53 protein-coding genes and 1 pseudogene (2 of these 54 running past the window's edge) are annotated in these 55,852 nt (G+C 61.6%); 22 read left to right on the top strand and 32 right to left on the bottom strand.

Annotation, left to right across the window (positions count from 1 at the left end):
• The 5 genes in view from Q1W70_RS09765 to Q1W70_RS09745 are tightly spaced (at most 10 nt apart) and all read left to right on the top strand, a layout consistent with a single transcriptional unit that may run on beyond the window.
• Positions 1 to 226, top strand: partial view of an SURF1 family protein gene (locus Q1W70_RS09765; protein WP_166588940.1) — the 3' portion only. Its footprint begins 515 nt before the window's first position; 226 of the gene's 741 nt are visible here — the last part of the coding sequence; its start codon lies off the left edge, out of view; its stop codon occupies positions 224 to 226.
• On the top strand, positions 192 to 785 hold the full coding sequence (locus tag Q1W70_RS09760; protein WP_166588941.1) for a PA_0111/PP_0108 family redox-active disulfide protein: 594 nt from the start codon (positions 192 to 194) through the stop codon (positions 783 to 785). Before Q1W70_RS09765 ends, Q1W70_RS09760 begins: the two co-directional genes overlap by 35 nt.
• Before the next feature lie 10 nt (positions 786 to 795).
• Complete coding sequence (locus tag Q1W70_RS09755) at positions 796 to 1,875, top strand: COX15/CtaA family protein (protein WP_166588942.1); 1,080 nt, start codon at positions 796 to 798, stop codon at positions 1,873 to 1,875.
• Positions 1,863 to 2,762 carry a heme o synthase gene (gene cyoE / locus Q1W70_RS09750; protein ID WP_166588943.1) on the top strand — a complete coding sequence of 300 codons (900 nt, stop codon included), beginning with the start codon at positions 1,863 to 1,865 and terminating at the stop codon, positions 2,760 to 2,762. The genes Q1W70_RS09755 and cyoE overlap by 13 nt, the downstream gene beginning before the upstream one ends.
• Positions 2,759 to 3,394: an SCO family protein gene (locus tag Q1W70_RS09745; RefSeq protein WP_166588944.1), complete on the top strand. Its 636-nt coding sequence runs from the start codon at positions 2,759 to 2,761 to the stop codon at positions 3,392 to 3,394. Before cyoE ends, Q1W70_RS09745 begins: the two co-directional genes overlap by 4 nt.
• An 84-nt stretch (positions 3,395 to 3,478) precedes the next feature.
• Here Q1W70_RS09745 and Q1W70_RS09740 read toward each other — a convergent pair whose 3' ends face one another.
• The 3 genes from Q1W70_RS09740 to Q1W70_RS09730 all read right to left on the bottom strand — a co-directional run bounded on the left by Q1W70_RS09740 (position 3,479) and on the right by Q1W70_RS09730 (position 5,996).
• Positions 3,479 to 4,252: a MetQ/NlpA family ABC transporter substrate-binding protein gene (locus tag Q1W70_RS09740; protein ID WP_166588945.1), complete on the bottom strand. Its 774-nt coding sequence runs from the start codon at positions 4,250 to 4,252 to the stop codon at positions 3,479 to 3,481.
• A 62-nt stretch (positions 4,253 to 4,314) separates the two neighbouring features.
• Positions 4,315 to 4,989: a methionine ABC transporter permease gene (locus Q1W70_RS09735; protein ID WP_095165135.1), complete on the bottom strand. Its 675-nt coding sequence runs from the start codon at positions 4,987 to 4,989 to the stop codon at positions 4,315 to 4,317.
• Positions 4,989 to 5,996, bottom strand: a complete 1,008-nt coding sequence (locus Q1W70_RS09730; protein ID WP_166588946.1) for a methionine ABC transporter ATP-binding protein — start codon at positions 5,994 to 5,996, stop codon at positions 4,989 to 4,991. Before Q1W70_RS09730 ends, Q1W70_RS09735 begins: the two co-directional genes overlap by 1 nt.
• 264 nt (positions 5,997 to 6,260) lie before the next feature.
• Between Q1W70_RS09730 and katE the strand changes: the two are divergent.
• Positions 6,261 to 8,400 (top strand): annotated as a pseudogene (katE, locus tag Q1W70_RS09725) (catalase HPII).
• 57 nt (positions 8,401 to 8,457) lie between these two features.
• Here the strand turns inward: katE and Q1W70_RS09720 are convergent.
• From Q1W70_RS09720 to zur, 4 genes are read right to left on the bottom strand one after another with little or no spacing between them, the layout of a single operon-like run.
• A complete protein-coding gene (locus Q1W70_RS09720; protein ID WP_166588948.1) occupies positions 8,458 to 9,168 on the bottom strand; it encodes a PA5502 family lipoprotein in 711 nt (236 codons plus the stop codon).
• 37 nt (positions 9,169 to 9,205) lie between these two features.
• On the bottom strand, positions 9,206 to 9,994 hold the full coding sequence (znuB, locus tag Q1W70_RS09715; RefSeq protein ID WP_166588949.1) for a zinc ABC transporter permease subunit ZnuB: 789 nt from the start codon (positions 9,992 to 9,994) through the stop codon (positions 9,206 to 9,208).
• On the bottom strand, positions 9,987 to 10,772 hold the full coding sequence (gene znuC, locus Q1W70_RS09710; RefSeq protein WP_159992987.1) for a zinc ABC transporter ATP-binding protein ZnuC: 786 nt from the start codon (positions 10,770 to 10,772) through the stop codon (positions 9,987 to 9,989). The genes znuB and znuC overlap by 8 nt, the downstream gene beginning before the upstream one ends.
• Complete coding sequence (gene zur, locus Q1W70_RS09705) at positions 10,772 to 11,254, bottom strand: zinc uptake transcriptional repressor Zur (protein WP_166588950.1); 483 nt, start codon at positions 11,252 to 11,254, stop codon at positions 10,772 to 10,774. Before zur ends, znuC begins: the two co-directional genes overlap by 1 nt.
• 57 nt (positions 11,255 to 11,311) lie before the next feature.
• Between zur and Q1W70_RS09700 the strand changes: the two genes are divergently transcribed.
• Complete coding sequence (locus Q1W70_RS09700; RefSeq protein ID WP_371927765.1) at positions 11,312 to 12,241, top strand: zinc ABC transporter substrate-binding protein; 930 nt, start codon at positions 11,312 to 11,314, stop codon at positions 12,239 to 12,241.
• A gap of 96 nt (positions 12,242 to 12,337) precedes the next feature.
• Here Q1W70_RS09700 and Q1W70_RS09695 read toward each other — a convergent pair whose 3' ends face one another.
• A complete protein-coding gene (locus tag Q1W70_RS09695; RefSeq protein ID WP_166588952.1) occupies positions 12,338 to 13,288 on the bottom strand; it encodes a homoserine kinase in 951 nt (316 codons plus the stop codon).
• A gap of 60 nt (positions 13,289 to 13,348) precedes the next feature.
• Positions 13,349 to 13,639, bottom strand: coding sequence for a DUF2782 domain-containing protein (locus tag Q1W70_RS09690; protein WP_166588953.1), 291 nt, complete (start codon positions 13,637 to 13,639; stop codon positions 13,349 to 13,351).
• A gap of 74 nt (positions 13,640 to 13,713) precedes the next feature.
• On the opposite strand from Q1W70_RS09690, the gene polA reads away from it, so the two are divergent.
• Positions 13,714 to 16,527 carry a DNA polymerase I gene (gene polA / locus Q1W70_RS09685; protein ID WP_166588954.1) on the top strand — a complete coding sequence of 938 codons (2,814 nt, stop codon included), beginning with the start codon at positions 13,714 to 13,716 and terminating at the stop codon, positions 16,525 to 16,527.
• A gap of 299 nt (positions 16,528 to 16,826) precedes the next feature.
• Here polA and yihA read toward each other — a convergent pair whose 3' ends face one another.
• Positions 16,827 to 17,468, bottom strand: coding sequence for a ribosome biogenesis GTP-binding protein YihA/YsxC (yihA, locus tag Q1W70_RS09680; protein WP_166588955.1), 642 nt, complete (start codon positions 17,466 to 17,468; stop codon positions 16,827 to 16,829).
• Positions 17,469 to 17,659: 191 nt separating this feature from the next.
• Here yihA and Q1W70_RS09675 point away from each other — a divergent pair, with 191 nt between their 5' ends.
• From Q1W70_RS09675 to Q1W70_RS09645, 7 genes are all read left to right on the top strand, one after another.
• Positions 17,660 to 17,950, top strand: a complete 291-nt coding sequence (locus tag Q1W70_RS09675; RefSeq protein ID WP_166588956.1) for a c-type cytochrome — start codon at positions 17,660 to 17,662, stop codon at positions 17,948 to 17,950.
• A 46-nt stretch (positions 17,951 to 17,996) separates the two neighbouring features.
• Positions 17,997 to 18,599 carry a c-type cytochrome gene (locus tag Q1W70_RS09670; RefSeq protein WP_166588957.1) on the top strand — a complete coding sequence of 201 codons (603 nt, stop codon included), beginning with the start codon at positions 17,997 to 17,999 and terminating at the stop codon, positions 18,597 to 18,599.
• Between the two features lie 199 nt (positions 18,600 to 18,798).
• Positions 18,799 to 19,428, top strand: a complete 630-nt coding sequence (locus Q1W70_RS09665) for a thiol:disulfide interchange protein DsbA/DsbL (RefSeq protein ID WP_166588958.1) — start codon at positions 18,799 to 18,801, stop codon at positions 19,426 to 19,428.
• 12 nt (positions 19,429 to 19,440) lie between these two features.
• Positions 19,441 to 20,319: an endonuclease/exonuclease/phosphatase family protein gene (locus tag Q1W70_RS09660; protein WP_166588959.1), complete on the top strand. Its 879-nt coding sequence runs from the start codon at positions 19,441 to 19,443 to the stop codon at positions 20,317 to 20,319.
• Complete coding sequence (locus tag Q1W70_RS09655) at positions 20,316 to 22,244, top strand: GGDEF domain-containing protein (protein WP_166588960.1); 1,929 nt, start codon at positions 20,316 to 20,318, stop codon at positions 22,242 to 22,244. Before Q1W70_RS09660 ends, Q1W70_RS09655 begins: the two co-directional genes overlap by 4 nt.
• A 103-nt stretch (positions 22,245 to 22,347) precedes the next feature.
• Positions 22,348 to 23,127, top strand: coding sequence for an N-acetylmuramoyl-L-alanine amidase (locus Q1W70_RS09650; RefSeq protein ID WP_166588961.1), 780 nt, complete (start codon positions 22,348 to 22,350; stop codon positions 23,125 to 23,127).
• 73 nt (positions 23,128 to 23,200) lie between these two features.
• A complete protein-coding gene (locus tag Q1W70_RS09645; protein WP_166588962.1) occupies positions 23,201 to 24,817 on the top strand; it encodes an EAL domain-containing protein in 1,617 nt (538 codons plus the stop codon).
• A gap of 7 nt (positions 24,818 to 24,824) precedes the next feature.
• On the opposite strand, the gene Q1W70_RS09640 is transcribed toward Q1W70_RS09645, so the two are convergent.
• Together Q1W70_RS09640 and algB are read right to left on the bottom strand one after the other, a co-directional pair.
• Positions 24,825 to 26,615, bottom strand: coding sequence for an ATP-binding protein (locus tag Q1W70_RS09640; RefSeq protein ID WP_166588963.1), 1,791 nt, complete (start codon positions 26,613 to 26,615; stop codon positions 24,825 to 24,827).
• A gap of 10 nt (positions 26,616 to 26,625) precedes the next feature.
• Positions 26,626 to 27,972 carry a sigma-54-dependent response regulator transcription factor AlgB gene (gene algB / locus Q1W70_RS09635; protein WP_166588964.1) on the bottom strand — a complete coding sequence of 449 codons (1,347 nt, stop codon included), beginning with the start codon at positions 27,970 to 27,972 and terminating at the stop codon, positions 26,626 to 26,628.
• A gap of 445 nt (positions 27,973 to 28,417) precedes the next feature.
• Between algB and Q1W70_RS09630 the strand changes: the two genes are divergently transcribed.
• From Q1W70_RS09630 to Q1W70_RS09615, 4 genes are all read left to right on the top strand, one after another.
• Positions 28,418 to 28,705, top strand: a complete 288-nt coding sequence (locus Q1W70_RS09630; protein WP_166588965.1) for a hypothetical protein — start codon at positions 28,418 to 28,420, stop codon at positions 28,703 to 28,705.
• A 72-nt stretch (positions 28,706 to 28,777) separates the two neighbouring features.
• Positions 28,778 to 28,942, top strand: coding sequence for a DUF1328 domain-containing protein (locus tag Q1W70_RS09625; protein ID WP_002555679.1), 165 nt, complete (start codon positions 28,778 to 28,780; stop codon positions 28,940 to 28,942).
• Positions 28,943 to 29,727: 785 nt separating this feature from the next.
• Positions 29,728 to 31,059 (top strand): glutamate/aspartate:proton symporter GltP, encoded by a 1,332-nt coding sequence (gene gltP, locus Q1W70_RS09620; protein ID WP_166588966.1) that lies wholly within the window; start codon positions 29,728 to 29,730, stop codon positions 31,057 to 31,059.
• 138 nt (positions 31,060 to 31,197) lie between these two features.
• Positions 31,198 to 32,427, top strand: a complete 1,230-nt coding sequence (locus tag Q1W70_RS09615) for a nucleoside recognition domain-containing protein (RefSeq protein WP_166588967.1) — start codon at positions 31,198 to 31,200, stop codon at positions 32,425 to 32,427.
• Positions 32,428 to 32,558: 131 nt separating this feature from the next.
• Here the strand turns inward: Q1W70_RS09615 and Q1W70_RS09610 are convergent, their stop codons facing one another.
• The 9 genes from Q1W70_RS09610 to Q1W70_RS09570 form a co-directional block, all read right to left on the bottom strand.
• A complete protein-coding gene (locus Q1W70_RS09610) occupies positions 32,559 to 33,209 on the bottom strand; it encodes an ABC-type transport auxiliary lipoprotein family protein (protein ID WP_166588968.1) in 651 nt (216 codons plus the stop codon).
• Positions 33,206 to 34,144, bottom strand: a complete 939-nt coding sequence (locus tag Q1W70_RS09605) for an MlaD family protein (RefSeq protein ID WP_166588969.1) — start codon at positions 34,142 to 34,144, stop codon at positions 33,206 to 33,208. The genes Q1W70_RS09610 and Q1W70_RS09605 overlap by 4 nt, the downstream gene beginning before the upstream one ends.
• Before the next feature lies 1 nt (position 34,145).
• Entirely contained in the window at positions 34,146 to 34,949 is an 804-nt protein-coding gene (locus tag Q1W70_RS09600; RefSeq protein ID WP_166588970.1) for an ABC transporter ATP-binding protein, read from the bottom strand.
• Complete coding sequence (locus Q1W70_RS09595; RefSeq protein ID WP_166588971.1) at positions 34,946 to 36,091, bottom strand: ABC transporter permease; 1,146 nt, start codon at positions 36,089 to 36,091, stop codon at positions 34,946 to 34,948. Before Q1W70_RS09595 ends, Q1W70_RS09600 begins: the two co-directional genes overlap by 4 nt.
• Before the next feature lie 54 nt (positions 36,092 to 36,145).
• The gene (locus Q1W70_RS09590) at positions 36,146 to 37,189 is read right to left on the bottom strand and encodes a DUF5924 family protein (RefSeq protein ID WP_166588972.1); all 1,044 of its coding nucleotides are present in this window, start codon (positions 37,187 to 37,189) and stop codon (positions 36,146 to 36,148) included.
• A 79-nt stretch (positions 37,190 to 37,268) separates the two neighbouring features.
• Positions 37,269 to 38,645 (bottom strand): M16 family metallopeptidase, encoded by a 1,377-nt coding sequence (locus Q1W70_RS09585; protein WP_166588973.1) that lies wholly within the window; start codon positions 38,643 to 38,645, stop codon positions 37,269 to 37,271.
• Between the two features lie 80 nt (positions 38,646 to 38,725).
• Positions 38,726 to 40,384, bottom strand: coding sequence for a Na/Pi cotransporter family protein (locus Q1W70_RS09580; RefSeq protein ID WP_166588974.1), 1,659 nt, complete (start codon positions 40,382 to 40,384; stop codon positions 38,726 to 38,728).
• A gap of 216 nt (positions 40,385 to 40,600) precedes the next feature.
• A complete protein-coding gene (locus Q1W70_RS09575) occupies positions 40,601 to 41,368 on the bottom strand; it encodes a TerC family protein (RefSeq protein ID WP_166588975.1) in 768 nt (255 codons plus the stop codon).
• A gap of 86 nt (positions 41,369 to 41,454) precedes the next feature.
• A complete protein-coding gene (locus tag Q1W70_RS09570) occupies positions 41,455 to 42,762 on the bottom strand; it encodes a CitMHS family transporter (protein ID WP_095165169.1) in 1,308 nt (435 codons plus the stop codon).
• A 344-nt stretch (positions 42,763 to 43,106) separates the two neighbouring features.
• Between Q1W70_RS09570 and Q1W70_RS09565 the strand changes: the two genes are divergently transcribed.
• Positions 43,107 to 43,508, top strand: coding sequence for a GFA family protein (locus Q1W70_RS09565; RefSeq protein WP_166588976.1), 402 nt, complete (start codon positions 43,107 to 43,109; stop codon positions 43,506 to 43,508).
• Positions 43,509 to 43,529: 21 nt separating this feature from the next.
• Here Q1W70_RS09565 and Q1W70_RS09560 read toward each other — a convergent pair whose 3' ends face one another.
• From Q1W70_RS09560 to Q1W70_RS09510, 11 genes are all read right to left on the bottom strand, one after another.
• A complete protein-coding gene (locus tag Q1W70_RS09560; protein WP_166588977.1) occupies positions 43,530 to 45,491 on the bottom strand; it encodes a DUF7844 domain-containing protein in 1,962 nt (653 codons plus the stop codon).
• Positions 45,488 to 45,808 carry a DUF2388 domain-containing protein gene (locus tag Q1W70_RS09555; RefSeq protein WP_095165173.1) on the bottom strand — a complete coding sequence of 107 codons (321 nt, stop codon included), beginning with the start codon at positions 45,806 to 45,808 and terminating at the stop codon, positions 45,488 to 45,490. Before Q1W70_RS09555 ends, Q1W70_RS09560 begins: the two co-directional genes overlap by 4 nt.
• Before the next feature lie 28 nt (positions 45,809 to 45,836).
• Positions 45,837 to 46,145 carry a DUF2388 domain-containing protein gene (locus Q1W70_RS09550; protein ID WP_166588978.1) on the bottom strand — a complete coding sequence of 103 codons (309 nt, stop codon included), beginning with the start codon at positions 46,143 to 46,145 and terminating at the stop codon, positions 45,837 to 45,839.
• A 105-nt stretch (positions 46,146 to 46,250) separates the two neighbouring features.
• On the bottom strand, positions 46,251 to 46,568 hold the full coding sequence (locus Q1W70_RS09545) for a DUF2388 domain-containing protein (protein WP_166588979.1): 318 nt from the start codon (positions 46,566 to 46,568) through the stop codon (positions 46,251 to 46,253).
• A gap of 175 nt (positions 46,569 to 46,743) precedes the next feature.
• On the bottom strand, positions 46,744 to 46,953 hold the full coding sequence (locus Q1W70_RS09540) for a DUF1127 domain-containing protein (protein WP_166588980.1): 210 nt from the start codon (positions 46,951 to 46,953) through the stop codon (positions 46,744 to 46,746).
• A gap of 269 nt (positions 46,954 to 47,222) precedes the next feature.
• The gene (locus tag Q1W70_RS09535; protein WP_025131744.1) at positions 47,223 to 47,438 is read right to left on the bottom strand and encodes a DUF1127 domain-containing protein; all 216 of its coding nucleotides are present in this window, start codon (positions 47,436 to 47,438) and stop codon (positions 47,223 to 47,225) included.
• A gap of 319 nt (positions 47,439 to 47,757) precedes the next feature.
• Positions 47,758 to 49,251 (bottom strand): succinyl-CoA:acetate CoA-transferase ScpC, encoded by a 1,494-nt coding sequence (gene scpC, locus Q1W70_RS09530; RefSeq protein WP_166588981.1) that lies wholly within the window; start codon positions 49,249 to 49,251, stop codon positions 47,758 to 47,760.
• 180 nt (positions 49,252 to 49,431) lie between these two features.
• Complete coding sequence (locus Q1W70_RS09525) at positions 49,432 to 50,868, bottom strand: NAD(P)(+) transhydrogenase (Re/Si-specific) subunit beta (RefSeq protein ID WP_166588982.1); 1,437 nt, start codon at positions 50,866 to 50,868, stop codon at positions 49,432 to 49,434.
• A complete protein-coding gene (locus tag Q1W70_RS09520; RefSeq protein ID WP_003187010.1) occupies positions 50,868 to 51,191 on the bottom strand; it encodes an NAD(P) transhydrogenase subunit alpha part 2 in 324 nt (107 codons plus the stop codon). The genes Q1W70_RS09525 and Q1W70_RS09520 overlap by 1 nt, the downstream gene beginning before the upstream one ends.
• A 15-nt stretch (positions 51,192 to 51,206) precedes the next feature.
• On the bottom strand, positions 51,207 to 52,328 hold the full coding sequence (locus Q1W70_RS09515; RefSeq protein WP_166588983.1) for a Re/Si-specific NAD(P)(+) transhydrogenase subunit alpha: 1,122 nt from the start codon (positions 52,326 to 52,328) through the stop codon (positions 51,207 to 51,209).
• Between the two features lie 430 nt (positions 52,329 to 52,758).
• Positions 52,759 to 53,679, bottom strand: coding sequence for a LysR family transcriptional regulator (locus tag Q1W70_RS09510; protein ID WP_265537026.1), 921 nt, complete (start codon positions 53,677 to 53,679; stop codon positions 52,759 to 52,761).
• A 157-nt stretch (positions 53,680 to 53,836) separates the two neighbouring features.
• Between Q1W70_RS09510 and Q1W70_RS09505 the strand changes: the two genes are divergently transcribed.
• A complete protein-coding gene (locus Q1W70_RS09505) occupies positions 53,837 to 55,018 on the top strand; it encodes an acyl-CoA dehydrogenase (protein WP_166588985.1) in 1,182 nt (393 codons plus the stop codon).
• A 13-nt stretch (positions 55,019 to 55,031) separates the two neighbouring features.
• A protein-coding gene (locus Q1W70_RS09500; RefSeq protein WP_166588986.1) for a CaiB/BaiF CoA transferase family protein crosses the window boundary here: on the top strand, positions 55,032 to 55,852 show its 5' portion. 400 nt of this gene lie beyond the right edge of the window; the window shows 821 of its 1,221 coding nt (coding positions 1–821); the start codon lies at positions 55,032 to 55,034; its stop codon lies beyond the right edge, outside the window.

Below are 55,852 nucleotides of genomic sequence, written 5' to 3'. Positions count from 1 at the left end.
GCTGGGTCGTGAAGGTTTCGCCTACGAATTACGCACCGAAAGCGGGCCGGCGTCCTACCAGGCTGATTGGCCGGTGGTGGCCATGGGACCGGAAAAACACCTGGCTTATGCCGTGCAGTGGTTCGCCATGGCGATCGCCCTGCTTGGCCTTTACCTCTATCTCGGTTGGCACAACGCAAAGGAGAAACACCATGGGAGCGGCCATGAATCCACCCAGCATGTCTGAGGCGAAAACCTCATCGAGCCGGCGCAAGGGGCGCGTGCAGTTGCTGCTGATCCTGTTGGGGGTGATCGGTCCGATGGTCCTCGCCACCGGCATGTACAAATTGCAGTTCTGGGTGCCGGAGGGCCGCAGTTACCACGGCGAACTGATCGGCAACGGCCAGACCCTCGCCGACCTCGGCGTGCAGGCTAAGGAAGATCGCTGGCAGTTGCTGGTGACGGCGCCCAAGGCGTGTTCGGTGGACTGCCAGCAACTGGTGTACCTGGCGCGGCAGATCCAGATCGGCCTCGGCCGCGATGCTTCCCGCGCCAGCCATGCATTGTCGGCCGCACAACCCTTGAGCAGCGACTACGAAGCCAAGCTGGCCCGCGAATACCCGCAACTAAAGCGTTATCCCATGGACCTGACCACGTTCAGTAAAGCCACCGGGGATCAGGCTGTGCCGCAGCTGTGGATCATCGACCCCCACGGCAACCTGGTGCTGCGTTATGGCCCCACGGTCAAAGGCAAGGACCTGCTCAACGACCTGCGCCATCTGCTGAAACTGTCGAACATCGGATAAGGGCATCGTCATGGCCAAACCTGGATTTCGCCTCGCGCTGTTTGCCACCCTGCTGGCACTGATTGTCGTGTTGCTGGGTGCCTACACCCGGCTGACCCACGCTGGCCTGGGCTGCCCGGACTGGCCAGGGTGCTACGGCTTTATCAGCGTGCCGAAAAGCGAAGCCCAACTGGCGCATGCCGAACTGCATTTTCCCGACACCCCGGTGGAAGCCCACAAGGGCTGGAACGAGATGATCCACCGCTACTTCGCCGGCACCCTGGGCCTGCTGATCGTGCTGCTGGCGGCTCGCGCCTGGACCCACCGCCGGCATCCCGACCAACCCTTGAAGCTGCCGTTGTTCCTGTTGGTGGTGGTATTTGCCCAGGCCGCCTTCGGCATGTGGACGGTGACGCTCAAGCTCTGGCCACAGGTGGTGACTGGGCATCTGCTCGGCGGGTTTGCCACCTTGAGCCTGCTGTTTCTGTTGACCTTGCGCTTGTCCGGGGTGCTGCCGGCGTTGATCGTGCCGCGCCGCCTGCAGTACTGGGCAACGGCCGGTCTGTTGCTGGTGATCGGGCAGATCGCCCTGGGGGGCTGGGTCAGTTCCAACTACGCAGCGGTGGCCTGTATCGACTTCCCGACCTGCCATGGCCAGTGGCTGCCACCGGCAGATTTCGCCAACGGCTTTCACCTGACCCAACACATTGGCCCCAACTACCTGGGCGGGCAGTTGGACAGCGATGCGCGCACGGCCATCCACCTCACTCACCGGATCGGTGCCTTGCTGGTGACCCTGGTGTTGCTGGGCCTGGCCTGGCAACTGAAGGGGGTCGGCATGACCCGCCTCGCCGGCCTGGTGCTGGTGGCCCTGGCGGCGCAAATCAGCCTGGGCATCAGCAACGTGCTGTTCCATCTGCCCCTGCCGGTCGCCGTGGCCCACAACGCTGGTGGCGCGGCGTTGTTGCTGTGTCTGGTGCTGGTCAACTATCACGCCCGAACCAGTCTGGTCCGGGTCAAGCAGCCGACGCTGCGACGCTGGCGCTTCAGCCCCCGTAAACCTGCGGCCGGGCCCATAACAATAAAAGGAGAAATGCCATGGCGACTCTGATTGGCGAACGGCCCAGCCAGGCGATCTGGCGCGACTACCTGGAGCTGACCAAGCCCAAGGTGGTGGTATTGATGCTGATCACCTCGCTGGTCGGCATGTTCCTCGCCACCCGTGCGGGCGTGCCCTGGACTGTGCTGGTGTTCGGTAACCTGGGCATCGCCTTGTGTGCCGGGGGCGCGGCGGCGGTCAATCATGTGGTGGACCGACGGATCGATGCGGTCATGGCCCGCACCCATAAGCGGCCGCTGGCCGAAGGCCGGGTGTCACCCGCTGCGGCGCTGACCTTCGCCCTGGTCCTGGCGCTGAGTGGCCAGGCGTTGCTGCTGGCGTTCACCAATCCGTTGACGGCCTGGCTGACCCTCGCCTCCTTGCTGGGTTATGCGGTGATCTACACCGGCTTCCTCAAGCGTGCGACGCCGCAGAACATCGTCATTGGCGGCCTGGCCGGTGCCGCCCCACCCTTGCTCGGCTGGGTTGCCACCACCGGGCACATCAGCGCAGAGCCTCTGCTGCTGGTGCTGATCATCTTCGCCTGGACCCCGCCACACTTCTGGGCGCTGGCAATCCACCGCAAGGAGGAGTACGCCAAGGCCGATATCCCGATGTTGCCGGTGACTCATGGCGAGCACTACACCAAGGTCCACATCCTGCTCTACACCTGCGTGCTGTTGGCGGTGAGCCTGATGCCGTACGTGATCCACATGAGCGGCCTGCTGTACCTGGCCTGTGCACTGGGGCTGGGTGCGAGGTTTCTGCAATGGGCCGTGGTGCTGTACCGTGGCACTCGGCCGCACGCGGCGATCAACACCTTCAAGTACTCTATTTACTACTTGTTCCTGCTGTTTATCGCCCTGCTCGTAGACCATTACCTAATGTTGAACCTATGACTCGAACCCAGAAAACCGTCTTCATCCTTGTTGCCCTGATCGCGCTGGTCCTGGGGCTGACCATCAACAAGGTACTGTCCGGCAAAGGCCAGGGCGACCCGACTGCGCTGATCGACGCCGGTATCATCCTGCTGCCGCAAAGCCGCACCTTGCCTGCCCTGCAGATGACCAACCAGGATGGCCAGCCGGTGATGGTCAACGAGTTGAAAGGCAAATGGAGCCTGCTGTTCTTCGGCTACACCTTCTGCCCGGACATCTGCCCGACCACCCTGGCCCAGTTGCGGCAGATCAAGAGCGAGCTGCCGGCGGATGCGGTCGACAAGTTGCAGATCATCCTGGTCAGCGTCGACCCCCATCGCGATACCCCCCAGCAGCTCAAGCAGTACCTGGGCTACTTCGATCCGCAATTCATCGGCCTGACCCCGACTTCGGTCGAGGAGCTGCAAAAAGTCGCCAACGCGGTGAGTATTCCGTTCATCCCGGCGGATACCAGCAAGCCCAACTACACCGTCGACCACAGCGGCAACCTCGCCGTCATCGGCCCGGACGGCACCCAGCGTGGCTTCATTCGCGCGCCGCTGAACAACGCGAAGCTGGTGGCGCAATTGCCGGTGATGCTCAAGCGGCAGTGACACCCGCCCCCGCAAGGGCGAGTGTTTCGGGCAAAAAAAGGGGCGCAATCAATGCGCCCCTTTTGTTTACCGTGTGACCTCAGATCAGAACGCTGGCAGTACCGCGCCTTTGTACTTCTCCAGGATGAAGGCTTTCACTTCTGGAGTGTGCAGGGCCGCTACCAGCTTCTTCATGGCATCGCTGTTCTTGTCGTCTTCACGCGCCACCAAGATGTTCACGTAAGGCGAGTCCTTGCCTTCGATGGTCAGCGCGTCCTTGGACGGGTCCAGCTTGGCTTCCAGGGCGTAGTTGGTGTTGATCAGCGCCAGGTCGACCTGGGTCAGGACGCGCGGGATGGTCGCCGCTTCCAGTTCGCGGAATTTCAGGCCCTTGTTGTTCTCGGCGATGTCCTTGACGGTCGACAGGATGTTGGTCGAGTCCTTCAGCTTGATCACGCCAGCCTTGTCCAGCAGCAAAAGGGCGCGGCCGCCGTTGGTGGCGTCGTTCGGGATGACCACGGTGGCGCCGCCAGGCAGATCGGCCAGGGTCTTGAACTTGCTGGAGTAAGCGCCCAGCGGCTCGATGTGCACGCCCGCCACGCTCAACAGGTGAGTACCCTTGGCCTTGTTGAATTCATCGAGGTACGGCTGGTGCTGGAAGAAGTTGGCGTCCAGGCGTTTTTCCGCGACCTGTACGTTGGGTTGCACGTAGTCGGTGAAGACCTTGACCTTCAAGTCCACGCCTTCCTTGGCCAGGGCCGGCTTCACGAACTCAAGGATTTCCGCATGCGGCACCGGGCTGGCGGCCACGGTCAGGGTTTCGGCGGCCTGGGCAGAGAACGCGGCAACGGCAGCGAACGCGACGAGTAGTTTTTTCATCCGGCAAACTCCTTGTGAAGCGCCCTTTCGGGCGCCTGCCAGCGTGATGCCGGCGATTGCATTTATTTTCGGGAAAAGTGCACCACCAGCTTATCGCCGACGGTTTGCAGCACCTGGACCAGCACCAGCAGCAACACCACGGTCACTACCATCACGTCCGTCTGGAAGCGTTGGTAACCGAAGCGGATCGCCAGGTCACCCAGGCCACCGGCGCCGACCACACCGGCCATCGCCGTGTAGGACACCAGTGTGATGGCCGTCACCGTGATCGCCGCAAAGATGCCTGGGCGCGCTTCCGGCAGCAAGGCATTGGTGATGATCTGACGGGTGCTGGCGCCCATGGCCTGGGTCGCTTCGATGATGCCGCGATCAACTTCACGCAGGGCGGTTTCCACCAGCCGCGCAAAGAATGGCGTGGCACCCACCACCAGCGGTGGGATCGCGCCGCCGACCCCCAGCGAGGTGCCGGTAATCAGTACGGTGAACGGGATCATCACAATCAGCAGAATGATGAACGGCAGCGAGCGCAGGATGTTGACGATCAGCGACAGCAGCGCGTAGACGCCCTTGGCTTCAAGCAACTGGCGCGGGCTGCACAGGAACAACAGCACGCCCAGTGGCAGGCCCAGCAAGACGGTGAACAGCAGCGAGCCACCGAGCATCAGCAGGGTGTCGCCGGTGGCCAGCCAGATTTCATACCAGTCGATATTGGCGAAGAAACTTGTCAGCAGTTCCATTAGCGCAGCACCTCCATGTGGACATCGGCTGCGGTGAAGTGGGCAAAGGCCGCTTCCATGTCACCGCCCGTGATGGCCAGGGTCAGTTGCCCGTAAGGGACGTCTTTGATGCGGTCGATGCGGCCGGCGAGGATGCTGTAGTCCACCCCCGTTTCGCGGGCAACGGTGCCCAGCAGCGGCGCGTAGGTGGCTTCGCCCTGGAAGGTCAGGCGCACGATGCGGCCCGGTACGTGGGCGAAGTCATCGCGCTGTTCGCTTTCATCGACTTGCTCGTCTTCCTGGACGAAGCGCTTGGTGGTCGGGTGCTTGGGGTGCAGGAAAACCTGGGCAACCGGGCCTTGCTCGACGATCACGCCAGCGTCCATCACGGCCACCTGGTCGCAGACCCGGCGAATCACGTCCATTTCGTGGGTGATGAGCACGATGGTCAGATTCAGCTCACGGTTGATCTCGGCCAGCAGTTGCAGGACCGACGCCGTGGTTTGCGGGTCCAGGGCACTGGTGGCCTCGTCGCACAGCAGGATCTTCGGCTTGGTTGCCAGGGCGCGGGCGATGCCTACGCGCTGCTTCTGGCCACCGGACAACTGCGCCGGGTACTTTCTGGCGTGGTCGGACAGGCCCACCCGCGCCAGCAACTCGGCCACGCGCCGGTCGATGTCGGCGCGTGACAGTTCACCGGCCAGGGTCAGTGGCAGCGCCACGTTGTCGGCCACCGTCTTGGAGGCCAGCAGGTTGAAGTGCTGGAAGATCATCCCGACTTGCTGACGGAAACGGCGCAGCGCATTGGCGTCCAGCGCAGTGACTTCCTCGCCATCGACGAAGATCTTGCCGCCACTGGAGTCTTCCAGGCGGTTGATCAGACGCAGCAGGGTACTTTTTCCCGCGCCGGAATGGCCGATCAGGCCAAACACCTGGCCGTTCTCAATCGTCAGACTGGTCGGGTGCAGGGCGGGAATATCCCTACCGGCAACGCGGTAGGTTTTATGGACGTTTTGAAACTCGATCACGTAGCGAACCTTGTGGGGCGCGTTAGAAAAGGATCAGCGGTTAGCCGGGCGCGCATTTTAGCCTGTCCGTATAGAGGTTCTTAGCATTTATTTCGTATTCATCCTTTCATTTGGCAATAACGCGATCAAAGGTCATAAAAAAGGAACGGCCCGATTCCACGTCAGTCACTACTTCAGCACTGAAAAACACCCGGGACCGTGCCTGGGGACTTAGCTCATGGATCTCGCCCTATGCGCGAATCCCCATCGAGGAGTTCAGCACTGATGAGTACCAAAAAACCTGACGCCGGCAAGAGCCAACTGGCCGGCACCGATACCCTGGACCGCGCCAACAGCAACGCCAAGCTGCAAAGCCTGGAAGCCTTTCGTTCGGACGCCAGCGAGCAGGCGCTGCGCACCAATCAGGGGGTCAAGGTCGCCGACAACCAGAATAGCCTGAAGGCTGGCGCGCGCGGGCCTTCGCTGCTCGAAGACTTCATCATGCGGGAAAAGATTACCCACTTTGACCATGAGCGGATTCCCGAGCGCATCGTGCATGCCCGGGGTACCGGGGCCCATGGCTTCTTTCAGAGTTACGAGAACCACGCCGAGCTCGACCAAGGCCGGTTTCCTACAGGACCCCGGGCATAAAACTCCGGTGTTCGTGCGATTTTCTACGGTGCAGGGCCCGCGTGGCTCCGGCGATACCGTGCGGGATGTGCGTGGGTTCGCGGTGAAGTTCTTCACCGAGCAAGGCAACTTCGATCTGGTCGGCAACAACATGCCGGTATTTTTCATCCAGGACGCCATCAAGTTTCCCGACTTCGTCCACGCCGTAAAACCCGAACCGCACAACGAAATACCGACCGGTGGTTCGGCGCACGATACGTTCTGGGATTTTGTTTCGTTGCAGCCGGAGTCGGCGCACATGGTGATCTGGGCCATGTCCGATCGGGCGATTCCCAAAAGCCTGCGCAGCATGCAGGGCTTTGGCGTCCACACCTTCCGCCTGATCAATGCGGCCGGGAAGTCGCGTTTTGTGAAGTTCCACTGGCGCCCCACCGCAGGCACCTGCTCGCTGGTGTGGGACGAAGCCCAGAAGCTTGCGGGCAAAGACACCGACTATCATCGCCGCGACCTGTGGGACGCCATCGAGATGGGCGACTACCCCGAGTGGGAACTGGGGGTTCAAGTCATCGAGGAGGAAAACGAGCATGCCTTCGATTTCGACATTCTCGACCCCACCAAGCTGATTCCCGAGGAGTTGGTGCCGATCACCCCGCTCGGCAAAATGGTGCTCAACCGCAACCCGGACAACTTTTTCGCCGAAACCGAGCAGGTTGCGTTCTGCCCTGGGCATATCGTGCCGGGGATCGATTTCTCCAATGACCCGTTGCTGCAAGGCCGGCTATTTTCCTACACCGACACGCAGATCAGCCGACTCGGCGGACCGAACTTTCACGAGATACCCATCAATCGCCCGATCGCCCCGTTCCACAACGGCCAGCGTGATGCGTTGCACCGCACCACCATCGACAAGGGCCGGGCGGCCTATGAGCCGAACTCCATCGATGGCGGCTGGCCGAAAGAAACCCCGGCGGCGGCCAGCGATGGCGGCTTCGAGAGCTACCCCGAGCGTATCGACGCCAACAAGATCCGCCAGCGCAGCGAATCCTTCAGCGATCACTTCTCCCAGGCCCGGCTGTTCTTCCACAGCATGAGCACGCACGAGCAGGAGCACATCATCGCCGCCTACAGCTTCGAACTGGGCAAGGTCGAGCGTGAGTTCATCCGGGCGCGGGAGGTCAATGAAATCCTCGCTAACATCGACCTGGATCTGGCGGGGCGTGTGGCGCAGAACCTCGGCCTGCCGGCACCCAAGGCGGGCACGGTGCCAGTGCGCAAAACCGCGCTGGAGCGCTCCCCTGCGCTCAGTCAGGCAAATTTGTTGCCGGAAAATATCAAGACTCGCAAAGTTGCGATTCTGGCGGCCAACGGCGTCGATGGTGCGGCGATCGATGCGATGAAAAAAGCCCTGAAGGCCGAGGGCGCGCACGCCAAGCTGTTGGGGCCGACGTCGGCGCCCGTGAAAACCGCGGATGGCAAAAGCCTGTCGGTGGATGGGTCCATGGAAGGGTTGCCGTCGGTGGCCTTCGATGCGGTGTTCGTGCCGGGTGGCGCGGCGTCAATCAAGGCGTTGAGTACCGATGGCGTGGCGTTGCACTACCTGTTGGAGGCGTACAAGCACCTCAAGGCGATCGCGCTGCAGGGCGAGGCCAAACAATTGCTCGATGTGTTGAAACTGCAGGCGGATGCCGGGCTGGTGGTGGGCGCGGGTGCCAGTTTGACCAAGGGGTTCTTTGCCGCGATCGGGCAACATCGGGTGTGGGACCGTGAGGCGAAGGCCAAGGCGGTGCCGGCTTAGGCAAATAGATCACGTTCGCTGACGAACCCGCTTGCGGCTCGCCAGCGAACGGCGATATCAGTCTTTGCGGGGCGCCAGGACCATTTGCGCCGGAATGTGGCGCAGGATCTGCCGCTCGATCTTCAGGTCAAAATCGGGGTCGAGTTTCTTCACCCGCTTGCTCAGCAAAGTGGCCAGCCACGGGTAGTCCTGAGTGCGGGGTGCCTGGATGCTGACGTCACACTGGTAATTCACTACATCGGCGGCAATCGCGTCCAGTTGACGCCGAAGTTGCCGGCTATCGGTGATGTTCAGTGCCACGGTGGTGCTTTCGGCGGTTGGGTCGATGACCTTGGCCTGGGGCTTGGCGGCGGCAGCCAGGAGGGCGGCCTCGGCTTTTTCCAGCTCGGCTTTACGGGCCTCGGTAATGGCGCCGTTGACGCCACCGGTCAGTGCTGGCGCCTTGGGCATCAGCACCCGTGCGCGGCTGAGGGCAGTGGCTGCGGCGTTGACATCACCCTTTTGCAGGACGATCTGGCTGCGCTGCAAATAGGCTTCGGCCAATTGGCGCTGATATTGCTCCAGGGACTGGTCGTTGGGCGATTGCGCCTGCAAGGTCGCCAGTTGACCTTCAGCGGTGGCCAGTTCGTTGCTGGCCAGGCTTTGTTCCAGCTGGGCAATCGCTGTCGCCCGCGCGTCCGGGACTTCGGGCGCAGGCGGCGTGCTTTGGCAGGCGCCCAGTAGCAAAAATGCAACAAGGAGCAGATAACGGGAGGCGAACGGCTTCATTCCTGCGACTCTCTGATTGCGCAAAAAACGAGCAAGTCTACACCCCTCGGCGGGGCAGGACAAAACTCAGCAGAAACAGCGCGGCGGCAGCGACCACAATCGAGGGGCCGGCCGGCGTGTCCTTGAACCACGACAGCGCCAGGCCACCGCAGACCGCGAGTATACCCAGCAAGCTAGCACCCAAGGCCATTTGCTCAGGCGAGCGGGCGTGGCGTTGTGCCGCAGCCGCTGGAATGATCAGCAGTGAGGTGATCAACAACACCCCAACGATTTTCATCGCTACCGCGATTACCACGGCAATCAACAGCATCAAGGTCAGGCGCAACGCCGCCACGGGTAGGCCTTCGACCCTGGCCAGCTCCTCGTGCACGGTAATGGCCAGCAAGGGTCGCCACAGCGCCACCAGCAACAGCAGGACAGCCGCACTGCCGCCGAGGATCCAGGCCAGATCGCCGGGGCTGATCGCCAGCAGGTCGCCGAACAGGTAGGCCATCAGGTCAATCCGCACTTCATGCATGAAGCTTAGTACCACCAGGCCCAGAGAGAGGGTGCTGGGCGCAAGAATCCCCAGCAAGGTGTCGGAGGCCAGTGGTTGACGCTGTTGCAGGGTCACCAGCAGCACGGCCAGCAACAGGCAGCCGACGGTGACGGCGATGGTCGGGCTGACATCCAGCAAGAAGCCCAGGGCCACGCCAAGCAAGGCCGCGTGGGACAGGGTGTCGCCGAAATAGGCCATGCGCCGCCAGACCACGAACGATCCCAGAGGGCCAGCCACGACGGCCAGGGCCAGGCCTGCGAGCAGGGCATACAACAGAAAATCAGCCATGCTTGCAGCCATCTCCGTGAACGTGGGTATGAGCGGCGGGTGCCGCGCTGACGACCGAACCGTGCAGGTCGTGGGCATGATCGTGATGGTGGTGATAGATCGCCAGGCTTTGCGCGTTTTTGCCGAACAGCTCGACAAATGCCGGGTCGCCGCTGACCTGCTCCGGGTGGCCGGAGCAGCAGACATGGCGATTGAGGCAGACCACCTGATCGGTGGTGCTCATCACCAGGTGCAGGTCGTGGGAGACCATCAGCACGCCGCAGCCGTGACGGTCGCGCAGGCGGGTGATCAAGCTGTACAGCTCGGCCTGCCCGGCGACATCGACACCCTGGACCGGCTCGTCGAGCACCAGCAGTTGCGGCTCGCGCAGCAGCGCCCGGGCCAGCAGTACGCGCTGCATTTCACCGCCGGAGACGCTCTGCACCGGGCTGTCGATCACCTGTTCGGCACCGACTTCCTTGAGTGCGGCCAGGGCGCGCGCCCGGTCCACGCCGGGCACCAGGCGCAGAAAGCGCAGGACCGACAGTGGCAGGGTTGGGTCGACGTGGAGTTTTTGCGGCATGTAGCCGACCCGCAGCTTCGGCTTGCGCCACACACTGCCGCTGTCGGGCTTGAGCAGGCCGAGCACGGCGCGCACCAGGGTGGTTTTGCCGGCACCGTTGGGGCCGATCAGGGTGACGATCTGCCCCGGCTCGACGCTGAGCTGGATGTTGTCCAGCACGTTTTGCCCGGCAAAGGTCACCGTCACCTGTTCCAGGCGGATCAACGCAGTGCTCATCAAGCCCCCTGGCAACCCGAACAGAGACCGACCACTTCAACTGTCTGGCCTTCGACCACAAAGCCGACTTCACCGGCGCTGTGGATGATGCTGTCGCTGATGGATTTCTGTTCCAGCTCGATGGCCGCGTGGCATTCCCGGCAGATCAGGAACTGGCCCTGGTGGGCGTGCCCCGGGTGGTTGCAGCCGACGAAGGCGTTGAGTGACGAGATGCGATGCACCAGGCCGTTGTCCAGCAGGAAGTCCAGGGCGCGGTACACGGTGGGCGGCGCGGCGCGGCGGCCGTCCTGCTCACTGAGCACTGCCAGGATGTCGTAGGCACCCAGCGGCTTGTGGCTTTGCCACACCAATTCCAGCACCCGCCGGCGCAATGCGGTCAGCCGCAGGCCCTGGCGTGCGCAGATCGCATCAGCCTCGGACAGCGCGGTGTGCACGCAATGGGAGTGGTCGTGGGGACGACTGGCAAGCGGTGTTTTAGGCATGAGCGGCGACGAATATTGTGAGAGACGTTATTATATTACCCGTTCTCGTCTCTTTGAGTGGTCATCGTGTCCAGAGTTTTTGCCATCCTTGTCACATTTGCTGCCAGTTTCTTCACGATCAACGCTGCTCACGCCGAAGTCAGGGTCCTGACCAGTATCAAGCCGGTACAGCTGATAGCCGCTGCGGTGCAGGACGGCCTGGGTGTGCCGGAAGTCCTGCTGCCACCGGGCGCTTCACCCCATAACTATGCCTTGCGACCTTCCGACGTACGGCGCGTGCAGTCGGCAGACCTGCTGTACTGGATCGGCCCGGACATGGAAGGTTTCCTGCCTCGGGTCCTCAAGGGGCGCAACTTGCCATCGGTGGCCCTGCAGACGCTGCCTGGCCTGACGCTGCGCCATTTTGCCGAGGACAATCACTCCCACGCCGAGGAGGCCGACGAGCACGATCACGATCATCGCCCTGGCAGCCTCGATGCCCACCTGTGGTTATCGCCGGTGAATGCGCGGGTAATTGCGGCGAAAATCGCGACCGACCTGAGTGCCGCCGATCCGGCCAATGCCCCGCGTTATCAAAGCAACCTGAAAGCCTTCGATGAGCGCCTCGATGCCCTGGACCTGCGCTTGAAAGCACGCCTGGCGTTGGTCGAAGGCAAGCCTTACTTCGTGTTCCACGAAGCGTTCGACTATTTCGAAGACGCCTACGGGCTCAAGCATGCAGGTGTATTCAGCGTGGCCGCCGAAGTGCAGCCCGGTGCCCAGCATGTGGCGGCGATGCGTACGCGTCTGCAGACGGTGGGCAAGACCTGCGTATTCAGCGAACCACCACTGCGCCCGCGCCTGGCCGAGACCCTGGTGGCCGGTTTGCCGGTGAAACTGGCCGAGCTGGATGCACTCGGCGGCTATACGCCAGCCACTGCCCAGGGTTATGAGCAGGTGCTGGAGAAGCTGGGTAATGACCTGGCAGGGTGCCTGGAGTCGCTGTAAAACGCCGGGGTATGCGGCGATCCCAGCGCGGGCAAGCCTAGCGCCTACAAGCGCAGGTATTGCTCTGCGTAGGAGCGAGGCTTGCCCGCGAAGCCTTTAAAGCGCGAACGGCAACGGCGTGCTGACCTGCTGGCGCTGGGCCAGACGCTGCTCGAACTCCATTGGATCGTGAATCAGCACGTCTTGTCCGGCAAAGGACTCCGCAGCGATCAGGCGTGACAGCCAGAACCGTACACAGGCCACACGCAGCAGGGTCGGCCACAGTTCGGCCTCGGCAGCACTGAATGGTCGCAGCGCCGCATAGGCCCCGAGCAGGGCTCGCGCCCGCGGGCCGTCGATCAGGCCATCGTCGTCCGAGCACCAGTCGTTCAGGGCGATGGCCACGTCATAGAGCATCGGGCCCGAGCAGGCGTTGTAGAAGTCGATCAGCCCGGTCAGGTGAGTGCCTTCGAACATGGCATTGTCGCGAAACAGGTCGGCGTGGATGTTGGCTCGTGGCAAGGCGAGGATTTTCGCCTTCTGCTCGATGATCTCGTCCAGGGCGCGCTGCAGCAGCTGGCGCGAGTCGTCACCCAGGTGCGAGAGCAACTGCGTGCCTTCTTCGAGCATCCAGTCCAGGCCGCGATCGGTCTTGCGCTTGATCATCTGGTCCTTGGTCGCCAGGTGCAGGTGCGCCAGCAACTCGCCGACTTGCGCGCAGTGCTGGGCGTTGGCCACCTTGATGTGCTTGCCCGCCAGCCGTGGCTGCAAGAGCGCAGGTTTGCCGGCCAGCTCGCGCAAGGCGATGCCGTCGGTGGTGCGCAGGGCGTAGGGCACCGGCAGGTTGGCGTTGTGCAGTACGTCCAGCAGTTCGATGAAGAACGGCATTTCCTGCACGGGGCCGCGCTCGACCAGGGTCAGGACGAACTCGCCCTGTTCCAGGCTGATGAAGAAATTGGTGTTTTCGCTACCAGCGGCAATCCCCTGGAAATCAAGCAGGCGGCCGAGCCCATAAGGGGCGAGAAAGGTTTCCAGCTCGGGCCGAGCCAGGGGGGTGAACACAGACATGGTTAAAAACTGCTCAGTTCGGGCGCGGCGATCAAGCCAGCGCCGATTAAAGTTAAGAAACTACTTCCACTCAAAGATCTTCCACGCCGGAATCAGCATATCGGGCTGATCCGAGCGGATGAAATTGGCATCCGTGCCGTCTGCGCGCACCAGGAAATACGGAACGCCGCCCTTCGGTGTGACCTTGATCGCATACAGGAAGCCGTTCTGGCGGTACTCCTGGATGGTTTTGTCGCCTTCCGTGCGGATGGTGACTTGCGGCTCTGGCGTTGGGGCATCATCTGCCGCCATGGCGGCCAATGGAATGAAGCTAAACAAGCCAGCCAGCAACAGGCGATTGAGTGTGCGCATGATAACCTTGTCCCTTTGTCGTCAACGGTCCCGCTATTCTAGCGCCGGACCCGCCGAAAAGGTTGATCCTGCTCATGAGCCAAGCCCCCCTCGTCCTGGTGGACGGTTCTTCATACCTGTACCGCGCCTTTCACGCGCTGCCACCGCTGACCACTTCCAAAGGCCTGCCGACCGGAGCGGTCAAGGGCGTGCTGAACATGCTCAAGAGTCTGCGCAAGCAGTACCCGGACAGCCCGTTCGCCGTCGTGTTCGACGCCAAGGGTGGGACCTTTCGCGATGACATGTACGCCGAATACAAAGCCAACCGTCCAAGCATGCCGGACGACATGCGTGTGCAGATCGAGCCGCTGCACCAGAGTGTGATCGCCCTGGGCTTCCCGCTGCTGTGCGTCGAAGGCGTCGAAGCGGACGATGTGATCGGCACGCTGGCCCGCAGCAGCGCGGCCGCTGAGCGCCCGGTGGTGATTTCCACGGGCGACAAGGACATGGCGCAACTGGTCGACGGGCACATTACCTTGGTCAATACCATGACCGGTAGTTCGATGGACGTGGCTGGCGTGAAGGAGAAATTCGGTGTCGCTCCCGAGCAGATCATCGACTACCTGGCGCTGATGGGCGATTCCTCCGACAACATTCCCGGGGTCCCGGGGATTGGACCCAAGACCGCATCCGGCCTGTTGGTTGGGGTGAACGGCGGTCTGACCGAACTTTACGCACAGCTCGATATTGTCCCGAGCCTGCCGATTCGTGGCGCCAAGACACTGCCGGCCAAGCTCGAAGAGCATCGGGACATGGCGTTTCTGTCCTACCAACTGGCGACCATCAAGGTCGATGTACCGTTGGACGTGGGCCTGGACGACCTGCACTTGCGCGAGCCGGACCGCGACAAGCTGGCCGAGCTGTATGCCTTGCTCGAGTTCAAAAGCTGGTCCGACGAGTTGCAGCGCGATGCCAAGCGCGTCGAGCTGGCGGCTGCGGCCCAACCGGAGCCCGCGACCGATCTGCTGAGTGCGGTCGAGACGGACGTAGCCGTTGAAGAGCCGGCGCCAACTGAGGCGCAGTACGAAACCATCCTCGATCAGGCGCGTTTTGAGGTCTGGCTGCAGAAACTCAGCGACGCCAAGCTGTTCGCCTTCGATACCGAAACCACTGGCATTGACGCCCAGCAGGCCCAATTGGTGGGTCTGTCCTTCGCGGTGCGGGCCAATGAAGCAGCCTACATCCCGTTGACTCACTCCTACATCGGCGTGCCGCAGCAACTGGACCGCGACAGTGTGCTACGCGCCCTCAAGCCGCTGCTGGAGGATGAGCACAAGCTCAAGGTCGGCCAGCACGCCAAGTTCGACATGAACATCCTGGCCAACTGCGCCATCGGTGGCGATCAAGCGTGCGGTATCACCGTGCGTGGAATTGCCTTCGATACCATGCTCGAGTCCTATGTACTCAACTCCGTGGCCACTCGCCATGACATGGACAGTCTGGCGCAGAAGTACCTGGGCCTCACCACGGTCAGCTTCCAGGACATCGCCGGCAAGGGCGTCAAGCAACTGACCTTCGATCAGATCGCTCTGGAGCAGGCCGGTCCTTATGCCGCCGAAGATGCCGACGTGACTCTGCGTCTGCACCAGACCCTGCACGAAAAGCTGGCGGCTATCCCAAGCCTGGCCAGTGTCCTGAGCGATATCGAAATGCCGCTGGTGCCCGTGCTGGCGCGGATCGAGCGCCAGGGCGCGCTGGTGGATGACAAACTGCTCGGCGAACAGAGCGTCGAGCTGGGCAACAAGCTGGTGGCGCTGGAGCGCGAAGCCTTCGAGATTGCCGGCGAAGAGTTCAACCTCGGCTCACCCAAGCAGCTTGGGGTGATTCTTTACGAAAAACTCGGCTACCCGGTGTTGAAGAAGACTGCCAAGGGTCAGCCGTCCACCGCCGAAGAAGTGCTGGCCAAGCTGGCGGAGGAGGACTACCAGTTGCCCAAGGTACTGATGCAGTACCGCTCCATGAGCAAGCTGAAAAGTACCTATACCGACCGTCTGCCTGAGCAGATCAACCCGCGCACCGGCCGCATCCACACCTCCTATCACCAGGCGGTGGCGTCTACCGGGCGGCTGTCCTCCAGCGATCCGAATCTGCAGAACATCCCAGTGCGCACCGCCGAAGGCCGACGTATCCGTCAGGCGTTCATCGCGCCGAGCGGCTACAAGCTGCTGGCGGCGGACTATTCGCAGATCGAACTACGGATCATAGCTCACCTGTCCCGCGATGAAGGCCTGCTCAATGCCTTCCGCAACAACCTGGACGTGCACACCGCCACGGCTGCGGAAGTGTTCCGGGTCGAGCTGGCAGACGTCACCACCGAGCAGCGCCGCAGCGCCAAGGCCATCAACTTCGGCCTGATCTACGGCATGGGTGCGCAGAAGCTGGGCAAGGATATCGGCGTCGACACCAAGACTGCCAAGGCCTATATCGATACCTATTTCGCGCGCTATCCGGGCGTGCGTGAATACATGGATCGCACCCGCGCCCAGGCGGCGGAGCAGGGCTATGTCGAGACGCTGTTCGGTCGCCGGCTGTACCTGCCGGAGATCAACTCCAACAAGCCGCAGGAGCGCGCCGGCGCCGAACGCACGGCGATCAACGCGCCAATGCAAGGCACGGCGGCGGACATCATCAAGAAGGCCATGGTGGCTGTGGATAACTGGTTGGCGAGTTCTGGGCTGGACGCTCGGGTGATCCTGCAGGTGCACGATGAATTGGTGCTGGAAGTTCGCGAGGACCTGGTCGATCAAGTGCGCAACGAAATTCGCCAGCACATGAGCGCTGCGGCCACCCTCGATGTGCCACTTTTGGTGGAAGTCGGCGTCGGCAACAACTGGGATGAGGCTCACTGAGCCATTTTTTCGCGATTTTTTGCAGGGAGCGCCGCGGCATAGTGTCGCGGCAATTGCGGGGTTTATGGCGCTTAGGTCGGAAAATTCGTTGGCTTATTGCCAATCGATTTTGTGGCAGCCAGGAACTAAACCCGTGAAACACCACTCAGAGTTACTGAATGGGTGGTGAAGCCCTTCGATGCTCCTATGTTGTGTTAAGTGTTGGCAGATATCTGGACCCCGCCCTAGCGGTCCAGAAGCTTAAACCCCGAATTTCTCCCTCCCCATATGAAATTCGGGGTTTTTTTTGCCCGCGATTTTTACTCGGCCGCCTCGGCGCCCTTGTCCGCAAGCTCCATCCAGTCTGCCAATACAGTGTAGGCGTCTTCCAAGCCCAGGCGTTTGGGGGCCGAGAACAGCTGGATGGTCACGGCATCGCCCCAGCCTTTGCGGATTTCCGCCTGGACCTTGAGCAGGGTATTTTTGGCTGCGCCATAGGTCAGCTTGTCGGCTTTGGTCAGCAAAATGTGCATCGGCATGCCGCTGGCGACGGCCCAATCGAGCATCAGCAGGTCGAAGTCGGTCATTGGATGACGGATGTCCATCATCAGGATCAGGCCCTTCAGGCTCTCACGGCTGCCCAGGTAGGCTTCCAGGTGGCGCTGCCAGTGCTGCTTCAGCGGGATCGGTACTTTTGCGTAGCCGTAGCCCGGAAGGTCGACCAGACGCCGTTCTTCGTCTAGTTTGAAGAAGTTCAACAGCTGTGTGCGCCCTGGCGTCTTGGAGGTACGCGCCAGGCTGGCGTGGGTCAGGGTGTTCAGCGCACTGGATTTACCGGCGTTGGACCGCCCGGCGAACGCCACTTCGAAGCCTTCGTCGTCGGGGCATTGATCGACTTTGGCAGCGCTGAGCATGAAGGTGGACTGTTGGCACAGACCGAGGATGGGGTTCTTGAGTTGCATGGGATTTCCGATGTGGGCGGTGCCGAGATTGGTCGCAAAGAGCAGCGTCGTTTCCGTTTCAGTGACGCCAGTATATAATGCCGCAGATTTTGTGTGCGCTTTGTCCCAGCGTAGGATGAAGTTCACGAGAGCGATTGACCTTGATTGCGCATTAGAACGCAGCACGCTCTCAACCCTGAAAAGGTCGTTTTATGACGAAATGGCTGCTAGCTGCCGGTGTCTTGATGCCGCTATATGGCGCGCAGGCTACACAGGATCCGGAAGCTGTGTACAACCGTGTTTGTGGAGCCTGTCATTCCGGCCAACTGCCCACGGCGCCCCGAAAGGGTGACCAGCAGGCGTGGACGCCGAGACTGGCGCAAGGTATGGAGACGCTGGTGCAACACGTGACCCAGGGTTTCAAGGCGATGCCGCCGCGTGGTTTGTGCATGGACTGCAGTGCCGAGGATTACCAGGCCATCATCCAGTGGATGAGCGAGTGATCCCGGTCCATAACTCTTTAACCCTTAGCCGTAGTTGGATTAGCTGATGAACAAATTGATCGTGAGTCTGCTGTTGACCGTGGGGATCTCCGGCATTGCCCATGCTGCAGGTGATGCGACTGCTGGTCAGGCGAAAGCCGCAGTATGTGGCGCTTGCCATGGCCCGGATGGCAACAGCATGGCGCCAAATTTTCCAAAACTGGCGGGTCAGGGTGAGCGTTACCTGAACAAGCAACTGCACGACATCAAGTCGGGCAAGCGCACCGTTCTGGAAATGACCGGCCTGCTGACCAACCTGAGTGATCAGGACCTGGCGGATCTCTCTGCCTACTTCGCCAGCCAGAAAGGCAGTGTCGGCGCAGCGGATCCGAAAGTCGTGGCTCGCGGTGAAGAGTTGTTCCGCGGCGGCAAGCTGGACCAGGGCATGCCTTCATGCACCGGTTGCCACTCGCCTAACGGCAGCGGCAACGCGGCAGGGGGCTTCCCGCACCTGGGTGGCCAGCACGCACAATACACCGCTAAGCAGTTGACCGATTTCCGTGAAGGTAACCGTGTCAACGATGACGCGAAGATCATGCAAAGCGTTGCAGCGAAGCTGAGCAACAAGGACATCGAAGCGGTGTCCAGCTACATTCAAGGCCTGCACTAAGGCCGATTGAGCGGGCGCTGCGCGAGGTATCGTACCCGCGCGACGTTAACGCTCGATTAATCCTTCGATGCAAGCATAAAAGGGTGGCCTAGGCCGCCCTTTTTTGTGGCTGCTGCCGTTACACTAGAAAACTGATGCCCGCCATGACCTGCCAGACCGCAGGTCGCGCGAGGCGAGCCAATGTGTCCAGGAGCAAAGCATGCGTAATCTGATTCTCAGCGCCGCACTCGTCACCGCCAGCCTGTTCGGCATGACCGCCCAGGCGGCCGAACCGCTTGAAGCCGGTAAACAATATGTCGAACTGAGCAACGCCGTCCCGGTGGCGGTGCCTGGCAAGATCGAAGTCGTGGAACTGTTCTGGTACGGCTGCCCGCATTGCTACGCATTCGAGCCGACCATCAACCCATGGGCCGATAAGCTGCCAGCCGACGTGAATTTCGTGCGTATTCCGGCCATGTTCGGTGGTATCTGGAACGTCCATGGCCAACTGTTCATCACCCTGGAAGCCATGGGTGTGGAGCATAAGGTCCACAAGGCCGTGTTCGAAGCGATCCACAGCGGCAAGAAACTCGCGACCCCTGAAGAGATGGCCGAGTTTTTGGCTGGCGAAGGCGTCGACAAGGACAAGTTCCTCAGCACCTTCAACTCGTTCGCCGTCAAAGGCAAGGTCGAGGACGCCAAGAAAAAGGCCCAGGCCTACCAGATCTCCGGCGTACCGACCATGGTCGTCAATGGCAAGTACCGCTTTGACCTCGGCACCGCCGGTGGCCCGGAAGGCGCCCTGAGCGTGGCTGATCAGTTGATCGCCAAGGAGCGCGCCGCTAAGTAAGCGGCGCACGCCATGCGCCGCTGGAGTACTGAACGCATCGTTGGCCGGCATGATCCGCAGGTCAACGAGCACCATCTGGAGCCCTCGGGCTTGCCCGCAGACAGCCGTCTGCGCCTGCTCAGCTTCAACATCCAGGTCGGTATCAGTACCGAGCGTTATCGGCATTACCTGACCCGGGGCTGGCAGCATCTGCTGCCACACACCGGGCGTGCCGACAATCTGCAGAAGATCGGCAACCTGCTGGGCGACTATGACCTGGTCGCGCTGCAGGAGGCCGATGGCGGCAGCCTGCGTTCAGGCTACGTCAACCAGGTCGAGCACCTGGCCCAGCTCGGTGCCTTCCCCTATTGGTACCAACAGCTCAACCGCAACCTCGGTCGGCTCGGCCAGCACAGCAATGGCGTGCTTAGCCGTCTGCGTCCGTGGGTGATCGAAGATCACCCATTGCCTGGGCCCAAGGGGCGCGGCGCGATTCTCGTGCGGTTTGGCGAAGGGCCGGAGGCGCTGGTGGTGGTTATGATGCACCTGGCGTTGGGCGCCCGGGTCAGGACCCTGCAACTGGCGTACATTCGCGACCTGATCGGCGACTATAAGCACCAAGTCCTCATGGGCGACATGAACACCCACGCCAGTGACCTGCTGCAAAGCTCGCCATTGCGTGATCTGGGCCTGCTCGCGCCCCAGGTCGAAGCGACCTTCCCCAGTTGGCGCCCGCAACGCTGCCTGGACCACATCCTGCTCAGCCCATCGCTGACCCTCGAACGGGTCGAAGTGCTGGCGCAACCGATTTCCGATCACCTGCCGGTCGCGGTAGAGATTCGTCTGCCGGGTTCGCTCACGGCTGATGCATTGCCCGCGTTGAGTCCTGCCCCTCGCGGAACCCCTGAATGAGCGACGAAGCCAACCGCTGGAAAGAGAAGTACCTCAAAAGCATCGAACAACAGGAAAAACTCGAACGTCGATGGGATGCCCGTCTCGACTTGCTGCGTCGCGGGCTGGTGCGCAGCACGCTGGCGGCCGAAGGCACGGACCGCGCGGTCGACCAGTGCATGAAGGAAATGCGCGAAGTCATCCGCACCGACGACATGGATGCAGGCCTGGCCGCCCTGTTGCCGCGCCTGGAAAAAGCCGTGCTCGACTCCGAGCAGCGGCGCGAGACCCGCGTCGATCAAATCGGCACGGCGTTGTCCGAGTTGGTCCGGCAACTGCAGCGCTTGCCCCTGCCCCGCGAGGTCAGTCGTCCGCTCAAGACCTTTGCCAAGCAACTGGATGGGCGCGTTGGCCAAGCCCGCGAAATACCGCTGCTGTTGGGTGAGTACAGCGGCTTGCAGGGCCAGGCGCTGAGCCTTCTCGATAACCCCGCGGAGCTCAATCGTCCGGGGTTGTTGCAACGCCTGTTCGGTGCGCGTGATCAGGAGCCAGACGGCCTGCCCGCCGTTGCGACGCATGCTGCGCCAGCCGCCCCTGAGCGGTTGATTGAGGCCTCGTCATCAGCCGCTCCGGCGGTAGTTGCCCCAGCGACAGTGGCGCCTCAGGTCCAGCTTGAGGTCGAGACCGACGTCCAGTTGCTGCAGGAGCCTGCCCTCGCCTCGCTGCCGGAACCGGTTGCCGACTGCGCTGCGGCTGACACGCCACTGGACGACGACGCAGCCCTGTCGCCAGCGGACGAGCTGTCCATGGTCCCTCTGCAGACCGACATCGTCGCCGAGCCGGAACCCCAGCCGGGCGAACCGGAGCTGTTCTATGCGCTGCCGGATTCGCCCGAACCCTCCTATAGCTCGGTGGCCAAGCACATAGAAAGCACGCTGTTGGGGCTGCTGGACGACCTGTCGTTGCCCGAACGCCATCGACCGCAAGCCGAAGCCATGCGCGAGCGCCTGAAAAACGGGCTGAACTGGTACGAACTGCTGCCGATCCTCGATGACCTGGCGGTGTTGATGCTGGCGATCACCGACAGTGGCCAGCATGAGTTCGAGGTCTACCTCAAACAGCTCAACGAGCGCCTGGAGTCGTTCCAGAGCAACCTGCAGGCGGCCAGCGCAGGTCACGCCGACAACCGTTCGGCGGCGCGGGAGCTGGATACGCAGATCCGTGAGCAGGTCGACGGCTTGCAGAGCAGCATGCAGGAGGCCGCGGACCTGGAGGGGCTCAAGCACGTGCTGGAGAACCACCTTGAAGGCTTGCTGAGCACCATGGATCAGCACCAGAAGCAACGTGACGAGCGCGAGCAGGAAGTCGCGGCGCGCCTGCAGGGCCTGGCCGCGCGGGTGGCCAGCATGGAGCAGGAAGCCCAGGGTTATCGTGAACACCTCGAAGAACAGCGCCAGAAAGCCCTGGTCGACCCGTTGACCGGCTTGCCCAATCGCGCAGCCTGGAGCGAGCGCCTGGAGCATGAAGTCGGCCAATGGCAGCAACACGGCAATACCCTGTTGCTGGCGATGCTCGATCTCGATCATTTCAAGCACATCAACGATAACTACGGCCACCTGGCCGGCGACAAAGTGCTGAAAATCATCGCCACGGTGTTGCGCAAACGCCTGCGCGGCACGGATTTCATTGCCCGGTTTGGCGGCGAAGAGTTTGTCTTGCTGATGCCCGCTACCGCGTTGGTGGTGGGGATCAAGTTGCTGGAGAGTTTGCGCGCCGCTATTGAAGCCTGCCCGTTTCATTTCAAGGGGGAGCCGGTGACCCTCACGGCGTCCATTGGCGTGTCGGCGTTCAAGTCGGGAGAACACAGCGATCTGGTGCTCAAAAGAGCCGATCAGGCGCTGTACCGAGCAAAAAATGCCGGCCGCAACCGTGTCGAGGCGGGCTGAGGGCATTTGTTCCATTTTGTTTAAATGACGGGCTTTTGCCGGTCTGGAGTCAGGCGGTACGTTACGCTTGTTGCATTATCGTCCGCAGAGTACTGCCATCGTCATGAAATTCATCACCCTGCTTGTATCCCTCCTTGTCCTGGCCGGTTGCGCCAGCGGTCCGCGAATCGATACCAGCCATCCCTCGGTCAATCAAGACAACCGGATCCAGTTCGTGGTGGTGCACTACACCTCCGCTTCGCTGGAGCGTTCATTGGCGTTGTTGACCCGTGGCGAGGTCAGCAGCCACTACCTGGTAGGGGATGACAAGAACGCGACCATCTACAAGCTGGTGGATGAGAACCGACGCGCCTGGCATGCCGGGGAAAGCGAATGGCAAGGGCGCACCTGGCTGAATTCCAGCTCGATCGGCATCGAGATCGTCAACCCGGGGTTTACCGATACACCGACCGGGCGTGTCTGGTATCCCTACAGCGAAGCCCAGGTGCAATCGCTGATCTTCCTGCTCAAGGACATCAACAAGCGCAATGGCATCAGCCCACGGCAGGTGATCGGCCATAGTGACATCGCGCCGCTGCGCAAGCTCGATCCGGGGCCGCTGTTCCCCTGGAAGCGTTTGGCCGAGGCCGGGGTGGCGCTGTGGCCCAATGAGCAGGCGGTGGCGCGCGAGCAAGCGCGGTTTGCCGCCCAGTTGCCGAGTATCAGTTGGTTCCAGGAACAGTTGTCCCACCTGGGCTACACCACGCCGCAGACCGGCGAGCTGGATGTCGCCACCCGTCACGTCCTGGCGGCCTTCCAGATGCGCTTTCGCCCGACGCTGTTCGACGGTACGCCAGACGCGCAGAGTGCGGCGATCCTGCAGGTGTTGAATCAGACAAAATAATGACGCCCGCCCGACGGTCAGCGCGAAAGCTCAATCAGTAGCTATAACTCATTGGTAATCCTTTGGATGTTCAATGATGGCCGCCGCACGAGAGACCCTGCGCAGTTGGTTCTATCGCCCTTGGTCTTTGGCGATACTGGCGGCTGCGTTGAGTGTTGCTTTACTACTGGCCGGCAGCCTGGGCGTGACTTTGCGTCAAGTACAGCAGCGCGAAAGCGATCAGATGAACAGCCAGGGGGAGCGTTTCCTCGAACGTCTCGAGCAGTTGTTCGGCCAGTTGCGCGAAGGCCTGGACGACCTCGAGGCCCAGCCACTGCGCGGCTGCGACATGAAAATGTTCACCACCTTGCAGCAGGTCAGTTTCAGTTACCGCTTCGTCTATGAAGCGGCGTACATCGACCAGACCCAATTCTGCTCCAACCGCCCGCATCAGGAAGCCCTCTCGGCCATCCGCCCCCCCGACATCAAGGGGCCGACCTACAGCTATTGGCTCAATACCTCCACCGAACCCGATGAAAACCGTGCGGCGTTGATGCTGGGGCGTGGCAATTTTCGGGTGGCGACCTCGCGCGGGCATTTGACTGACATGGTCGACCTGTCGCCTGGCAGCAGCCTGCTGGTGGTGCTCGACCATGGCACGCGGGCCATTCCGGTCCTGGGGGCTCCGCAAGCCTGGCCACCGTCGGAACCCTGGTCGCCATTCAGCAACGAGCCACTGCAAATTACCCAGAACCGCCTGATCTACCGCATGCCGACCAACAATCCGGAATACCAACTGGTGCTGATTTCTCCGCGCACCGCCATGCACCTGCCGGCCTTGTGGTGGTGGCTGGTACCGGCGAGCCTGGTACTGGGTTTGAGCATCGGTGCGTTGGTGTTTCTGTTGGCCCGCCAGCGCCAGTCCATGGGTGGCGAACTGCAGGGCGCCCTCAAGCGCGGCGAGTTACAAGTGCTCTATCAACCGATCTTCGATCTGCGAAGCCGTAACTGCGTAGGCGCCGAGGCTTTATTGCGCTGGCGCCGGCCGGACGGCACCCTGACCAGTCCTGATCTGTTCATTCCCATGGCCGAAGACAGCGGGCAGATCCGGCAAATTACTGACTTCGTTCTGCAGCGGCTGCTGGAACAACTGGGCCAACTGCTGCGCGCTTATCCGCAGCTGTACATCTCAGTCAACCTGGCGGCGTGTGATGTGATGGTGCCGAGGATCGGCGAAGTCATGTCGCGCTTGCTGGCCTTGCACCGGGTGGCGGCCCGGCAGATCGCGTTTGAGGTCACCGAACGCGGCTTGATCGATGTGGTGGTCGCCCGGGAAAACCTGCAAGCCCTGCGTGACGCCGGGCATCAGGTGCTGATCGACGACTTTGGCACCGGTTACTGCAGCCTGGCGTATCTGCAAACCCTGCCCGTGGATTGCCTGAAAATCGACAAGGCCTTTATCGATGCCCTGGGCCATGACGCGGCCAGCAGCGGCGTCGCGCCCCATATCATCCGCATGGCCCATGCCCTGGAGCTCAAGGTGATCGCCGAAGGCATCGAACACGAAGCCCAGGCCATGTACCTGAGCAGCGAAGGGGTCAACTACGGCCAGGGCTGGCTGTTCGCCCACGCCCTGACCGCCATGCAGTTGATCGAACTGGTGACACGCGGACGCCACATGGCACCACGGCGGATTGATGACAAGGCGTGAGCGCACGTCAAAGCGGCAACGCCAGATAGAACTGCGTCCCCTGCCCCGGTCTTGAGTAGACGCCCATGCGCCCGCCGTGCAGTTGGACGATTTCCTTGCACAGGGCCAGGCCCAGCCCCGCGCCGCCCTTCTTGCGCCCGACCTGTACAAAGGGTTCGAAGATCCGGCCTTGCTGGCCATAGGCGATGCCTTCGCCATTGTCTTCGACGCTGACAATCACCCGTTCGCCGTGGCGCCGGGCCTGGAGGCGGATCTGGCCTTTTTCGCTGGTGTGGCGCAGGGCGTTGTCGATGAGGTTGTCCAGTACCCGCTCCAGTTGCGGCTGATCGGCCTGCAAGCGCGGCAGCGGCGCCTGGATTTCCACCAGCAATTCGATGCCTTGCTCATGGGCTCGCTCAAGGAAGCGGCCTTGGGCCTGCTCCAACAAGTCATCAATGTTGCAGGGGGCCAGGGTGAGCTTTTGCAGGCCGTTCTGATACCGCGAGAAATTCAGCAGGTCGTTGATCAACTGCATCAGGCGCTGCATTTCTTCATTGACGGTGTCGAGGAGGTCGGTTTCCCGGGAGTCCTGGGCAAAGTGCGCGCGCTCGCGAAACAAGCCGAACGCCATGTGCATACCGGTGACCGGTGTGCGCAGTTCATGGGAGGCGCGCAGCACGAATTCGCTGCGCACCCGCTCGAAGGCCCGCTGCTCGGTAACGTCGCGCAGCACCATCACCGCTCCGAGGATATGGCCTTCGGTATGACTGACGGGGGTCAGGCTGTAGGTCAGCAGGCGCGATTCGCCGTCGACCTCGATGCTCAGGTCATCCGGCGCGCGTTCCAGTGAGCCGCCGCGCAATACCAATTGCAGTTGTTCGTCGAGTTCCGGGCGTTGCAGCGCGACACCCAAAGCCAGGCCAAGGCGGTCGTCATCCCAGCCCAGTTGGCGTTGTGCCACCGGGTTCATGTGTTCCAGCTGGCCCTGGCGATCGATCATCAACAAGCCGTCATCGATGCTGTCGAGTACCGCCTGAAGGCGCTGCTGGCCGGCCAGTAATTCATCGACGTTGGTGGCCTGATGTTCGCGCAGGGCTTCGGCCATGATGCCGAAGCGGCGGGTCAACTGGTTCATTTCCACCGCAGGGGACAGTGGCAGGGTGACGTCGAAGTTGCCCTGGCCGATGTTGTCGGCGGCCTTGGCCAGCGCTTCGATCGGTTCGCCGAAGCGGCGGGCGATGCCATGGGCGGTGACAAAGCCGATGATCAGCACCGCCAACCCGACAAGGCCCAGGGAGCCGGCCACCAGCAACGCACGTTCGCGGGCTTTGCGTTGGGTACTGTTGATGTTCTCCAGCGCTTGTTTGTGTTCGTTGATCAGGCCATTGCGCAGAACGTTGAATTTGTCGGTCAGCTCCTGGTTGCCACTGAGGCTGCCGGAAGGCTCCTGGGAGTTGCTGAATGCCTTGAGGAAGGACAGATAGTCATCCCGGGCTTGCTGGAAACCATGGTGGCCGTTGTCCAGGCGGTTTTCATGGGTGATGCCTTGATCGAGCAACTCGAAGTAGTGCCGCTCGGAATTTTCCAGCGCCGCCAGGTCGGGGGCCTGGTTGAGCATGATCATCAGTTGATCGCCCAAGGTCTGGCGCAGCTTGAGGCCCAGGTCCAGGGTGATGAAGTTGTCGCGGATCAGCACCTCCTGATTACTCGCCATCTGCATCACGCTGACCAGCCCGAGCACCAGCCCGAGCAGGGCCACAGTCATCAAGGCCGAGATACTCAGAAACAGACGGGTGCGCAACTTCATCGCCAGTTTCATAAGGTGGCGCTCACAGGTTGTACTGTTTGCGTTTGCGGTACAGGGTCGAGGCGTCGATTCCCAGGGTCTTGGCGGCTTGGTCGAGGGTCCCGGCGCTGGCCAGTACTGCGCCAATGTGGGCTTTTTCCAGCTCATCCAGGCTCAAGGCCGCGCCGATGCGCGGGGCGTTGTTGGTGGGCTGTTCGGCCATGCCCAAATGACTGATCTCGACCCGCTCCTGCGGGCAGATGATGCTCGCTCGCTCCACAACGTTACGCAGCTCGCGGATGTTGCCGGGCCAGCGGTAGCTCAGCAGCGCTTCGCGCGCCTCGTTGCTGAAACCGCGGGCCGGGCGCGCGTACTCCTTGACGAAGCGGGCCAGGAAGCGATCGGCCAGGGTCAGGATGTCCTCGGCGCGCTCACGCAGCGGCGGCAGGTGCAGGGTGATGACGTTCAGGCGGTAGAGAAGGTCTTCGCGGAAGCGCCCGTCGCGGACCATGTCTTCCAGGTTGAGGTTGGTGGCCGCGAGGATTCGTACATCAGCGCGCCGGGTAACCGGATCGCCAACTCGCTCATATTCCTTGTCTTGGATGAATCGCAGCAGTTTAGGCTGCAAAGTCAGGGGAAAGTCGCCGATCTCGTCGAGGAACAGCGTGCCGCCGTCCGCCTGGTTGACCCGGCCGAGGGTGCTTTCGCTGGCGCCGGTAAACGCTCCCCGGCTGTGGCCGAACAGCTCGCTTTCCATCAGCTCGGCGGTCAGCGACGGGCAGTTGATGGTCACACAGGATTTTTTCGCGCGCTTGCTCCAGCCGTGAATGGCTCGCGCCAGCTCGCCTTTACCGGTGCCGGACTCGCCGAGTATCAGGATGTTGGCGTCGGTGCTGGCGACCTGGCGGGCGGTTTCGAGCACCACTTTCATGGCCGGGCTGTGGGAGTCCAGGCCATCGCTGGGTTTACGCATTTCACCTTCAAGGGCTTCAAGACGGGCCGAGAGTTGCCGCACTTCAAGCTGTTTGGCGGTGGCCAGGCGCAATTGGTCCGGGCTGCAAGGTTTTACCAGGTAGTCGGCGGCGCCGGCTTGAATGGCGTCGACGGCGGTGTCCACGGCCGAGTGCGCGGTGACGATGACCACGCGCATCCAGGGTGCCTGGATGCGCATCTGCGCCAGTACATCGAGACCGTTGTCTTCACCCAGGCGCAAGTCCAGGAAACACAGGTCGAAGACCTGGCGTTGCAGCAGGGCATCGGCCTGGGCGGCGCTGTTGGCGGTGGCGACGCTGTAGCCTTCGTCTTCAAGGCAATAGCGGAAGGTGCGCAGGATGGCGGATTCATCGTCCACCAGCAGAATGCGGCCTTGATGCTCGTTGGCGGATTCCATCTTTCCTGCGCTCCTTAAATGAATGATCTTAGTTAGTCCCGACGAAATCGGGCAAGTTGCATGGTTGATTCTGGCCGCTTCTGCTTGAAGCCGGGTAGTTATTCCCTCTCTCATTCGCTAACTATATGAAATAGCTAGATTTTTAGCGAAAAGACGAGCTCCGGCCGTGTGCATGTCTCCTTTTCTGACATCCGCGGCCCCCGATACATTCCAAAAATTTTCCCTCGGCTGCAAATCAATCGTGCAGAACGCACGACCCAGGCGTGGTGCATCGTGCAGGATGCGTTCAGTCTGGTTTTTCAGTTGTATATAAGTCTTTGATTTAATTGAGTTTATTGCCGTAGGAAAAGATGGCATGCAGTCTGCAATGTACTGAATAGCCCCGGGCGTTCAAGCAGATTCGCCCTAAACCAACAATAACCACCAGTGTGGGAGGAGTTTCAGGATGAATCGCCAACGTGCCGCCCAATTGCGTCTTTCGCCACTGTATGTCCAGCAAGGGCTGTTCACCGTCCTTGCGCTGGTGATCACCTTGATCGGCGGCCAGCAATTCATGCTCTGGCAGCACAGCCAGCAGCCCGATGCTGCGCTGACGCCGACTCAACATTTCACCCAGACCCATTTCAGCGCCGTCAGCAGCCAGACGGCTGATGCGGCCCCCATGCGCATGATGGACGTTGACCAGGCTCAGCCTGAGGTCGACATGCCCCGTCAGGAGCGTTGGGTGTTCTAGGCAATAGACCTGGTGCCGGCTCCATGCATCGGGAACAGCTGCACCTCTAATCGAAGCGTAAGGAGAGTCATCATGTTGAGCTGGGCAATCACATTCTTGATCATTGCCATTGTCGCTGCCGTACTGGGCTTCGGTGGTATCGCGGGCACCGCCACGGGTATCGCCAAGATTCTCTTTGTCGTGTTCCTGGTGATGTTTGTCGTTTCCTTCTTCTTCGGCCGTCGTGGTCGAGGCTGACACTGAGCGGTTGCGTGAAGGCACTGGCGCCGCCCCACTGCGGGTGGCAAGGCCAGGGCTCGTTGAATGAGCACCTGAATTGAAAACCGAAAGAGCCGGATGACGTCTCTTTCCTTTACGCCCACCCGAGGAAGGTGTGCGTATGACCAAGGGGCCGGGACGTTCTGATTGTTGCAGGATCGGAGTGACCTACGGGTACAGGGAGTGCCTGCGAAAGGGCCGGGTCAGGCAAAGCAGCGTCGCCCGTTCCCCCAGTCGATCTTGACTGGGGGAACGGGCGGCGCGTTTATGTGGGTAAAACATTGAGTTAGAGCACTTGAGCTATTCTGCTTGGGTCACAGACAACAATCCTTTCTGACAAACCATTTCCCGGTGTTTCCTGGCGACCGTATATCGAGAAATTTGCGATTATTTTCTGATCATTTTTCGACGCATCGAGTAGGGAAAATCGCTAATTTTTGTACGTAATTGACTGGTCAATTAATAACCAGTCTGCTCTGCGATGGCCGGTTCACGGCACTTATGCCTGCCGAAATGTCGCATTCGAACCGGTTGGGACGGTCGTTTTACTTAAAAAAACTCATGCCGATTCGGCATAGGGTAGGCGTTTACGGCATTAGACGTGGTCCCGTTGCATCGGAATAGTTGCGCCTTTTTTCGCCTGCCAGAGAGCCGAAATACGCGCTCCGGGTAACCTTATACGGGGGCAGGTGCACACGCTTTTACGCCATTGGGTGTTCCAGTTCGTGCATCTGTCCGAGTCAAACGCAAGTAAGGGTAATGATATGAAGAAGGCAAAGCTTAGCCTCGCCTGGCAGATCCTCATCGGTCTGGTCCTGGGTATAGCAATCGGCGCACTGCTCAACCACTTCAGTGCTGAAAAAGCCTGGTGGATCAGCAACGTCCTGCAACCAGCGGGCGATATCTTTATCCGTCTGATCAAGATGATCGTGATCCCGATCGTGATCTCCTCGCTGATCGTCGGCATTGCTGGCGTGGGTGACGCGAAGAAACTCGGGCGCATTGGTCTGAAGACCATCATCTACTTCGAAATTGTCACCACCATCGCCATTCTGGTGGGTCTGGTGCTGGCCAACCTGTTCCACCCGGGCTCCGGCATCGACATGAGCACCCTGGGCACTGTGGATATTTCCAAGTACCAGGCGACGGCGGCCGAGGTTCAGCATGAACATGCGTTCATCGAGACCATCCTCAACCTGATTCCATCGAACATCTTTGCTGCCATGGCGCGTGGCGAGATGCTGCCGATCATCTTCTTCTCGGTGCTGTTCGGTCTCGGCTTGTCGAGCCTGCAGTCTGACCTGCGCGAACCGCTGGTGAAGATGTTCCAGGGCGTATCGGAAAGCATGTTCAAGGTCACTCACATGATCATGAACTACGCGCCGATCGGTGTGTTTGCCCTGATCGCGGTGACCGTGGCCAACTTCGGCTTCGCTTCCCTGCTGCCGCTGGCCAAACTGGTGATCCTGGTTTACTTCGCCATCGCCTTCTTCGCCTTCGTGGTGCTGGGCATCATCGCTCGTCTGTTCGGTTTCTCGGTGATCAAGCTGATGCGCATCTTCAAGGATGAGCTGGTGCTGGCCTACTCCACCGCGAGCTCGGAAACCGTGCTGCCGCGCGTGATCGAGAAGATGGAAGCCTACGGCGCGCCGAAAGCCATTTGCAGCTTTGTGGTACCGACCGGCTACTCGTTCAACCTCGACGGTTCGACCCTGTACCAGAGCATCGCGGCGATATTCATTGCCCAGCTGTACGGTATCGACCTGTCGATCAGCCAGCAGCTGCTGCTGGTCCTGACCCTGATGGTCACCTCCAAAGGTATCGCCGGCGTGCCGGGCGTGTCCTTCGTGGTGCTGCTGGCCACCTTGGGCAGCGTGGGTATTCCGCTGGAAGGCCTGGCGTTCATTGCCGGTGTCGACCGCATCATGGACATGGCCCGTACCGCACTGAACGTGATCGGCAACGCCCTGGCCGTACTGGTCATCGCGCGTTGGGAAGGCATGTACGACGATGCCAAGGGCCAGCGCTACTGGAACTCCCTGCCGCACTGGCGCAGCAAGGACAAGCTGCCGGCGGGTCAGGCGTCCAAGAACTGACACCCGGCACTGTGGGAGTGGGCCCGCCCGCTCCCACCGTGCTCGATAGCAGGCAAAGACAAACCCCGGAGAAATCCGGGGTTTGTCGTTTCTGCCCACGCCGCTATCATTCGCCGCATCTTCTGGGGGATTTGACTGATGCTCAACGGCCTGTGGCTTGGCTTTTTCATCGTGGCGGCCATTTCGGCACTGGCGCAGTGGCTGATTGGCGGCAATGCCGGGATCTTCGCGGCGATGGTGGAAAGCATTTTCGCCATGGCCAAGCTGTCGGTCGAGGTGATGGTGCTGCTGTTCGGCACCCTGACCCTGTGGCTGGGCTTTTTGCGGATCGCTGAAAAGGCCGGGATCGTCGAGTGGCTGGCCAAGGCCCTGGGCCCTTTATTCCTGCGCCTGATGCCGGAAGTGCCAGCGGGCCATCCGGCCATCGGTCTGATCACCCTCAACTTCGCTGCCAACGGCCTGGGCCTGGACAACGCGGCGACACCGATCGGCCTCAAGGCGATGAAGGCGCTGCAAGAGCTCAACCCCAGTGCAACGGTGGCGAGCAATGCGCAGATCCTGTTCCTGGTCCTGAATGCCTCGTCGTTGACGTTGCTGCCGGTGACGATCTTCATGTATCGCGCCCAGCAAGGCGCGCCGGATCCGACCCTGGTGTTCTTGCCGATCCTGCTGGCCACCAGTTGTTCGACGCTGGTCGGGCTGCTGTCGGTGGCATTCATGCAGCGCCTGCGCCTGTGGGACCCGGTGGTGCTTGCCTACCTGATTCCCGGTGCGTTGGTCCTGGGTGGCTTCATGGCCCTGCTGGCGACGCTCTCAGCCACCGCGCTGGCAGGCTTGTCCTCGATCCTCGGCAACCTGACGCTGTTCGGCCTGATCATGCTGTTTCTGGTGATTGGCGCGCTGCGCAAGGTCAAGGTGTATGAAGCATTCGTCGAAGGCGCCAAGGAAGGCTTCGACGTGGCCAAGAACCTGTTGCCCTACTTGGTGGCGATGCTGTGTGCGGTAGGCGTATTGCGGGCTTCCGGGGCGCTGGACTTCGGCCTCGACGGCATTCGCCATCTGGTGGAGTGGGCGGGCTGGGACACGCGCTTCGTCGACGCCCTGCCGACTGCGATGGTCAAGCCGTTCTCGGGCAGTGCCGCGCGGGCGATGCTGATCGAAACCATGCAGACGTCGGGTGTGGACAGTTTTCCAGCGCTGGTGGCCGCGACCGTTCAGGGCAGTACCGAAACCACCTTCTATGTGTTGGCGGTGTACTTCGGTGCAGTGGGTATCCAGCGTGCGCGACACGCCGTGGGGTGCGCACTGTTGGCGGAGCTGGCCGGGGTGCTGGCGGCAATCGGGGTCTGCTACTGGTTCTTTGGCTGAACCCAAACGCCGCTGCATAGTGTCCTGTAGCCGTTGGCGAAGGCTGCGCTGGGCTGCGCAGCGACCTCTGCATTACCCAGCCGAATGAACGTCCTGCGGCCGTTGACGCAGCCTCGCGGACTCGACAGCTGCTACAAGGATGATGCGTCGGGTTTGGGGGCATGCTTTTGCCCCTGCTCCACCGTCCAGGCAACCACTTGCCGGGTCAGCGTATCGCCGGCCTGGCCAAACCCCGTCACCACGCCTGGCACCTTGACGTCACTCACCGGCTGGCGCACTTCAAAGCGTTTGCTGGCGAGGATCCGTTGGTCGCTGCCGCGCACCAGCAGGGCATCCAGGCGGATCACCACCTGCACGCCACTGCCCAGGTACTCACTCTGGAACGCCTGCAGGTTGCCGCCCAGCTCCAGGTCAGTCTGCAGATTGCTGTCGTCGATGCTCAGCAGGCGTACCCGGCCATCCTCGGTAAAGCCATCGAGCAGGCGGTTGCGCAGCAGGATCGGGGTGGGGTCGCTCCAGCGCGAGGCCTTGTAGCTGCTGATCAGGTCACCTTGGGGGATCACCGCGATTTTCGCGCTGTTGAGCGCATCGCCCGCCTGCGGTTTGGCCAGGCGCAGCGACCACGCTACCGGGGTGGCGCGTGTCGTGGCGGCCGGGCCCTGGGTGGCGGGCAGGCGATACACGTCCTGCGGCTCGGCCTTGGGCAGAATGGAGCAGGCGCTGGCCAGGGCCAGGCTCGCCAGCAGGGCCCCGTGGGCGAATGGGCGGTAGACGCGCTTCATGGTGTGAACTCCTTGTCCGTGTCGCTGCCGAGCAGGTAACCGCTGGGGTTGGACTCCAGGCGACGAGAGATGGCCCGCAGCGAGCTCAGGGTGTCGCGCAATTCGCGCACGGCCGGCGCCAGGCCGTTGAGCCCCTGCATGCCGTTGCTCAGGGCGTCCTGATTGCTGGTCAGCAGTGTGTTGATGGTTGCCGTGCTCTGCTCCAGGGACTTCATCGCCTGCTCGGCGCTGCCGAACATCTGCTTGCCCTGGTCGTTGAGCAGGCCGTTGGCATTGCGCATCAGCGCGGTGGTCTGTTCCAGGGTGGCGGTGGCCTGTTTGCCAATGGCCGAGAGTTGCTGCATGGCCTGGCGGATATCCCCGCGCTGCTCGGCAATGGCCCCGGTGGTCTGCTCCAGGTTGGCCAGGGTCTTGCCCAGGCGCTCGACGTTTTCCGGCGAGAGCATCTCGTTGGCGTTGTACAGCAGGCGGTTGATGCTGCTCATCACGTCGTCGCTGTTGTTCAGCAGGCGCGCGATGGGCGATGGCGAGGCGACAATGATCGGCAACTTGCCGTCCTTGCCCCGCAGTTCAGGACTTTTCGGGGTACCGCCACTAAGCTGGATGATCGAGGTGCCGGTGATGCCGGTCAGGGCCAGCTTGGCCTGGGTGTCTTCCTTGATCGGGGTCTCGCCGCCCAGGCGGATGCGTGCCAGGACCCGGCGCGGGTCCTTGGGGTCCAGGCGCAGGCTCACCACATCGCCGACCTTGATCCCGCTGTACTGCACCGCGCTGCCTTTGGACAGGCCGCTGACGGCCTCGTTGAAGACCACTTCATAGTCCTTGAACTCGCTGTCGACGCTGGATTTGGCCAGCCACAGACCGAACAGCAAGGCACCGGCCACTACCAGGACAGTGAACAGGCCGATCAATACATGATGGGCTCGGGTTTCCATGTCATACCTCGTTGAGCTGTGAAGCGGCGCTGAGCGCCGCGCGGCCGCGTGGGCCATGAAAGTATTGGTGAATCCAGGCGTCGTCGGTTTCCGAGACGACATCGATGGCGTCCGCCACCAGCACCTTCTTCTGCGCCAGCACCGCCACCCGGTCGGTGATGGTGTAGAGCGTGTCGAGATCGTGGGTGACCAGGAACACACTCAGCCCCAGCGCATCACGCAGGGTCAGGATCAATTGATCGAAGGCGGCCGCGCCAATGGGGTCGAGGCCGGCGGTCGGTTCATCGAGAAACAGGATGTCCGGGTCCAGCGCCAGCGCCCGGGCCAGGGCCGCGCGCTTGATCATGCCGCCGGACAGCGAGGCCGGGTATTTGTCGGCGGCTGACAGCGGCAACCCGGCCAGCGCCAGCTTGACCGCGGCCAGGTGCTCGGCATCCGCGCGGCTCAGCCCGGCATGTTCGATCAGCGGCAGCGCGACGTTTTCGGTCACGGTCAGCGACGAAAACAGCGCGCCTTTCTGGAACAGCACGCCGAAGCGCCGTTCCACCCTCGAACGTTCGTCTTCCGAGAGGCTCGGCAGGTTTTTGCCGAACACCGTGACATTACCTTCGCTGGGCTGACGCAGGCCAATGATGCTGCGCAGCAGCACCGATTTACCGCTGCCGGAGCCGCCTACCACGGCGAGGATCTCGCCCTTGTACAAGTCCAGGTCGAGGTTTTCATGCACGCTCTGGCTGCCGAAACGATTGCACAGCCCACGGACTTCAATCACCGCCTCGGTCGGCGCACGGGGTAAGCGACTCACCAGCCCATCTCCATAAAGAACAGTGCGGCGACCGCATCCAGGACGATCACCACAAAAATCGATTGCACCACGCTGGAGGTGGTGTGGGCGCCGACGGACTCGGCACTGCCGCTGACCTTGAAGCCTTCCAGGCAGCCGACGGCGGCGATCAGGAAGGCGAAGATCGGCGCCTTGACCATGCCCACCAGGAAGTGTTGGACGCCGATATCCGACTGCAGCAGCGAGAGGAACATCGCTGGCGAGATATCCAGCGTGAGGGCACAGACCACGCCGCCGCCGACAATCCCCGAGAGCATCGCCAGGAACGTCAGCATTGGCAGGGCCACCAGCAACGCCAGGACCCGTGGCACCACCAGCAGCTCGACCGGGTCCAGGCCCAGGGTGCGGATGGCGTCGATTTCTTCGTTGGCCTTCATCGAGCCGATTTGGGCGGTAAAGGCACTGGCGGTGCGACCCGCCATGAGGATCGCGGTCAGCAGCACGCCGAACTCACGCAGGAAGGAGAACGCCACCAAGTCCACGGTAAAGATACTCGCACCAAAACTGGCGAGCACCGTGGCGCCGAGGAAGGCCACGACCGCGCCCACCAGGAAGGTCAGCAGCGCGACGATCGGAGCGGCATCGAGCCCGGTCTGCTCGATGTGCGCGACCATGGGCGTGATCCGCCAGCGGGAGGGGCGAAACAGGCTGCGGGCGATGGTTTCCAGGATCAGGCCGACGAACCCCAGCAGTTTCAGGGAATCCTGCCAGACGGTGTCCACGGCTCGGCCAATACGGGTCAGCAATTGAATGCCGACGTTGACCTCGGGTTGCTTTACCGGGACACAGAAGTCGGCCATCGAGTTGTAGACCGTGTGCAGCAGCGCGCGGTCGGCGGCGGACAGGCTGCAGTCGGGATGCTCGGCGGTTTTGCCGAGGCGCTCGGCCCCCAGCAGCTCGACCAGCAAGGAGGCACCGGCGGTGTCGAGCGCGCCCAGGCCATTGAGGTCAATGGTGGCGCGGTCGTCGTACTGGCCCTTGAGGGTTTCGCTCAACTGCTTGAGGTTGGCGTAGTGGGCAAGCGTCCAGTCGCCCGTGACCCTGAGCTGCGCAGGGCTGTGGGAAGTATCGAGCTGGGCAGTGCCGGTTGTCGTATCGCTCATAAGCTCCTTGCTTGTTCGGCTGCGACGCAGTGCTACCTAATAGCACGATCCTTGTTACTTTGCCTGGTTCGGCGCCGGGTTGTCTTGACCTGTGTCGGTGACCACGAAGCGCAGCACACCAATCACCTGGCCGTCTTCGGTCAGCACCCGGACCTGCCATTTGCCGACCGGGTTGCCAGGGAAGTTCTGCTTGTGGGTCCAGGCCCGGTAGCCTTCCTTGCGCCCACCGTGGATATCCAGGGCAATACGGTCAACTTCCTTGCCGTTGAATTTCCACACGTGATAGATCCGCTCGTCCAGGCCACGCGGGGCGTTGATGGCGGTGTAGGCGTACAGGCCGTCGCTCCGTAACTGGGCGACGCTGACCTGCTCCAGGCTGGCGCCCGGGGTGCGGTCCTGCAGCTGGGTGCTGATCGCCACCTCGGTCATCCACAACGTGGCGGGCGGTACCCAGGAGCGCAGGAACCAGCCGGTGGCACCGATCGCCACGGTGATGCACAGCACGCTCAGGCCACCGCGCACGGTACGAATCGGAAAGATCGACGCCAGGCTCGGGAAGGACAGCAGCATGGCGATGCCCAGCGCCAGCTTGAAACTCTGCGAGGTGGTCAGGTGCAGGATGATCGGCAGCGCGGTCAGCAGGGCGGCAAACAGCGTCAGGGTGTGCATCGCCAGGAACAGCCAGCGGCGCGGAGCCAGCCATTTGTAATAGAGCGGATCAGTGATGGAAATCAGTGCGGCGGCGCCGAGCAGTCCGGTAAACGCCAACTGCCCGCTGTTCCAGGTGGTGGTGATGAAAAAGAACGGCAGGACGAAAAACAGGCTTTCCTGGTGGATCATCTGGGTCGCGTAGCGCAGCAGCGGCTGCGGGATCTCGCGCTTGAACACCTTGGTGAACAACTGCGTCAGGCTGTTTTCCAGCATCAGCCAGACCCAGCTGACCAGCATGATGATCGCGATCCAGGTGGCCAGGCCTTGTTGCCGATCCACCAGAATGAAGCTGCCGACCCCCGAGATGAAACCGCCGAGCGCGATGACCCCGGGGTAGCGCTTCATCAGCTCGAGGATGCGCTGGACGTAAAGGGTCAGGTTCGGCATGTTGGCGGTTCACACTATTCGTAGGAAAAACCGACCTAGGATACCAGCGCCGAGAGACATCCGGTCGCGGTGCACACCTTCAGGTTCGGCGATGAAAACGCCAGCCCAGTGCGCCGAGCACCAGCAACGCCACTATCCCACCCAGCAACCAGGCCAGTTGATCATAGCTGAGCAGCGGTTTTTCGATTCGCACGTACCCCGGCTGTTCAAGCAGTTGTCGCAGGGCCAGGTTCGCCTGTTTGAGCGTCACGGCACGCAAGCGTTTGACCGGGTCGGCAAATTGTCCGTCTTCAAAGTCGCCCAGGGCGCTCCAGTAATAGTCGGCCAGTGCGCTATTGCCCTGCACCGCCCAGGCCTGGCGGGCGATGGCGGCCTGTTTGAGGCGCGCGAACGTGACGGGGTCGAGGCCATTGTGCAGCAGGTCGGCCTTGAGCTGCGCCAGTACCTGCTGCGCCTGGGCCAGGTCATCGCGCTCCAGGTCGGCGTTCAGGCTCATGAAGCCGATTCCGCCAAACACTTCGCGTTCCGCTGCAGGGCCGTAGGACAGGCTGTGGGCCAGGCGCAACTGGCGGTAAAGCGCCCAGTCGAGGTAGTCCTTGAGCAGGTCGTAGGTTTCGTCGTATTGGGCGTCGAGGATCGGCTCGGGGAACAGCCAGTGCAGCTTGGCGGCATCGCCGACCCAGCCGTGAATCAGCTCCCGCTGGGCCTGGGCCGGGCTCTGCACCTGTGCCAGGGCCGGGTGCGCCGTGGGTTCGACCGGCTTCAGATGACCGTAGGTGCGTTCCAGGTAGGCTGGCAGCAGGCGATCGAGGTCGCCGACGATAATCAGTGTCATGTTGTTGGGGGCGTACCACTCCTGGCGCACCTGCTCCAGCTGTTCGCGGGTCAGCGAGTGGACTTCGGAGCGCTCCTGGCACTTGAGCCCCAGTTCCACGGCCAACTGGTTGCTGGCGGTATGGCCCAGGTCCTGGCGGTCGAGCCAGCGCTGCAAGTGGGAGTAGTGGCCGCCGTCTTCACGTTCGACCACCTGTTTGGCGGCATTGATCGCGTTGTCGTCGATGCGGGTTTCGGTCAGCAGCGCCAGGAGCAGGTCGAGGACTTTGCGCTGGTTCTTCGCCGGAGCCTCGATGACAAAGGTGGTGTCGGCGTTGCTGGTAAAGGCATTCCATTCCCCGCCGAGGCCTTGCATGCGTTCCTCCAGCCCTCCTTCGCCGCCGGCATCGATGCCGCTGAACAGCACATGCTCCAGCAGGTGTGGCAGTTCCTTGTCGGCGCAGGAAAAGTCGTCGATGCCCACGCCGACGACCAGGCGGATTGCCACATGCCCGCGTTCAGTGCTGGGCTTGAGCAGGATCTGCAGGCCGTTTTGCAGCACATAGCCCTCGACTTGCAGGCGGTCCAGGGCCCAGGTGCAGGTGGAGCCCAGCAGCAGGCACGCAAACAACAGACAACGCATAACAACCTTCCTGGCGGGTAAATGCGGGGAGCGGGGTTTTCCCTCAAGCTTTGCAAATGACTGCTGGCAACGCTAGACGTTCAGGGAGAATGGGTGATGTCAGCCATATCGTCGACCGCCAGGGCGCCGGTCTCGGAGGTCTCCAGCACTACATAGGCGCTGCTGCAGAATAGCGAGTTCAAGCGTTTCATGTCGGCGATCAGTTCCAGGTGCAGGGAACTGGTCTCGATGCTCTGGACGATCTTGCGTTGTAGGCGGCTGACGTGGGCGTGGGCCAGGCGCCTTTCCTGGGCGCGGAAGCGACGTTTCTCACGCAGCAATTGCCGGGCGCTTTCCTTGTCGGCGCTGAGGAACACCGACAGCCCCAGGCGCAGGTTGGCGATCAACTGCTGGTGCAACCCGGTGAGCTCTTCCAGGCCCACATCGGAAAAGGAGCGGCGCTGCGAAGTCTTTTGCTGCTGGACTTTGCGCAGCATGCGCTCGATCAGGTCCGAGGCCAGTTTCAGGTTGATCGCCAGTTCGATGATTTCTGCCCAGCGCCGGCTGTCCTGGTCGCTCAGGTCTTCGCGGGGCATCTGCGCCAGGTAGAGTTTGATGGCGCTGTAGAGAGCCTCGACGTCATCGCTCAGGCTGCGCATTTGCTGGGGCACTGCGGTCTGTTTGCCTCGCAGCACGTCGAGCATGGCTTCGAGCATGTTCTCGATCAGGTCGCCCATGCGCAGGGTTTCCCGCGCGGCATTGGCCAGGGCCAGGCTGGGGGTGGCCAGGGCGGCGAGGTCCAGGTGCCTGGCCTTGGCCTGGCCGTTGGTTTCCGGGCGTTCTGGCAGCAGCCACGCACACAGCCGCGCCATGGGGCCAACGCTGGGCAGCAGCACCAGGCAGCGCGCTGTGTTGTAGAGCAGGTGGAAGCCAATCACCAGGCCTTGGGGGCTGTAATCGAGGCTGTCCATCCAGTGCACCAGGGGATCGAGTACCGGAATGATCAGCAGCAGCCCGATCAACTTATACAGCAGGCTGCCCAGCGCCACTTGCCGGCCGGCGGCGTTCTGCATGCTGGTGCTGAGGAAGGCCAGTACCCCGCTGCCGATGTTGGCGCCAATCACCAGGCCAATGGCCACGGGCAAGCTGATGACCCCGGCCCCGGCGAGGGTCGCGGTGAGCAGGACGGCGGCCAGGCTGGAGTAGGAAATCATCGCGAACAGTGCGCCGATCAAGGCGTCGAGCAGGATGTCGCCCGTCAGGGAGGCAAACAGCACCTTGACGCCCTGGGCATGGGTGATGGGCGCAGCCGCTTCGACGATCAGTTGCAGCGCCAGGATGATCAGCCCCAGGCCTATGCCGACCCGGCCCATCTGGCCGACGCGGGTCTGCTTGCGCGAGAGGAACAGGATTACCCCGAGGAAAATCAGCAGCGGCGACAGCCAGGACAGGTCCAGGGTCAGGACGCGGGCCATCAGCGCGGTACCGACATCGGCGCCGAGCATGGTCGCCAGCGCCGGGGTCAGGGCCATCAGGCCCTGGCCGACAAAGGAGGTCACCAGCATTGCGGTGGCGTTACTGCTCTGGACCATGGCGGTGACCAGGATCCCGGCAATAAAGGCTAGCCAGCGCTTGGACATGTTGCGGCCAATGACATGGCGCAGGTTGGAACCGTAGACCCGCAGGATGCCGGTTCGGACGATGTGCGTGCCCCAGATCAGCAAGGCCACGGCAGACAATAAATTGAGCAGGGTCAGCATGACAGGCCCCCTGGTGGAATAGCGCCCCAAAGGGGCAAGTGAGCAGTACCGCGCGATTTCTACATTCTGTACTTAAGCTGTAGTTGGCTAACGGCCGTGGCGCCAGCATCGCATGCCTAAAGCGTCAAATGAAACAAAACTGTCATGAAAACAGCTTCATGCGGACGTAAAAAAGGGGACTTGCGAGAGCCCCCTTCTTCCTGCATCCGGTTCAGGTTACTGGCCCGGGATGTCCTTGCGCAGCTTGACCGGGTCTTGCTGTTTCTTCTTTTTCGCCATCGCGGTGCGCAACTTGATGTTGACCGCTTCCACCGCCAGCGAGAATGCCATGGCGAAGTAGACGTAGCCTTTTGGCACATGCACTTCGAAGGCTTCGGCGATCAGTACGGTACCGACCACCAGCAGGAACGACAGCGCCAGCATTTTCAGCGACGGGTGCTTGTCGATGAACGCGCTGATGGTGCCGGCAGCCAGCATCATCACCAGGACGGCAACGATAATCGCGGCGACCATGACCGGCACGTGGGAGACCATGCCCACGGCAGTAATGACCGAGTCCAGGGAGAACACGATGTCGATGATCGCGATCTGGATGATGGTGTAGAGGAAGTTGCCGCCCTTGCCCGTAGGCTCGTCGGAGGTTTCGTCTTCACCTTCCAGTGCGTGGTACATCTCCTGGGAGCTTTTCCACAGCAGGAACAGGCCACCGAAGAACAGGATCAGGTCGCGTCCGGAAATGCCCTGGCCGAAGACCACGAACAGGTCGGCGGTCAGGCGCATGACCCAGGTGATCGACAGCAGCAACAGGATCCGGGTGATCATGGCCAGGGCCAGACCGAAGATCCGGGTGCGCGCCTGCATGTGCTTGGGCATGCGGCTGACCAGAATCGAAATCATGATGATGTTGTCGATGCCCAGGACGATTTCCAGGGCCGTCAGTGTCAAGAAGGCAACCCAGATCTCTGGGTTGGTCAGCCATTCCATGTGTATTCCTTTGAGGATGTGTTAAACCACGCCGCCAGCGGCTTCAAAACTCGAAGTCTAGCTGGCGGCGCGGTGAGTGGGTGCGCTTATAGGGTGCTGAACAGCGGAAATATCCCCATCAGCAACGCGGCGAACATTATGCACAGGCAAACCAGAACTGCCCACTTGAGGGTGAAGCGCTGGTGGTCGCCGAACTCGATCCCGGCCAACGCCACCAGCAGGTAGGTCGATGGCACCAGCGGGCTCAGCAGGTGCACGGGTTGGCCAACGATCGAGGCGCGGGCCATTTCTACGGCGGTGATGCCGTAGTGGCTGGCGGCTTCGGCGAGAACGGGTAGTACGCCGTAGTAAAATGCATCGTTGGACATGAAGAAGGTGAACGGCATGCTCACCAGGGCCGTGATCACGGCCAGGTAAGGGCCGAGGAAGTCCGGGATCACTGCCAGCAGGCTTTTCGACATCGCGTCGACCATGCCGGTGCCGGTCAGGATGCCGGTGAAGATGCCCGCGGCGAAAATCAGCCCGACGACGGCCAGCACACTGCCAGCGTGAGCCGCGACGCGGTCTTTCTGCTGTTGCAGGCATGGGTAGTTGACGATCATGGCGATGCTGAACGCGACCATGAACAGCACCGGCAGTGGCAGCAGGCCAGCGATCAAGGCACACATCAGGCCCAGGGTCAGGGCGCCATTGAACCAGATCAGTTTCGGCCGACGGGCATCCGGGAACTGCGACACGCTGATTTCGCTGTGGTCGATCTCGTCGCCGATCAAGTGCAGTTCACCCAGGCGCGCGCGCTCACGTTTACCGTACATGTAGGCAATCGCCAGGATCGCCACCACGCCGGCGAGCATCGCCGGGATCATCGGTACAAAAATATCCGACGGGTCGACGTGCAGCGCACTGGCGGCGCGGGCGGTCGGACCGCCCCAGGGCGTCATGTTCATCACACCGCCGGCCAGGATGATCAGGCCGGCCATGATGCGCGGGCTCATGCCAATGCGGCTGTACAGCGGCAGCATGGCGGCCACGCAGATCATGTAGGTGGTGGCGCCGTCACCGTCCAGGGACACCACCAGGGCCAGCACCGCGGTGCCGACGGACACCTTCAGCGGGTCACCCTTGACCAGCTTGAGGATCTTGCGCACGGCCGGGTCGAACAGGCCGGAGTCGATCATCAGGGCAAAATAGAGGATGGCGAACATCAGCATCACCCCGGTCGGGGCCAGCTTGGTGATGCCTTCGAGCATCATCGGGCCGATTTTCGGCGCAAAACCGCCAAACAGGGCGAACAGGATCGGCACGATGATCAGGGCGATCAGCGCCGACAGGCGCTTGGTCATGATCAGGTACATGAACGTGATGACCATGGCAAAGCCAAGGAAAGTCAGCATGGGAATACTCCAGACGTAGCGCGACTAGGGAATGGCGGACCGGTTGGGGGTCAGCGCAGAACGGGAAGCACGAGGCGTACGAAGGGAGTGGGGGCGAGCAGGCGGGTGTGAGCAGACATCAGAATCACCATTGTTGTTGTTAATTGGGCCGTGCGAACGTTGTGGATTTCGCGTTGGCCAACCGGTCTATTGCCGGCAGTGAGGGCGATCCTAATCGGCAAACCTTTCAGCTACCTTTCGCCAGACAAACACCGGACGAGATGTGCAAGCGCGCCTGGCGAGGCTTAAAGTGCTGGGCAGTGCCCCGGATTGAGGGGGCGCCGTTGGGGATGAGGAGGGTCGGCATGAGCGAACTTCACACCGGTGGCTGCCATTGTGGGCAGTTGCGTTATCAATTCAGCGGGCCGTTGTGTGACATCGCCCATTGCCACTGCTCGATTTGCCGACGGGTCAGCGGCGGCCTGGTGACCACCTGGATCACCCTGCCCCGTCCAGCCTTCCAGTGGCTGGCGGGCACCCCGGCGCAGTACGATTCTTCGGCCAGCTGTGTGCGTTATTTCTGTGGCCACTGTGGTGCGCAACTGGCATTGATCACGCACCTGAGCCCGGACACTATCGATGTGACCATTGCCACTCTGGATCACCCTGAGCGGGCGCCGGCCGAACGGCACATCTGGACCGACAGCCGATTGCCTTGGCTGCACCTGGACGAACACCTCCCCGAAGAACCCGAGGAAACCCTGTAGCGGCTGCCATGCGCCTGGGGGTCAGGGTAGCTCCAGGCCGCCTGCCGCCTTGTGCAGCGCCCGCAGGTGTTCGCCCAATTGCTTGACGTTGGCTTCGTTGGCGGCGATCTCCGCGGCCCGGGCCGGCTCCAGCAGGGCGCGGGCCTCTTTGTCGAGGTCGCCGGTCAAGGCTTGCAGTACTTTCTGGCGGCTGCTGCTTTCAGCTTCCAGGCGTTGCCATTCGTTGGCTTGCGGCAACCCGTAGCCACCCTCGTCGAGCAACTCCGCCGGGCGGCTGAGGAAGCCGCTGTTGGCGAGGATCTGCTGCAGGGTCTTGTTGGCCCGGTCCATGCCGCCGTTCTCCAGCTCCCGCGCATCGAGGTAGCGTTGCTTGACTTCGTTCTGGGCCAGCAGCAGTTGCTGGCGGAAGCTCGCCTGCTCCAGCAACAGCAAGGCAGCGCTGGTACGCAGGTCAGCCTGGTCGAACCATTGGCGGCGATCGGCAGCGCTTGACGTCAGCCAGTCTTCAACCTTGTCCTGTTTGATCGGCAGGTGCTTTTTCAGCACCTCGAACATGGCTTGATAGCGGTCGCGGAATGAATCGAAGCGATAACCCAGGCGCAAGGCCTCACGCTGGTCGTCGAGCACGCTGGTGTCGGCCAGGCCGCGGGCCTTGAGCACTTCCAGCAGGCCGTTGGGCATGATGCTGTCCAGGCCGACCAGTTGCGGATTGTTGCTGCCACTGCGTAACAGTTTCAGGCTCTCCACGGCACAGTTGTTGGAGAGGAAGAAGTAATTGCCGTCGTAGCTCCAGTGCATCTCGGCAGCGTGCTCTACCACTTCGTCGATCTCGCTGCGCGAGAGGATCAGCGGTACGGACGCCAGGCTGCGCAATTCGGTCTTGGTGTACTCGTCGATGACTTGTGCCAGGGGCAGTACAAAAAGCCGCGAGGGGTATTTGCCCACCAGGCCGTCCCAACTCGATAGCTGCACGTCGCCGACGAAGGCGCGGTAGGACAGCACCAGGGAATATTCCAGATCCAGCCGGCAATCGGGCCCACGCGGGCGCCCGGGTGCACAGATCACCAGGCGCAACATGCTGTGGCCCCAGCGGCTCACCAGGTTCTGGTTGGCTTCGGCCAGCAGGTAATCGACGGCGTAGACCCGCTCCGGGTCGACCTGGCCCAGCGGCTGCTTGCCAAAGTCGTTGCCGGCGTTGAGAAAGGCGAAGGATGTGGCGCAGTTTTCCTGGGTCGACGGTGCCCAGCCAAAGTGTTGCTGGTAATAGCGGTACAGCGCCGGACGGCGGCAGGCGTAGCTCGGGTCGAGGAGGAAGTACTCCATGTTGACCGCGACGAACTCCTTGGGGCTGCTGGTTTCGTACAAGTCCGGGCTGCGCGCGATCTGGCGGTTGTGCTGTTCACGTTCTCCGCGCCGGCCGACGTACTGCTGCCAGCCGGCCAGGTCCAGCAGGCGCGGGTCATCACTGAGGGTGAAGCGCCGGTCGTTCTGGCCGCGGCATTGATCGGGCATGCCGATCAGGCCCGAACTGTTGTTCTGCCGGGTACAGCGCTGGATCAACAAGCGCTCGGGGGTGGGCCATAAACGCGCACGGTCATAGATGTGGGTCAGTTCATGCAGCACCGTGGCCAGCATCTCGCGGCGTACGGTGCCGTGGGGGCGATGGGTCTTTTTTGTTGCGGCGCTACCGTCCGTCAGGCCGGGTAGCAGTTTGCGGTTGAGGTCCAGTTCAGACACCAGGGAGGCCTGGCCGTAGGCGTTGGCTGGCATGTTGTCGGTCCAGCCGACATCAATTCGCCGGTCCAGTTGTTCGACGAAGTGCGGCGGCAGCGCTTGCATCGCCTCGTCGAGCAAGGCCTGGCTGGCCTGCTGTTCTGCCGGGCTCAAGCCTTCGGTCTTGAGGTGCAGTTGCAGGCCAGCCTGGGCCGTTATGCCAAAGAGCAGCGCGGCAGCAGTCAGCAGCCCGGTGACGAACGACCTCACAGTGCGAGGATGGCTTCGGCGAGTACCTGGTCACTGGCGTCGCGGGCTTCCGGCACGCGGGTGCGCAAGGTATCGAAGGCCGCTTCCAGGTGCGCGCCACGGATATCACCATTGCTGGCGACGAAACTGGCCGCGTCGTCGTGGGCATCGCGTACGACTTTCGAGTCGCGGATGGACGTCGTGGTGTCCGAGGTGAAATCAAGGGTGCGCTGTGAGGCGCGGATGATGATGTTACTGGTGGCGACCAGGGTTTGGGCCTGGGCCATGTCGGCCAACAACAATAGGCCAAGGGTGGCAGCAATCAGCGGGCTACGCATGGAACGACTCCGGAAGAACGTGGGATAGCTATTGGACGAGAATTGCCTGTGCCAGTTCAAGGTCACTTGCATGAAGTTTTGCCCGGTGCTGGTGCAGGTAAACCAGGGCCGACTCCAGGTGCGCTCCTCGTAGTTGGCCATTGCTGGCAACAAAGGCAGCCGCATCATCGTGCGCGGCGAGCAGCAGTTTATGGTCGAAGGGAGCGGCGGTCACCATGCTTGTGGCATAGGCGGTGACGACAAGGTTCTGCGTGGTCAGGTCCAGGGCGTGAGCCGAGGTGATCCCGCAGGCGATGAAGGTGGCGGGGACGAACAGTGCTTTTACAAGAAAATCCATGGGACCAGACAGCTGAAAACCAGCCCCAAGGCTAGCGCAATGCCCGGCCCAGAGCCAGGCCTTGGCAAACGGGGCAGCTCAGGCCGCCCCGTACAGTGTCTGCAATCAGATGGTCAGGATAGCCTGAGCCAGTTGGGCGTCGGTCGCGCTCAACTGTGGAACCTGCTTGCGGATGTGCTCCAGGGCACTTTCCAGGCGAACGCCGCGGATGGCGCCTTCGCTGGCCACGAAGCTGGCCGCGTCATCACGGGCTGCGCGCACGATTTTGTCGTCCTTGAACGAAGACGTGACGTCGGAGGTAGCGTCGGAAGTGGCTTTGAGCGCGCCGACGACAGCGTCCGTGGTGACGATGAAGCTGGTGGCGTGCGAATTGGCAGCCACGGCCAGCAGGGCTGCAGCGCTGAGCAGACGAAGACGGGACATGGGGTAACTCCTTTTAAGAACAAAAAAGTGGCGTTGGAAAACGCCCGACAACCACCGCGAGCCGCACGGTGCCTGAAGAGTCAGACGCGTACCGTGCAGTGTTCGCCACGTTGTATCTGGATATTAGGCCCATGTTCAAGGATTCGAACAGCCCTGTGGGCCTTTTTGCCGACCACTATTGCCAGAAGGGGCGCTCCAGCTCGGCCATGCGTTCCGAGTGGCTGATGCCGATATCGGCCAGTTGCTGGTCATTGAACTGGGCCAGCAGGTGACGGGTACGCGCCCGCTCCCGGCATTGGCCAATGGCCCTGAACAGCCGGGAGAGTAACCCCGGCAGGCTGAGCCGCTGGCGGCGTGGTAGGGACATCTCGAGTGACGGGTCCATGCTCAATTCCTCGCGCAAAGGCTGAAAGTGCAGCCTTGGGAGGTCATGTTGGGCCCTTGCGGTTTAGCGGGGCAGTGACACCGGGGTAAAATTGTACTGGTTCAGTTTGATTCTTATGGAAACTGTACCTGTCTTGAGACGTGTCTTCTGTACCTGCGATTTTTTACCCTGAAACGACAAGACCCGTCGCGGTTTCCCGCGACGGGTCTTGTGTGTGCAATTCAGAGTGCTGGCGGTGGACCCGGAGGGTCAGGGCCAGCGACGCTAACTTAGCGCCAGAACGGCTTGCTCAGTTCTTCGTAGCGTTGTGCTTCGCTAATCCCTGCGTCAGCCAGCAGACGCGAATCCAGGCGAGCCAGTTGATGGCGGCTGGAGATGCGGCGCTGCCACAGCATCAGGTTGGCGAGAACGCGAAGAGGCATGGAAGCCTGGGTTTTTACAGCCTTGTCTTCGAAGAACAGTTCGGAACTGAGTGTACGTTCCATGGTTGACATCCTTCCGCTTGTGGCGGGATTAGGTAGTGGTTTAACTGGTGCCCATGATCCTCTCGTTTGGCCAGTCTCTGTAGATACAGTTCACCTGTATTGTGAGAGACCAGTTAACTGTTAAAGGGGGGTGTACTGGTCTAAATTGAGGCAACTGTACCTGTCCGCACGATTATGGTGCGTTATGCAGGTTTTAGTGGGGAAAGGTAGGCTTTTTCCGTAGGAAATGACCGGTACAGTAGTACAGTTTTTGCAAGATCTTGGGTGGAAGATAGCTGGCCGGCAAAAAACTGTTTTTGCCGGCCGCCATCTGTACCAATTACACGGCGAGCATGCGCCCGGTTTCTTCCAGGTTCATGTGCCAACTGAGGGCTTCGCGCAGGATGTGTGGCGTGTGGCCGCCGATGGCGCAGGCCTTCTCGAAGTACGCATTGAGCGCTTCGCGGTAATCCGGGTGTACACAGTTGTCGATAACCACCCGGGCGCGCTCCCGAGGGGCCAGGCCACGCAAGTCGGCAAGGCCGATCTCGGTCACCAGGATGTCGACGTCGTGCTCGGTGTGGTCAACGTGGCTGACCATTGGCACGACGCTGGAGATTGCCCCGCCCTTGGCAATCGACTTGGTGACGAAGATCGCCAGGTGCGCGTTGCGGGCGAAGTCTCCCGAGCCGCCGATGCCGTTCATCATCCGCGTGCCGCAGACGTGAGTGGAGTTGACGTTGCCGTACAGGTCGAATTCCAGCGCGGTGTTGATGCCGATGATGCCCAGGCGACGCACCACTTCAGGGTGGTTGGAAATTTCCTGCGGGCGCAGGACCAGTTTGTCCTTATAGCGCTCCAGATTGCCAAACACATCGGCGTTGCGGCGTTGTGACAGGGTGATCGAGCTGCCCGAGGCAAAGCTCAGCTTGCCGGCGTCGATCAAGTCGAAGGTGGAGTCCTGCAGCACTTCGGAGTACATGGTCAGGTCTTCGAACGGCGAATCGATCAATCCGCACATTACGGAGTTGGCGATGCTGCCGATGCCGGCCTGGAGCGGGCCCAGCTTGTTGGTCATGCGGCCAGCGTCCACTTCCTGCTTGAAGAAGTTGATCAGGTGGTCGGCAATGGCCTGGGTCTCGTTGTCCGGTGGCAGCACCGTGGACGGCGAGTCCGATTGGTTGGTGATGACGATGGCGACGATCTTTTCCGGTGGAATCGCAATTGCCGTGCTGCCGATGCGATCGTCGACCTGGGTCAGCGGGATCGGTGTGCGGGTCGGGCGGTAGGTCGGGATATAGATGTCGTGCAGACCTTCCAGGTTCGGGTTGTGCGCCAGGTTGATCTCGACGATCACCTGCTTGGCGAAAATCGCGAAGCTTGCGGAATTGCCGACCGAGGTAGTCGGCACGATGTGGCCTTGTTCGGTGATGGCCACGGCTTCGATGACCGCGATGTCCGGCAGCTTGAGTTGCTGGTTGCGCAGCTGCTCCACGGTTTCCGACAGGTGCTGGTCGATGAACATCACTTCGCCGGCGTTGATTGCCTTACGCAGGGTGCTGTCGACCTGGAATGGCATGCGGCGAGCCAGGACGCCCGCTTCGGTCAGTTGTTTATCGAGGTCGTTGCCCAGGCTGGCGCCGGTCATGAGGCTGATCTTCAGCGGCGTGACCTTAGCGCGCTCGGCCAGTGCGTGGGGCACGGCCTTGGCTTCGCCGGCGCGGGTGAAGCCGCTCATGCCGACGGTCATGCCGTCCTCAATCAGAGCGGCAGCCTCGGCGGCGCTCATCACCTTATCCAACAACGAAGGCAAGCGAATACGGTCACGGTACATGGATTATTATCTCGGGCAACGGAAGCAAGATGCGCAGTCTAGTGATTTCGAAAACATTCGTCCCACTACCATGGTCGAATGCAGGCCCCTGATTTAGAGCCTTTGGTCGGGTTATTGGCGCAAATAAAAAACCCCAGCCTACGGGAGGCCGGGGTTTTTGGTATTGCCGTGGAGCAGTGTTTATTCGACAGCCTTGACCATATCTTCGATGACTTTCTTGGCGTCGCCGAAGACCATCATGGTCTTGTCCAGGTAGAACAGCTCGTTATCCAGGCCGGCATAGCCGCTGGCCATCGAGCGCTTGTTGACGATGATGGTCTTGGCCTTGAAGGCCTCGAGAATCGGCATGCCGGCGATCGGCGACTTCGGATCGTTCTTCGCCGCCGGGTTGACCACGTCGTTGGCGCCGAGCACCAGTACCACGTCGGCCTGGCCGAACTCGGAGTTGATGTCTTCCATCTCGAACACTTGGTCGTACGGTACTTCGGCCTCGGCCAGCAGGACGTTCATGTGCCCAGGCATGCGGCCTGCCACCGGGTGGATCGCGTATTTCACGGTCACGCCACGATGGGTCAGCTTCTCGGTCAGTTCTTTCAGGGCGTGCTGCGCCCGTGCCACCGCCAGGCCATAGCCCGGAACGATGATCACGGTGTCGGCGTTGGTCAGCAGGAAGGTGGCGTCGTCAGCCGAGCCGGATTTCACCGGACGCGCTTCCGCCGAACCGGCTGGGCCTGCGGCGTCTGCGGTGTTGCCGAAGCCACCCAGCAGGACGTTGAAGAACGAACGGTTCATCGCCTTGCACATGATGTACGAGAGGATCGCGCCGCTGGAGCCCACCAGGGAGCCGGCAATGATCAGCATCGAGTTGTTCAGCGAGAAGCCGATACCGGCCGCAGCCCAACCGGAGTAGCTGTTGAGCATCGACACCACCACCGGCATGTCGGCACCACCGATCGGGATGATGATCAGCACGCCCAGCACGAAAGCCAGCGCCAGCATCAGGGCAAACGCGCCGAGGTTGCCGGTCAGCATGAACGTGATGCCCAGGCCCAAGGTGGCCAGGCCCAGCACCAGGTTGATCTTGTGCTGGCCGCTGAACTGTACCGGTGCGCCCTGGAACAGACGGAACTTGTACTTGCCCGAGAGTTTGCCGAAGGCGATGACCGAACCGGAGAAGGTGATGGCACCGATGGCGGCACCGAGGAACAACTCCAGGCGGTTACCGGCCGGAATCGCGTCCCCCAGTTGTTTGACGATACCCAGCGATTGCGGCTCGACCACCGCAGCAATCGCGATGAATACCGCGGCCAGGCCGATCATGCTGTGCATGAAGGCGACCAGTTCCGGCATCTTGGTCATTTCAACCCGTTTGGCCATGACCGAGCCGGCAGTGCCTCCGACCAACAGGCCAACGATCACGTAGCCAATACCGGCCGTAGCCAGTTCAGCGCCCAGCTTATAGATGAGGCCGACGGTGGTCAGGATGGCCAGTGCCATGCCGAGCATGCCGAACAGGTTGCCGCGCCGCGAAGTGGTCGGGTGCGACAGGCCTTTGAGGGCCTGGATGAAGCAGATCGACGCGATCAAGTAGAGCGTCGTTACGAGGTTCATGCTCATTACTTGGGCGCCTCTTCTTTTACGGCTTTCGGGGCTTTTTTCTTGAACATCTCAAGCATGCGACGGGTGACCAGGAAGCCACCGAACACGTTCACGGCCGCCAGTGCGACGGCGAGGGTGCCCATGGTCTTGCCCAATGGGGTGACGGTCAGTGCGGCCGCCAGCATGGCGCCGACGATCACGATTGCCGAGATCGCGTTGGTCACCGCCATCAAGGGGGTGTGCAGCGCGGGTGTAACGTTCCAGACCACGTGATAACCGACATAAATCGCCAGCACGAAGATGATCAGGTTGTAGATACCGGGGGAGATAAGCTCTTCCATCGTCTGAATCCCTGCTTAGGCGTTTTTGCGGATGACTTGGCCGTCGCGGCACATCAGGCACGCGGCGACGATGTCGTCTTCGAGGTTGATCTCGAACTGGCCTTCCTTGGTGAAGACCAGCTTGAGGAAGTCCAGCAGGTTGCGCGCATACAACGCCGAGGCATCTGCGCCGACCTGGGCCGCCAGGTTGGTCGGGCCGGCGATGGTCACGCCGTGCGCAACGATCACCTGGTCCGCAACGGTCAATGGGCAGTTGCCGCCCTGTGCCGCTGCCAGGTCGATGACCACCGAGCCGGGTTTCATCTGGGCAACGGTCTCGGCGCTCAGCAATACCGGGGCCTTGCGGCCAGGAATCAGGGCCGTGGTGATGACAATGTCGGCTTGCTTGGCGCGCTCGTGCACGGCCAGGGCCTGGCGCTGCATCCAGCTGGCCGGCATCGGCCGTGCGTAACCGCCGACGCCCACTGCGCATTCACGCTCTTCGTCGGTTTCATAAGGCACGTCGACGAACTTGGCGCCCAGGGATTCGATCTGCTCTTTCACCGCCGGACGGACGTCGGAGGCTTCGATCACCGCGCCCAAGCGTTTCGCCGTAGCGATGGCCTGCAGGCCTGCCACGCCAGCGCCGAGAATCAGTACGCGAGCAGCTTTTACCGTGCCCGCGGCGGTCATCAGCATCGGCATGAAGCGCGGATAGTGATGAGCGGCCAGCAACACAGCCTTATAGCCGGCAATGTTGGCTTGCGAGGAGAGCACATCCAGGCTCTGCGCACGGGAGGTGCGCGGCGCTGCTTCCAGGGAGAACGCGGTAATGCCACGCTCGGCCAGTTTGGCAATGGTTTCATTGCTGAACGGGTTGAGCATGCCTACCAGCACGGTTCCACTTTTGATCAGGCTCAGTTCGCTGTCGCTGGGGGCGACAACCTTGAGGATCAGCTCTGCGCCAAATGCGTCGTTGGCACTGCCAATCACTGCACCTGCCGCTTCATAAGCACTGTCGACAACGCTGGCGTTGATGCCGGCGCCGCTTTGCACAGTGACTTTATGACCCTGGCCGATCAGCTTCTTGATGGTTTCCGGGGTTGCAGCAACCCGCGTTTCACCGGTCTGGGTTTCGAGAGGAACACCAATGTGCACGTCAAATCTCCTGCTTGATCTTATTGCTTTCGATCTTTCTTAGAAGGCCAGCGCACTGCGGAGGGTGCGGCTGGGGCGGCCGATCAGCACGACCCCGCTGTATTTCAGGCGGGGCGCGGCATTTTGCAGGCGAACTTTGTGCCCTTCAAGGGATTATGACGGGTGACGGAAAATTAACTACAAGTCACCCCGTGACCGAATGTCGCAACCAGTCGGGCTAATCCCCTCTAGGCCGTGCCTTGTAAGGATTCTGGCGAAAAACAGGGGATTTTCACATCGGCTGTATGAATGATGCGCCATGGTCCCGAATTAGGGTGCGAAAGCCACGCCGTTAGGCGGCTGTGGGACGATTGTGCAGGTATTCCGTAAAGGCTGCCTAAATGCGACAAATAGTTATATCTGTAGGGCTTTGATTTTGCTGACTACGGGGTCAGTTAATGCCTGTAAGCCCCTGCCCTTCTACGTTGTAGCTGTGGGCCTGATGAATCAGCCAGTCGCGAAATGCGCGCAAAGAGGCGGATTCGACCTTTCGGTCAGGAATCATCAGGTAATAGGCCTTGATGCTCGACAGGGCCTGGGGGTTGGCAATGACCAGTCTTTTCTCGGCCAGTTCACGCTGGATCAGGAACGGCGGGATCAGGGCGATGCCCATGTCATGCATGGCCGCTTGGGCGAGCATGGAGAATAGCTCGTAACGCGGGCCTGTCATGTCCCGGGGGATATTCAGGTTCCGGGAATTGAACCACTGGCGCCAGGCGTACGGGCGTGTGGTCTGTTGCAACAGGGGAAAATCGGCAATCTGCTCGGCGCTGAGCTGCGTGAACCGGCCGAGTAAGGTCGGGCTGCACACCGGCATCGGGTTTTCTCCCATCAACCTGTGGGATTCGGTACCTGACCAATCGGCGTCGCCGAAGTAGATCGCGGCGTCGAAGTCGGTGTCGGCAAACAGGAAGGGCCTTGTGCGGTTGGTCAGGTTGACCGTCACTTCCGGGTGCTGCTCTTGAAAGTCCTTGAGTCGGGGCAGTAGCCATTGGGTGCCAAACGTCGGCACGACCGCCAGCTCGATGACGTTGGCGCCCTGCTGCCCCATCACCGACAGGGTGTCGCGCTCAACTGCGTCCAGTTGGGTTGCCACCCGGCGGCTGTAGGACAGGCCGGCTTCGGTGAGTTTCACGCCACGCCGTGAGCGTCGGAACAGTTCGACACTGAGGAATTCCTCCAGGCTGGCGATCTGTCGGCATATCGCCCCCTGGGTCAGCGAAAGCTCCAGGGCGGCCTTGGTAAAGCTCTCGTGGCGGGCGGCGGCTTCGAAGCTGATCAGGGCGGCGGTGCTGGGGATCTTCCTGCGCATGTACGGCAACCTCACTAATGATTCTCGTGTATGCCGTTTCAGGCTATTACGGAGTGAGAAATTAGCACAACAGCATGCAAAATCCTCGTTTGCCCATTCCGCTAGCGACGCCTAGGATCATTCCACGATATTTGACCCACTTCGCGAGGATACGCTCATGGGCGGTAAAGCTAGCTTCAACTGGATCGATCCCCTGTTGCTGGATCAACAGCTCACTGAAGAGGAGCGCATGGTGCGCGACAGCGCAGCGCAGTTTGCCCAGGACAAGCTGGCTCCGCGCATCCTTGAAGCCTTCCGCCATGAAAAGACCGATCCGGCGATCTTCCGCGAAATGGGCGAGATCGGCCTGCTGGGCGCGACCATTCCCGAGCAATACGGCGGCAGCGGCCTGAACTACGTCTGCTACGGGCTGATTGCCCGTGAAGTCGAGCGTGTCGACTCCGGCTATCGCTCGATGATGAGTGTGCAGTCTTCCCTGGTCATGGTGCCTATCAATGAGTTCGGCACTGAGGCGCAGAAACAGAAGTACCTGCCGAAACTGGCGTCCGGTGAATGGATTGGTTGCTTCGGTCTGACCGAGCCTAACCATGGTTCCGACCCGGGCTCCATGATTACTCGTGCGCGCAAGGTGGAAGGCGGCTACAGCCTGACCGGCAGCAAGATGTGGATCACCAACAGCCCGATTGCCGATGTGTTCGTGGTGTGGGGCAAAGACGATGCTGGCGACATCCGCGGATTCGTCCTCGAGAAAGGCTGGAAGGGCCTGAGCGCTCCCGCTATTCACGGCAAGGTCGGCCTGCGTGCCTCCATCACCGGCGAAATCGTGATGGACAACGTGTTTGTTCCGGAAGAAAACATCTTCCCGGACGTGCGTGGTCTGAAAGGTCCGTTTACCTGCCTCAACTCCGCCCGCTATGGCATCTCCTGGGGGGCACTGGGTGCCGCCGAGTTCTGCTGGCACACCGCGCGCCAATACACCCTGGACCGCCAGCAGTTCGGCCGTCCCCTGGCTGCGACCCAGTTGATCCAGAAGAAGCTGGCGGATATGCAGACGGAAATCACCCTGGCGCTGCAAAGCTGCCTGCGTCTTGGCCGTATGAAGGATGAAGGTACGGCGGCGGTGGAAATCACTTCGATGATGAAGCGCAACTCCTGCGGCAAGTCCCTGGACATCGCGCGCATGGCTCGCGACATGCTTGGCGGCAACGGCATCTCCGACGAGTTCGGTGTCGCGCGTCACCTGGTCAACCTCGAGGTGGTCAACACCTACGAAGGTACTCACGACGTTCACGCGCTGATCCTCGGCCGTGCACAGACCGGTCTCCAGGCGTTCTACTGACAGGAGAGCGGCCATGGGTGCGTTATCGCATTTGCGGGTACTGGATTTATCGCGTGTATTGGCCGGCCCCTGGGCTGGCCAGATCCTGGCGGACCTGGGAGCCGAGGTGATCAAGGTCGAGCGTCCTGGCAACGGTGATGACACGCGCGCCTGGGGGCCGCCCTTCCTGAAGGACGCCTATGGCGAGAACACCAGCGAGGCGGCCTACTACCTCTCCGCCAACCGCAACAAACAATCGGTGACCATTGACTTCACCCGGCCTGAGGGTCAGCGTCTGGTGCGCGAGCTGGCTGCCAAGTCCGACATACTCATCGAGAACTTCAAGGTCGGTGGCCTGGCGGCTTATGGTTTGGACTATGAGTCGCTCAAGGCGATCAATCCTGATTTGATCTACTGCTCGATCACGGGGTTCGGCCAGACCGGACCCTATGCCAAGCGTGCGGGCTATGACTTTATGATTCAGGGCCTGGGGGGCTTGATGAGCCTGACTGGCCGCCCTGAAGGTGATGAAGGCGCCGGCCCGGTCAAGGTGGGTGTGGCGCTGACGGACATTCTGACCGGGCTCTACTCCACCGTGGCGATCCTGGCGGCCTTGGCGCACCGGGATCATGACGGTGGTGGGCAGCATATTGATATGGCGCTGCTGGATGTCCAAGTCGCCTGTCTGGCCAATCAGGCCATGAACTACCTGACGACAGGGGTTGCGCCCAAGCGGTTGGGCAATGCTCATCCGAACATCGTGCCTTACCAGGATTTCCCGACGGCGGATGGCGACTTCATCCTGACGGTGGGCAATGACGGGCAGTTTCGCAAGTTTGCCGAAGTGGCGGGTCA

Source organism: Pseudomonas kielensis (assembly GCF_030505375.1).
GTDB lineage: Bacteria > Pseudomonadota > Gammaproteobacteria > Pseudomonadales > Pseudomonadaceae > Aquipseudomonas > Aquipseudomonas kielensis.
Note: the sequence above shows the minus strand (reverse complement) of the source record. Positions and strands in the feature narration are given on the sequence as shown.

Excerpts from the sequence above, each read along its gene's own strand:
- Q1W70_RS09510 (WP_265537026.1), bottom strand. The coding sequence starts at position 53,679 with ATGCGCAGGAAGATCCCCAGCACCGCCGCCCTGATCAGCTTCGAAGCC.
- Q1W70_RS09650 (WP_166588961.1), top strand. The coding sequence starts at position 22,348 with ATGAAATTCATCACCCTGCTTGTATCCCTCCTTGTCCTGGCCGGTTGC.
- Q1W70_RS09660 (WP_166588959.1), top strand. The coding sequence starts at position 19,441 with ATGCGCCGCTGGAGTACTGAACGCATCGTTGGCCGGCATGATCCGCAG.
- Q1W70_RS09535 (WP_025131744.1), bottom strand. The coding sequence starts at position 47,438 with ATGGAACGTACACTCAGTTCCGAACTGTTCTTCGAAGACAAGGCTGTA.
- zur (WP_166588950.1), bottom strand. The coding sequence starts at position 11,254 with ATGCCTAAAACACCGCTTGCCAGTCGTCCCCACGACCACTCCCATTGC.
- Q1W70_RS09565 (WP_166588976.1), top strand. The coding sequence starts at position 43,107 with ATGAGCGAACTTCACACCGGTGGCTGCCATTGTGGGCAGTTGCGTTAT.
- Q1W70_RS09640 (WP_166588963.1), bottom strand. The coding sequence starts at position 26,615 with ATGAAACTGGCGATGAAGTTGCGCACCCGTCTGTTTCTGAGTATCTCG.
- polA (WP_166588954.1), top strand. The coding sequence starts at position 13,714 with ATGAGCCAAGCCCCCCTCGTCCTGGTGGACGGTTCTTCATACCTGTAC.
- Q1W70_RS09590 (WP_166588972.1), bottom strand. The coding sequence starts at position 37,189 with ATGCCGAACCTGACCCTTTACGTCCAGCGCATCCTCGAGCTGATGAAG.
- cyoE (WP_166588943.1), top strand. The coding sequence starts at position 1,863 with ATGGCGACTCTGATTGGCGAACGGCCCAGCCAGGCGATCTGGCGCGAC.
- Q1W70_RS09745 (WP_166588944.1), top strand. The coding sequence starts at position 2,759 with ATGACTCGAACCCAGAAAACCGTCTTCATCCTTGTTGCCCTGATCGCG.
- Q1W70_RS09655 (WP_166588960.1), top strand. The coding sequence starts at position 20,316 with ATGAGCGACGAAGCCAACCGCTGGAAAGAGAAGTACCTCAAAAGCATC.
- Q1W70_RS09755 (WP_166588942.1), top strand. The coding sequence starts at position 796 with ATGGCCAAACCTGGATTTCGCCTCGCGCTGTTTGCCACCCTGCTGGCA.
- znuC (WP_159992987.1), bottom strand. The coding sequence starts at position 10,772 with ATGAGCACTGCGTTGATCCGCCTGGAACAGGTGACGGTGACCTTTGCC.
- Q1W70_RS09505 (WP_166588985.1), top strand. The coding sequence starts at position 53,837 with ATGGGCGGTAAAGCTAGCTTCAACTGGATCGATCCCCTGTTGCTGGAT.
- Q1W70_RS09585 (WP_166588973.1), bottom strand. The coding sequence starts at position 38,645 with ATGCGTTGTCTGTTGTTTGCGTGCCTGCTGCTGGGCTCCACCTGCACC.
- algB (WP_166588964.1), bottom strand. The coding sequence starts at position 27,972 with ATGGAATCCGCCAACGAGCATCAAGGCCGCATTCTGCTGGTGGACGAT.
- Q1W70_RS09605 (WP_166588969.1), bottom strand. The coding sequence starts at position 34,144 with ATGGAAACCCGAGCCCATCATGTATTGATCGGCCTGTTCACTGTCCTG.
- Q1W70_RS09625 (WP_002555679.1), top strand. The coding sequence starts at position 28,778 with ATGTTGAGCTGGGCAATCACATTCTTGATCATTGCCATTGTCGCTGCC.
- gltP (WP_166588966.1), top strand. The coding sequence starts at position 29,728 with ATGAAGAAGGCAAAGCTTAGCCTCGCCTGGCAGATCCTCATCGGTCTG.
- Q1W70_RS09545 (WP_166588979.1), bottom strand. The coding sequence starts at position 46,568 with ATGTCCCGTCTTCGTCTGCTCAGCGCTGCAGCCCTGCTGGCCGTGGCT.
- Q1W70_RS09610 (WP_166588968.1), bottom strand. The coding sequence starts at position 33,209 with ATGAAGCGCGTCTACCGCCCATTCGCCCACGGGGCCCTGCTGGCGAGC.
- Q1W70_RS09540 (WP_166588980.1), bottom strand. The coding sequence starts at position 46,953 with ATGGACCCGTCACTCGAGATGTCCCTACCACGCCGCCAGCGGCTCAGC.
- Q1W70_RS09645 (WP_166588962.1), top strand. The coding sequence starts at position 23,201 with ATGATGGCCGCCGCACGAGAGACCCTGCGCAGTTGGTTCTATCGCCCT.
- Q1W70_RS09675 (WP_166588956.1), top strand. The coding sequence starts at position 17,660 with ATGACGAAATGGCTGCTAGCTGCCGGTGTCTTGATGCCGCTATATGGC.
- Q1W70_RS09525 (WP_166588982.1), bottom strand. The coding sequence starts at position 50,868 with ATGAGCATGAACCTCGTAACGACGCTCTACTTGATCGCGTCGATCTGC.
- Q1W70_RS09630 (WP_166588965.1), top strand. The coding sequence starts at position 28,418 with ATGAATCGCCAACGTGCCGCCCAATTGCGTCTTTCGCCACTGTATGTC.
- Q1W70_RS09570 (WP_095165169.1), bottom strand. The coding sequence starts at position 42,762 with ATGCTGACTTTCCTTGGCTTTGCCATGGTCATCACGTTCATGTACCTG.
- Q1W70_RS09720 (WP_166588948.1), bottom strand. The coding sequence starts at position 9,168 with ATGAAGCCGTTCGCCTCCCGTTATCTGCTCCTTGTTGCATTTTTGCTA.
- Q1W70_RS09580 (WP_166588974.1), bottom strand. The coding sequence starts at position 40,384 with ATGCTGACCCTGCTCAATTTATTGTCTGCCGTGGCCTTGCTGATCTGG.
- Q1W70_RS09690 (WP_166588953.1), bottom strand. The coding sequence starts at position 13,639 with ATGCGCACACTCAATCGCCTGTTGCTGGCTGGCTTGTTTAGCTTCATT.
- Q1W70_RS09695 (WP_166588952.1), bottom strand. The coding sequence starts at position 13,288 with ATGTCTGTGTTCACCCCCCTGGCTCGGCCCGAGCTGGAAACCTTTCTC.
- Q1W70_RS09575 (WP_166588975.1), bottom strand. The coding sequence starts at position 41,368 with ATGGAATGGCTGACCAACCCAGAGATCTGGGTTGCCTTCTTGACACTG.
- Q1W70_RS09520 (WP_003187010.1), bottom strand. The coding sequence starts at position 51,191 with ATGGAAGAGCTTATCTCCCCCGGTATCTACAACCTGATCATCTTCGTG.
- znuB (WP_166588949.1), bottom strand. The coding sequence starts at position 9,994 with ATGGCTGATTTTCTGTTGTATGCCCTGCTCGCAGGCCTGGCCCTGGCC.
- Q1W70_RS09760 (WP_166588941.1), top strand. The coding sequence starts at position 192 with ATGGGAGCGGCCATGAATCCACCCAGCATGTCTGAGGCGAAAACCTCA.
- Q1W70_RS09670 (WP_166588957.1), top strand. The coding sequence starts at position 17,997 with ATGAACAAATTGATCGTGAGTCTGCTGTTGACCGTGGGGATCTCCGGC.
- Q1W70_RS09615 (WP_166588967.1), top strand. The coding sequence starts at position 31,198 with ATGCTCAACGGCCTGTGGCTTGGCTTTTTCATCGTGGCGGCCATTTCG.
- Q1W70_RS09555 (WP_095165173.1), bottom strand. The coding sequence starts at position 45,808 with ATGCGTAGCCCGCTGATTGCTGCCACCCTTGGCCTATTGTTGTTGGCC.
- Q1W70_RS09735 (WP_095165135.1), bottom strand. The coding sequence starts at position 4,989 with ATGGAACTGCTGACAAGTTTCTTCGCCAATATCGACTGGTATGAAATC.
- yihA (WP_166588955.1), bottom strand. The coding sequence starts at position 17,468 with ATGCAACTCAAGAACCCCATCCTCGGTCTGTGCCAACAGTCCACCTTC.
- Q1W70_RS09740 (WP_166588945.1), bottom strand. The coding sequence starts at position 4,252 with ATGAAAAAACTACTCGTCGCGTTCGCTGCCGTTGCCGCGTTCTCTGCC.
- Q1W70_RS09665 (WP_166588958.1), top strand. The coding sequence starts at position 18,799 with ATGCGTAATCTGATTCTCAGCGCCGCACTCGTCACCGCCAGCCTGTTC.
- scpC (WP_166588981.1), bottom strand. The coding sequence starts at position 49,251 with ATGTACCGTGACCGTATTCGCTTGCCTTCGTTGTTGGATAAGGTGATG.
- Q1W70_RS09550 (WP_166588978.1), bottom strand. The coding sequence starts at position 46,145 with ATGGATTTTCTTGTAAAAGCACTGTTCGTCCCCGCCACCTTCATCGCC.
- Q1W70_RS09595 (WP_166588971.1), bottom strand. The coding sequence starts at position 36,091 with ATGAGCGATACGACAACCGGCACTGCCCAGCTCGATACTTCCCACAGC.